Genomic DNA, 57,671 nt, shown 5'->3' with positions numbered 1-57,671 from the left:
AAGTCGAGGTGCAGATCGATGAGCAGCTCGTTGACCGGTTCATCTTCAAAGCGGAACTTCTCGCTCAGGATCAGGATCCCGCCCGGGCGCAGACCATCGTGAATGCGCTGGATCAGGGCAGCACGCTTTTCGGGCTCGACAAATTGCAGGGTGAAGTTGAGCACCACCACGGAGGCGTTCTCGATCTCGATGTCGCAGATATCTGCTTCCACCAGCTCCACCGGCACCTCGGATTTGAAACCGGAGAGGTGGGCGCGGGCGCGCTCAATCATCGGGTGGGAGAGATCCACCGCGGTGATGCGGCAGCCGGACTGGCTGACATGGCGACGCATCGCCTGGGTCGCGGCGCCCAGTGAGCAGCCGAGATCATAGAGTCGGCTCTCGGGTTGGGCGTAGCGGGCGGCCATCATGCCGATGGCAGAGATGATGTTGCTGTAACCCGGCACCGAGCGCTGGATCATATCGGGAAACACGTCGACGACCTGTTCGTCAAAACAGAAGTCACCCAATCGGGCGATCGGGGCGGCAAAAATTTGATCTTTGGTATGCATGCTGGCGCAACCTGACAGTCGGGACATCACCCGGCTGTATTGTTCAATTGAGTCGTTGGGTGACACCCATCAGAGTAGATTTATCACCTGTTTACGAACGGGGTGGCTGGTCGTGAAATCCTTTGGACCTGTCCTGTTCGTACGGGCCATGTTCCGGACCCTTACTTGGGGCGGTAGTGTAGAGGATTGATGGCCGTTTGTCTTGACGCCAGGGCTTGCCACGCCACAAAAAAGCACTTTTTTTGCAGCGAAACGATGGCCGCAGAATGGGTTGGCTAAAAGCGCAGCACTCCCTGCCGTGCGCGATCGTTTTCCCCTGGCCAGGGGGCCATCTCCTGCTCCAGCAAGCGGGTGATCTGGCGGGCCAGCTCAGGTGCCTGGGCGTTGTCGGCAGTATGTATATAGAGGTAGAGATCCTTGCCCTCGGAAAGCCACTGGCGCCAGTGGGGGAGCCAGCTGGGCAGGAAGGGGTGATTGGCCGCCGGATCCGGCAGGCCGATAAAGCGCACCATGGGGGCGTTGGCGGTGGCCAGCAGATGTACCGGCAGGCGTGGCTTCTTGCCCTGGGCATCGACAAGGGCTGGCGTGGTTGCTTGCACCGAGAAGAGTGGCCGGCTGTCGAGCATCACCCGGTTGATGCCTTGTTCCATGAGCAGCCGGTTCAATGCTCGCTCGGCCTCCCCCTTGGCGAAGAAGTCAGGGTGACGCACCTCGAGGGCGTAGCGAAACGCCCGTGGCAGCCGCTCGATAAAGGCCGCCAGTCTGGCCAGCCCCTGTGGCCCGAAACGGGCGGGCAACTGCAGGGTGAGCAGCCCCAGCTTGTCGTGCAGCGGGGCGAGCAGGCGAATAAAGTCGGCGACTTGTTTGTCTGCGCTCACCAGATCGCTCTGGTGGCTGATGGTTTGCGGAAATTTGAAGTTGAAACGAAAATGATCGGGCACCGCATCGGCCCAGCGCTGTACCGTGTCCGGTGTCGGCAGGGCGTAGAAGGTGGTGTTACCCTCCACTGAGTTGAACACGGTGGCGTAGTGGGCGAGGTGTTCGGCAGGCTTGGCGCCAAGGCCCAGTAGCTGGCCGGGCCAGCCGGGGTGGGACCACTGCGGCAGGCCCAAATAGAGGCTCATGATGGCTATTCTCTTCACTCTTGGTGCATTCGTGCCGATTTTTTACCCGCTTTTTGCCATCGAGTGCAAAAAACTGGCGAAAGGAGGCTGCTGGCCATTTTACCCAAAAGGGGGTTTTCCTCTATAATGCCAGCCCTTTTGTTTTTCAATTTCTTGTGACCCATGCCTATCTACGAATATCGTTGCGACGTCTGTGGCCATGAATTGGCAAAACTGCAAAAGCTTTCCGATGCCCCCCTGACCGACTGTCCGGCCTGTAGCAAGCCGAATCTGGTCAAGCTGATATCGGCGGCAGGCTTCCGGCTCAAGGGAACCGGATGGTACGAGACTGATTTCAAACCGGGTAAGAAAAAGAATCTGGCCAGCTGTGAGACAGACGGTGCTTGCCAGTCGTGCCCGGCGGCCCAAGGTTAACCGTCTCTCTACAATTTCGAAGGAAGAAGTCCATGCGCTCTATCTATTGCGGACAGGTCAATGAGGCCCATGCAGGGCAGACCATTACATTGTGCGGTTGGGTTCATCGTCGTCGTGATCTCGGCGGTCTGATCTTTATCGATATGCGCGACCGCGAAGGGATCGTTCAGGTGTTCTTCGATCCGGACAAGCCGGACGCGTTCGCCCTGGCCTCCGAGCTGCGCGGCGAGTTCTGCATCCAGGTGACCGGCGTGGTGCGCACCCGTCCCGAGTCCCAGCGCAACAGCGACATGGCCACTGGCGCCATCGAAGTGTTCGCCCACGAACTCAACATCATCAACCGTGCCGAGCCGCTGCCGCTGGACTTCAATCAGGTCAACAGCGAAGAGATCAGCCTCAAGTATCGTTACCTGGATCTGCGTCGTCCCGAGATGGCCAAGTACCTGAAGACCCGTGCCAAGGCCAGCGCCTTCGTACGCCGCTTCATGGACGAGCACGGCTTCCTCGATATCGAGACCCCGATGCTGACCAAGGCCACCCCGGAAGGTGCCCGTGACTATCTGGTGCCGAGCCGCGTGCACAAGGGCAAGTTCTACGCTCTGCCGCAATCCCCCCAGCTGTTCAAGCAGTTGCTGATGATGTCCGGCTTCGATCGCTACTACCAGATCGTCAAGTGCTTCCGTGACGAAGACCTGCGTGCCGACCGCCAGCCGGAATTCACCCAGATCGACGTGGAGACCTCCTTCATGACCGCGCCGCAGGTGCGTGAAGTGATGGAAGAGATGATCCGTAAACTGTGGCTGCACATCCTGAACGTGGATCTGGGCGACTTCCCGATCATGACCTTTGACGAAGCCATGCGTCGCTACGGCTCCGACAAGCCGGACCTGCGTCTGCCGATGGAGCTGGTCGATGTGGCTGATCTGCTGACTGCTGTCGAGTTCGCCGTGTTCGCGGGCCCCGCCAACGATCCGAAAGGCCGTGTGGCAGCCCTGAAAGTACCGGGTGGTGCCGAGCTCTCTCGCAAGCAGATCGACGAGTACACCAAGTTTGTCGGTATCTACGGTGCCAAGGGCCTGGCCTGGATGAAGGTCAACGAAGCGGCCAATGGTATCGAAGGCGTGCAGTCTCCGGTTGCCAAGTTCCTCTCTGACGCCATCGTGCGCGAGATCCTGACTCGTACCGGCGCTGCCGACGGCGACATCATCTTCTTTGGCGCTGACAGCAAGAAAGTGGTCTGCGATGCCATGGGCGCCCTGCGTCTGAAAGTGGGTCGCGATCTGGGCCTGCTGGAGAACAGCTGGAAACCGCTGTGGGTCATCGACTTCCCGATGTTCGAGGAAGATGGTGAAGGTGGTCTGGCCGCCATGCACCACCCGTTCACCGCGCCGAGCAACATGAGCCCGGCCGAGCTGAAAGCCAACCCTGTGGGTGCTTACGCCAACGCCTACGACATGGTGATCAACGGCTACGAAGTGGGTGGCGGCTCTGTCCGTATCCACAACAGCGAGATGCAATCCACCGTGTTCGATATCCTGGGTATCACCCCGGCCGAGCAGCGTCTGAAGTTTGGCTTCCTGCTGGATGCCCTGAAGTACGGCACCCCGCCGCACGCCGGTCTGGCCTTCGGTCTGGATCGTCTCAGCATGCTGCTGACCGGCACCGAAAACATTCGGGACGTCATCGCCTTCCCGAAAACGACCGCGGCCGCCTGTCTGATGACAGACGCCCCCAGCCTTGCCAATGCCGCCCAACTGGGTGAGCTGGCGATTGCAACCACCGTCAAGGGCGACGAGTAAGCCGATACCGGCACCGGAGGCCGCCGCCGTGCGGCCTCTGTGTTTCCCTTGGGTTAGTCATGATCAGTGTTACTGACATTTAAAAATAACGGAGAGTCTCTATGGCAGGTCACAGTAAATGGGCCAACATCAAACACCGCAAGGCCGCTCAGGACGCCAAGCGTGGCAAGATCTTCACCAAACTGATCCGCGAAATCACTACCTCCGCGCGTCTGGGTGATGCCGATCCGGCCAACAACCCGCGTCTGCGTGCTGCGGTGACTGCCGCCCTGACCAACAACATGACCCGCGACACCATCAACCGCGCCATTCAGCGTGGCGCCGGTGGTGGCGATGGCGAACAGCTCGAGACCATCGTGTACGAAGGTTACGGCCCGGCTGGCTCTGCGGTGATGGTAGAGTGCCTGACCGACAACCGTAACCGTACCGTAGCCGAAGTGCGCCACGCCTTCAGCAAGTGCGGTGGCAACCTGGGCACCGACGGCTCCGTTGCCTATCTGTTCAGCAAGAAAGGTCTGCTGACTTTCGTAGGCGTAGACGAAGATGCCCTGATGGATGCTGCGCTGGAAGCGGGCGCCGATGATGTGGTCACCGAAGAGGATGGCACCATCGAGGTGTATACCACCCCGAACGACTTCGGTACCGTGCTGGATGGTCTGGAAGCTGCCGGCTTCAAGGCCCAGAGCGCCGAAGTGACCATGATCCCCTCCACCGAAGCTGAGCTGGATGCAGAAACTGCACCCAAACTGATGCGCCTCATCGACATGCTGGAAGATCTGGACGACGTGCAAGAGGTTTACCACAACGGCTCCATCTCCGATGAAGTCGCTGCGACCCTCTGATCGCTGAATCGTGCTCTCCCGATGGCAGCCTGATGGCTGCCATTTTTTTATCTTTGCATCGTGGCAACTGTTGATGTGTCGGTTGAGCAATCGGCGCAACAATTCTCTTCACTGACAATCTTTCCCGCTTTCTCTGCGCATTATCATTGCTCTATTCATGCCAGTCGGTTGGCCCTGCACGTACGCCAGTCGGCAGTTCTGCTGCGTTGCGTTAGCGAGGTTCCGCTTATCCTGTTTATCACACCTTTAGCTCTTGAGATGGCGTTGACTGCTCACATCTGCCCGTCAGGGTAATTCGTTGAGGGTAGGGGATAGGAGGTGATGGAGCGTGCTCTTGTTATCACAGGTGCCCATCAATACAGAGTGACAGGTTGGGATGTTGATAGCGGATTGGCTGGGGCGAGTTGGTTGGTTGGTTGGTTGGTTGGTTGGTTGGTTGGTTGGGAAGTTAGGGGCTGCACTACCGCAATCGGCTGGAGAGAGGAGCTCTGTGATAAGTGGCAGATAAAAAAAGCCCGCGCAGTGCGCGGGCTTGTTATCTCAGGACTGGTTATCAGGCCTTGGATTTCTTCTTGCCTTCAACCTTGGCTTCAACCGGGGCAGCAGTTACCGGAGCGGCTTCGGTGAACGGACGACCGTAGTAGGAGTCCAGCAGAACCTGCTTCAGCTCGCTGATCAGCGGGTAGCGCGGGTTGGCGCCGGTGCACTGGTCATCGAAAGCTTCGATAGCCAGCTGGTCAACCTTGGCCAGGAAGTCAGCTTCAGTCACGCCAGCTTCGCGGATAGAGGCCGGGATACCCAGGGTCGCCTTCAGCTCGTCCAGCCAGGTCAGCAGCTTCTCGATCTTGGCTGCGGTGCGGTCACCGGCAGCAGTCAGACCCAGGTGGTCAGCGACTTCGGCGTAACGACGACGAGCCTGCGGACGGTCGTACTGGGAGAACGCAGTCTGCTTGGTCGGGTTGTCGTTCGCGTTGTAGCGGATGACGTTGCTGATCAGCAGGGCGTTAGCCAGACCGTGCGGAATGTGGAACTCGGCACCCAGTTTGTGAGCCATGGAGTGGCACACACCCAGGAAGGCGTTGGCGAACGCGATACCGGCGATGGTGGCAGCATTGTGCACCTTCTCACGAGCGATCGGGTCGTTGGCACCGTTCTGGTAGCTGGACGGCAGGTACTCTTTCAGCATTTTCAGGGCTTGCAGCGCCTGGCCGTCGGAGTACTCGTTAGCCAGTACGGAAACATAGGCTTCCATGGCGTGAGTCACGGCATCGATACCACCGAAGGCACACAGGGACTTCGGCATGCCCATGACCAGGTTGGCATCAACGATGGCCATGTTCGGGGTCAGCTCGTAGTCAGCCAGCGGATACTTCTGACCAGACACTTCATCGGTTACTACCGCAAACGGAGTGACTTCAGAGCCGGTACCGGAAGTGGTGGTGATACAGACCAGTTCGGCCTTCACGCCCATTTTCGGGAACTTGTAGATACGCTTGCGGATATCCATAAAGCGCATGGCCAGATCTTCGAACGCGGTGTTCGGGTGCTCGTACATTACCCACATGATCTTGGCCGCATCCATTGGTGAACCACCGCCCAGCGCCAGGATAACGTCCGGTTTGAAGGAGTTGGCCATCTCGGCACCCTTGCGAACCACAGCCAGGGTCGGGTCAGCTTCTACTTCGTAGAACACTTCCACTTCCATATTCTGTGCTTTCAGCAGGCTGACCAGTTCATCGGCGTAGCCGTTGTTGAACAGGAAGCGGTCGGTCACGACCATGGCACGCTTTTTACCTTCCAGGTCGCTCAGAGCGATCGGCAGGGAACCACGACGGAAGTAGATGGATTTCGGAAGTTTGTGCCACAGCATGTTTTCTGCCCGTTTTGCGACTGTCTTCTTGTTGATCAGGTGCTTCGGACCCACGTTTTCGGAGATGGAGTTACCGCTCCAGGAGCCGCAACCCAGGGTCAGGGACGGAGCCATTGCGAAGTTGTACAGGTCACCGATACCGCCTTGGGTAGACGGAGTGTTGATCAGGATACGCGCGGTCTTCATCTTGTCGCCGAAGTACTTGATGCGGTCAGCGTTGCGGTCCTGGTCGGTGTACAGACCTGAGGTGTGGCCGATACCACCGATGTTGACCATGTCACAGGCCATATCAACGGCGTTTTCGAAGCTGCTTGCACGGAACATACCGAGCAGCGGGGACAATTTCTCGTGAGCAAACTCATCTTCTGCACACAGCTTGACGCCTTCACCGATTAGGATCTTGGTATCAGCCGGTACAGTCACGCCTGCCATCTCGGCAATCTTGGTGGCTGGTTGGCCAACGATGTTGGCGTTCAGGGCACCGTTGATCAGGATGACTTTACGTACCTTGTCAGCATCTTCTTTGGAGAGCACGTGGCCCTTGTGGGATGCAAAGCGCTCTTTAACCTGGTCGTAGATGGCATCAACAACGATGACTGCCTGCTCGGAAGCACAGACCACGCCGTTATCGAAAGTTTTGGACATCAGGATGGAGGCAACGGCACGCTTCACGTCGGCGGTTTCGTCGATAACGATAGGTACGTTACCGGCACCCACACCGATAGCAGGCTTACCGGAGGAGTAGGCTGCTTTGACCATACCCGGGCCACCGGTGGCCAGGATCAGGTTGATGTCTTCGTGCTTCATCAGGGCGTTGGAGAGCTCAACAGACGGTTGGTCGATCCAGCCGATGATGTCTTTCGGTGCACCGGCGGCAACAGCTGCATCCAGTACCAGCTTGGCAGCGGTATTGGTGGAGTTCTTGGCGCGGGGGTGCGGGGAGAAGATGATGGCGTTGCGGGTCTTGAGCGCGATCATGGATTTGAAGATCGCAGTGGAGGTCGGGTTGGTGGTCGGAACGATACCACAGATGATACCTACCGGCTCGGCGATGGTGATGGTACCCATCTGATCGTCTTCGCTCAGAATGCCGCAGGTCTTCTCGTCTTTGTACTTGTTGTAGATGTATTCGGAGGCGAAGTGGTTCTTGATAACCTTGTCTTCGATGATACCCATACCGGACTCTTCCACGGCCATCTGGGCCAGGGGGATACGGGCGTTGTTGGCGGCCAGGGCGGCGGCACGGAAGATCTTGTCTACCTGCTCTTGAGAGAAGCTGGCGAATTCACGCTGGGCTTCCTTAACGCGGGCGACCAGTGCATCCAGTTCAGCCAAATTGGTTACTGCCATGTTTATCTCCTGATTATTTGAAAACTGTTTAGTAAGACGTTGGCAATGCCCGGCAATTATAGTCGCCCTGTCAAGAGGGTATCGTTGCAACAGCTTTTTCACATGCCTTACTAAATCGCTTTCTGAGTCGATTATAGAGCGGGGCTGACTCAGAAAAACTTGATCTGGATCATGTGTAACAAAAGAACAAAAGAAATTTTATTTCACAATCCTTGTTTGACTGATGTTATCGGAATGTGCATCAAAGGGAAAGGCGAGATACTTGTTAACGCAGGGTAATAAACCACATTTATCAAGTGGTTAATTGCACTCAGCCATAGTATTACAGAGCTATTTTGGCGGTATAGGTTAGCAAATATGAGTGAATTGGTTTCAAAATCACCGACAAACGCACTTTATTCCAGCGTTTGTTGCAAAAATGATTGTTGTTTTAATCCATGACTAATCCGCTTTATTCCCCGAGGGCGCTATTTCTGCCCGCTTCGCGATTTTTGCGTTGTGGCTCTCTTGCCGAGTCAATGAAGTGATGTCTGGCCTGAAATAGTGGAAAGGCAAAGCATAGATTCTCTCGAGTCGCTAGGTAATTCGGTCAGCCACCGTCTGACTCTCTGGGCATGATTAAGCAGGCTTGCGCTCACTTTTCTGGCGCGTGTCGGGCGGTAGAAAGGGCTTTTGGCATCGGTTTATGCCAGTTAGCGCGGATGCATTAGATGAACTAACTAAAAAACCCTCAAAATGGTGAGATTATTTGATTGGTGCCCGCTCTGGCTATGATGTAAATTTACGCACGAAATTAATGGACTGGCCCGCTGGGCCCGAAACTCTATTGGAAGGCGCCTATGGCAGCAATTGACGTCTCGTTGTATCTGAAGTTTTTTGTCGGTTTGTTCGCAATTATCAACCCGCTTGGTTTGTTGCCGGTGTTTGTCAGTCTGACCAGCCACCATACCCAGGCCGAGCGGATGAAAACCAATACCACCGCCAATATCGCGGTGATGGTGATCCTGCTGGTCTCCATGTATATGGGGCAGCTGATCCTCGATGGGTTTGGTATCTCGCTGGCGTCGTTCCGGATCGCCGGTGGGTCGCTGATTACCCTGATTGCCTGGTCGATGCTGCAGGGCAAGCTGGGCGAGGTGAAGCACAACAAACAGGAAAAGGGCGAACTGGCTGTGCGCGAGTCTATCGCCGTGGTACCGCTGGCGCTGCCGCTTATGGCGGGCCCCGGTGCCATCTCCTCGGTGATTGTCTATGCCAGCCAGAGCCACTGGCAGCAGCTGCTCGGCATGTCAGTGGTTGTCGTTGTCTTCTCTTTCTGCTCCTGGCTCATCTTCCGCGCCGCGCCGCTGCTGTTCAAGATCATGGGCAACACCGGTATCAACGTGGTGACCCGTATCATGGGTCTTATCATGATGTCGCTGGGTATCGAGATCATGGTGGCCGGCATCAAGGGGGTTTTCCCCAGCCTGATGTGAGCCAGCTCCGCTTTATGAAAGCCGGTCCTCGTGACCGGCTTTTTATTGGTTGCTTTTTGCCCGGTCTTTTCTAGAATCGGGCGTTTGTGTGAAAAATGAGCGTTTTGTCGGTGTTTTAATACTGAAAAAGCGCGTGTCAGCTGATTTTTTAACCAGAAAATGACGGTTACCCTGACAATATCTGTTGCATTATCGGAATTGGCAGGGAATTATGCTGGGAGCGGGTTTTAACCCCGTCACTTTAAAAACGCATGGAATGTTCTTGTTGGAGTAGGGAAATGACTCATAAAAAAACAATGATTAACACATTGCTGATGGCTGCACTGTTTGGTGGCGTCAATGTGGCTCAGGCTGCCGATGTCCCGGCGGGAACCAAGCTGGCTGAAGTCCAGCAACTGGTAAAAGGCAACGGTTCCGAGCCTGCGACCTTGGACCCACAGAAAGTTGAAGGAACGCCTGAGTCTGCAATTTTGCGCGACCTCTTTGAAGGTCTCGTGACATCCGGTTCGAAAGGGGAAGTTGTTCCTGGTGTCGCAGAGTCTTGGGAAACCAAGGATAACAAGCACTACGTCTTCCACCTGCGCAAAGATGCCAAGTGGTCCAACGGTGAACCTGTCACCGCACATGATTTTGTATATGCCTTCCAGCGTGCAGTTGACCCCAAGACAGCCTCTCCTTACTCCTGGTATCTGGAGATGCCAACTATTGCCAATGCTACAGAGATCATTGCTGGCAAGAAGCCGGCTGATACGCTGGGCGTGAAGGCGACCGACGACTACACCTTCGAAGTGCAGCTCGAGAAGGCTATCCCTTATTTCGTAACCATGCTCTCTCACACCACCACCTACCCGGTACCGAAGAAGGTCATCGAGAAGTATGGTGAAAAATGGACCCAGCCGGGCAATATGGTAGGTAATGGTGCCTACGTATTGAAGGAGTGGGTTGTTAATGAGCGAATTGGCTTGGAGCGTAATAAAAACTACTGGAATGATGCGAAAACGGTGATCAACAAGGTTACCTATCTTCCGATCCAGTCCACCAACGCGGAGCTAAATCGCTTCTTGGCTGGTGAAATTGATATGACATGGAACGTGCCTATCGAACGTTTCAAGCAACTCAAGAAAGATTACCCGGCTGATTTGAAGGTTGAAGGTCTGGTTTCTACTTATTACTACCAGTTCAACATCAAGAAAAAGCCGTTTGATGACGTGCGAGTGCGAACTGCTCTTTCTTATGCGGTCAATCGTGACGTGATTGCAGATAAAGTCATGGGGCAAGGGCAAAAACCCGCATATGGGTTGACGCCTGACTATGTCGATGGTTTTAAACCGGTTGCCCCAGAGTGGTCAAAAATGACCCAGGCCGAGCGTGATGCCAAGGCCAAGGCGCTGCTTGAAGAGGCAGGTTTCGATGCCAGCAAGCCGTTGAAGTTCGAGCTGCTCTACAACACCGATGACAACCACAAGAAAGTGGCTGTGGCCGTTGCTTCCATGTGGAAAAAACTGGGTGCAGAGGTCAGTTTAGTGAACCAGGAGTGGAAAACTTACCTGGAAACCAAGAAGCAGGGCCAGTTTGACGTGGGTCGTGCCGGCTGGAGCGCCGACTACAACGAAGCCTCATCCATGCTGGATCTGATGCAGACCACTCACGGCAACAACGATGGCAAGTACTCCAATCCAGCGTTTGACAAGTTGATGACCGACTCTCGTGATCAGGTTGATGCGGACGCTCGCAACAAGCTCTATGTCCAGGCGGAAGAGATCCTGGCCAAGGACATGCCGATCATCCCGATATACCAATATGTTCAACCTCGGATGGTCAAAGCTTATGTTGGGGGTTACCCAAGCAACCCGCTGGATAACCTCTACAGCAAAGATATGTACATCATTGCTCACTGATTTAAAGCAACAAGTCGCATAACAAGCAGGGCCCGCCGGACGGCGGGCCTTTATTACAATCGCGACCCTTTGGAAGCAGTACAGGACAGGAAATGTCTATGTTGAAATTCATTTTTAAACGGCTATTGGAAGCGATCCCGACTCTGTTGGTCTTGATCACTGTCTCTTTCTTCATGATGCGTTTCGCCCCGGGTAACCCCTTTACCAGCGAACGTTCACTTCCCCCTGAAGTGATGGCCAATATCGAGGCCAAATATGGGCTCGACAAACCCATTGGCATGCAATATCTCACCTACCTGGGCAACCTGGTGCAGGGTGATTTGGGTCCCTCTTTCAAATACAAGGATTTCACCGTCAATGATCTGGTGAGCCAGGCGTTGCCTGTATCCGCCAAGATCGGGACCACGGCCTTCTTCTTCGCCGTGTTGCTGGGGGTCACCTTCGGCACCATAGCGGCACTGAAACAGAACACCATCATCGATTATCTGCTGATGTCGTCTGCTATGGCCGGGGTGGTGATCCCGGGCTTTGTGCTGGCGCCCTTGCTGGTGCTGTTTTTCAGTATTCATCTGGGCTGGTTCCCTGCCGGTGGCTGGCAGGGCGGTGGCATCCAGTTTATGGTGCTGCCGGTGTTCGGCATGATGATGTACTACATCTCTGCCATCTCGCGGATCATGCGGGGCAGCATGATCGAGACCATGAACTCCAACTTCATCCGTACCGCCCGTGCCAAGGGCTTGCCGCTGCGCCACATCATCCTGAAACACGCGCTGCGTCCGGCCATGCTGCCGGTGGTCTCCTATCTGGGCCCGGCCTTTGTCGGCATCATCACAGGTTCCGTGGTGATCGAGACCATCTTCGGCCTGCCGGGGATCGGTCAGCTGTTCGTCAACGGTGCCCTTAACCGTGATTACTCCATGGTGCTCGGTCTGACCATTCTGGTCGGCGCCCTCACCATCACCTTTAACGCAGTGGTCGATATTCTCTACGCCTTTATCGATCCCAAGATCCGTTACTAATTCGGGAGTTCATCATGGTTGTTTCAACTGAAAAACGCGATGCCGTCGAGGCGTTCGCGCAAAAAGTGGAAGTGGTGGAGGGGCGCTCCCTGTGGAAGGATGCCCGTCGCCGTTTCCTGCGCAACAAGGCGGCCCTGACCAGCCTGATCATTCTGACCATCATCGGTCTGGCGGTCATCTTTGGCCCCCATTTGTCCCAATACACCTTTGACGATCCGGACTGGGGCGCCATGCAGTCGCCGCCGGATATGGAAGCAGGTCACTACTTCGGAACCGACAGTCTGGGGCGCGATCTGTTCGTGCGCACCCTGCTGGGCGGTCGCATCTCCCTGATGGTCGGCATCATGGGCGCCATGGTGGCGGTCATCATCGGCACCCTGTATGGCGCGGCCTCCGGCTTTATCGGCGGGCGGGTCGACAGCCTGATGATGCGGGTACTGGAGATCCTCAACGCCTTCCCCTTCATGTTCTTTGTCATCATGCTGGTCACCTTCTTTGGCCGCAATCTGGCACTCATCTTTATCGCTATCGGGGCGGTGAGCTGGCTCGACATGGCGCGTATCGTGCGCGGCCAGACTCTCAGCCTCAAGAGCAAGGAGTTTATCGAGGCGGCCCACGTCTGTGGCGTCTCCAAGTGGAAGATCATCACCCGTCACATCGTACCGAACGTACTCGGTATCGTGGCCGTTTACGCCACCTTGCTGGTGCCGGGGATGATCATGTTTGAATCCTTCCTGAGTTTCCTGGGCCTTGGGGTTCAGGAACCGATGACCAGCTGGGGTGCCCTGCTGGATGAAGGCTCCAAGTCGATGGAAGTGGCCATCTGGCAACTGCTGTTCCCCGCCGGTTTTATGGTGGTGACCCTGTTTTGCTTCAACTTCCTCGGGGATGGTCTGCGTGACGCCCTTGATCCGAAAGATCGTTAATCGAGCATCGGGTCGACAGGAAAGCATCACGAAAGATCGATAAGGAGTTTTTATATGAAGTTACTGGATGTGAAAGATCTGCGGGTCGAGTTCAAGACCCCGGATGGCAATGTGGTGGCGGTCAACGACCTCAATTTTTCTCTCTCTGCGGGTGAAACCCTGGGGATCGTCGGCGAGTCCGGCTCCGGTAAATCCCAGACGGCCTTTGCCATCATGGGGCTGCTGGCCAAGAACGGCATTATTACCGGTTCCGCCAAGTTTCAGGGGGAGGAGATCCTCAACCTGCCGGAGTCCAAGCTCAACAAGATCCGCTCCGAGAAGATCGCCATGATCTTCCAGGACCCCATGACCTCGCTCAACCCCTACATGAAGGTGCAGGATCAGCTGATGGAAGTGCTGATGTTGCATAAGGGCGTCAGCAAGGCGGAAGCGTTCGAAGAGTCGGTGCGGATGCTCGATGCGGTGAAAATTCCCGAAGCGCGCAAGCGGATGGGGATGTATCCCCACGAGTTCTCCGGCGGCATGCGTCAGCGGGTGATGATCGCCATGGCACTGCTCTGCCGGCCGCAACTGCTGATCGCCGACGAACCGACTACCGCACTCGACGTGACCGTACAGGCCCAGATCATGACTCTGATGAATGAGCTCAAGCGCGAGTTCAACACCGCCATCATCATGATCACCCATGACCTTGGCGTGGTCGCCGGTATCTGCAACAAGGTGCTGGTGATGTATGCCGGTCGTACCATGGAGTACGGCAAGGTAGACGATATCTTCTATCGCCCGAGCCACCCCTACACCGAAGGCCTGCTGCGCGCCATTCCTCGTCTCGATACCGAAGGGGAAGTGTTGCCCACCATCCCGGGCAATCCGCCCAACCTGCTGCGTCTGCCGACCGGTTGCCCCTTCCAGGAGCGTTGCCACCGTGTGAGCGAGATTTGCGGCCAGCAGTCACCGATCCTGACCCCGTTCAACGACGGTCGGGAGCGTGCTTGCCACTGGGTTTCGGATGCCATGAACAAGGGGGCCAACTAAATGGGTGCCGACAAAAAATTGCTGTTGGAAGTGTCTGACCTCAAGGTCCACTTCAGTATCAAGAGTGGCAAGGCGTGGCCTTGGGCCAAGCCATCCGATTTGAAGGCGGTCGATGGCGTTACCCTGCGCCTCTACGAAGGGGAAACCCTCGGCGTGGTGGGTGAATCCGGCTGCGGCAAATCGACCTTTGCCCGCGCCATCATCGGTCTGGTACCGGCCACCGATGGCAAGGTGGTGTGGCTGGGTGACGATCTCACCAAGCTCGATCAGAATGCCCTGCGCGAGAAGCGCAAAGAGATCCAGATGATCTTCCAGGATCCGCTGGCTTCTCTGAACCCACGCATGACCATCGGCGACATCATCGCCGAGCCGCTCATCACCTTCTATCCCAACCTGCCACGGGAAGAGGTGAAGGAGAAGGTGCGCGCCATGATGAGCAAGGTGGGGTTGTTGCCCAACCTGGTCAACCGCTATCCGCACGAGTTCTCCGGCGGCCAGTGCCAGCGGATCGGGATTGCCCGGGCGCTGATCCTCGAGCCCAAGATGATCATCTGCGATGAGCCGGTGTCAGCGCTTGATGTCTCTATCCAGGCACAGGTGGTCAACCTGCTCAAATCCCTGCAAAAGGAGATGGGGCTGTCGCTCATCTTCATCGCCCACGATCTGTCGGTTGTCAAACATATCTCCGATCGGGTGCTGGTGATGTATCTGGGCAACGCCGTTGAGCTGGGGACTCGCAAGGAGATCTTTGCCAACCCGTTGCATCCCTACACCAAGGCGCTGATGTCCGCGGTGCCAATCCCGGACCCTGAGCTGGAGCGCAACAAGGTGATCCAGATCCTGGAGGGGGACTTGCCCTCACCGATGAACCCGCCGTCCGGTTGCGTGTTCCGCACCCGCTGCCCGGTGGCTGGCCCCGAGTGCGCCAAGACCCGCCCCGTGCTGGAGGGGAACTTCGATCACGCGGTCTCCTGCCTCAAGGTCGACCCGCTCTGATGGGGATGTGTTGAACCTGCTTGCGGGGCTCCTTGATGGGGCCCCGATTTATTTCTGGCGGTAGTGAAGATGCCTCTTGGCGTTATCTTTTACCGCTGCTACTATCCGCGCAACAAGGGGAGTAACTTCTCGCCGGTTTGTCGTCATTACGGTGCACCCATTTCCTGCAGTGCACCCGGCAGCCGGGCAGTCGATGCAAATCAGCTGTAAGTGAGACCTTGCCGAGAGGCAAGGTGTATCTGCTCCAAACGCAAACCCACGCCTCTCGGTCGTGGGTTTTGTCGTTTTTGGGAGAAGTGAACATGGGTGAATGGTGGATGTGGACCGGTTTCTTCAGCATAGTGCTGGTCCTGTTATGGATAGACATACGCTTTGTTGGTGGCGGCAAGTCACACAAGGTGTCCCTCAAAGAGGCGGGCGTCTGGTCCCTCATCTGGATCAGTGTTGCTCTGCTCTTCAACCTGGCCATCTGGTTTTGGCTGGACCACAGCGCTGGCCGTGACATTGCCAACCAGAAGGGATTGGAGTTCCTCACCGGCTACCTCATCGAGAAAGCGCTGGCAGTGGACAACGTATTCGTCTGGCTGATGCTGTTCGGTTACTTTGCCATTCCGGCCGAGCTGCAGCGCCGGGTGCTGCTCTATGGAGTACTGGGTGCCATCGTGATGCGTGCCGGTATGGTGTTCGCGGGTAGCTGGCTCATCGAGCAGTTCCACTGGATCCTCTATCTGTTCGGCGCTTTCCTGCTGCTGACCGGTGCCAAGATGCTGTGGGCGGCCGACAAGGAGCCGGACTTGGCCAACAATCCGCTGCTAGGCTGGATGCGCCGTCGTTTCAAGGTGACCGAGACCCTGGAAGGGGAGAAGTTCTTCGTCTGGCGTGACGGTGTGCGCTATGCCACCCCGCTGCTGCTCATTCTGGTGTTGGTGGAGGTGAGCGATCTCATCTTCGCGGTGGACAGTATCCCGGCCATCTTCGCGGTGACCACGGATCCCTTCATCGTGCTGACCTCCAACATCTTCGCCATCATGGGTCTGCGCGCCATGTACTTCCTACTGGCGGGTGTGGCTGATCGCTTCGCCCTGCTCAAATACGGTCTGGCGCTGATCCTGATGTTTATCGGGGTCAAGATGCTGCTGCTGGATATCTTCAAGATCCCGACCGGCATAGCACTGGGCGTAGTCGCGTTGATCCTGCTGGCATCCATGGGGCTGAGTCTGTTTGTGACCCGTAAAAAGGCCGCTTAAACGCAACATCATTTAATACCAAACAACAAGGGCTCCCGCGGGAGCCCTTTTTCATATCGTGTTATCAGCGTTTGATCTTCTTGGGGTTGGTGTAGCCCCAGATGGTGTACATGTCCGCCAGCAGGGCGCCGTTGTACTCCTCCAGATCCGCCTGTTTCACTTCGGCGTCACCCTGACGGCCAAACAGCACCACCTCGTCGCCGGGTTTCACCCCTTTCAGATCAGTCACATCCACCATGATGGTGTTCATGGAAGTCTTGCCGACCACCGGCACCTTCTGACCCTGGATCAGCACATAGGCTTTGTTGCTGAGGGCACGGCGATAGCCATCGGAGTAGCCCAGCGGCAGGTTGGCGAGCCAGGAGTCACGCTTGAGGGTAAAGGTGCGGTCATAACCGACGGTGTTGCCCGCTGCATAGTGGTTGACAGAAGCGACCTGGGTCTTGAATGCCATCACCCGCTTGTATTCGGTGTGGGAGGGGATGGAGTCTCCGTAGAGCAGGCCGCCCGGGCGCACCATGTCGAAGTAGGCGTCCGGCACGGCCAGAGTGGCGAAGGAGTTGGCGGCGTGGATGGTGATCTTGCTGCGATCCAGTTTGCCCGCTTCCAGCAGCCACTGGGAGTCCAGTTTGAACTGGGCCAGTCCCATCTTGACGTCCTCTTTCTCCTCAACCGGGAAGTGGGTCATGATGCCGACCGGGGTGATCCCCTTGAGCTTGAGCATGGCCAGCGCATCCTGCTTGGCATCGGCCAGACGCAGGTCGATGCCGTTGCGGCTCATGCCAGCGGAGTTGAGCGCAATATGCACCGGAATGGTGGTGTGGTGGCGCTGGGCGATATCGGCGATACCCTGGGCACTCACCAGACTGCCGATCAGCTCCTCCATCTTGTAGGGCAGGGCCTGCTCTACTTCATCCGGGGTGGCAGCACGCACCCGCATCAGACGGCCGGTAAAGCCCTTCTCGCGGGCGACGCGCGCCTCTTCGTTGCTGGCGATACCGATGCAGGGGATATTTGCCTTGACCACGGAGGGGACCAGCAGGTCGATGCCATGACCGTAAGCGTCGGCCTTCATGATGGCGCAGATCTGCGGGCCCTTGTCGCCGAGGCGATCCTTGAGGGTCTGGATATTGTGTTCAAAGGCGCCCAGATCCACTTCCAACCAGGCGTTGCTGGCGGTTTGCTCCTGGCCGCTGCGATGATCCGTCGCAAGGGGCAGATAGGGAGCCGCAACGGCTTGGCCCGCGAGCAGGCCGAAGATCAGGGTAGCCAGCAGAGTTTTCTTGTGCATGGTGATTCCTTTTTGTTGTTCGCGTTGGATAGTTTGGACGGGGTCGGCCACATTGGTGGTGGTTTAACCACAACTTGTTGTTATTATTATGATCTTTGTCACTCTCAACAGGCGCTGACTGGTTGGGAGTCTACCGCAACACGGGTTCGGCCGACACTCGTCAGGGGAATAAAATGGTCAATCTTGAGTTACGTTTGCCACCACCGCTGATCTTCCTGCTCTGTGCCGGGGCCATGTGGTGGCTAAGAGGGGAGAGCCAGCCCGGCATCTGGGCAATGGCGCTGATGGCTGTGCTGGTCGTGGCGGGGGCCATCATGGGCTTTGGGGCCCTGCAACGATTTCGTCACCACCAGACCACGGTCAGCCCCACCAAACCTCAGCACACCAGTCGTCTGGTGACCTGCGGCGTCTATCGTGTCAGTCGCAATCCCATGTATCTGGGTCTGCTCTGCTGGCTGGCCGCCTGGGGCTGTTATCTCGGTGGAAGTTGGGTCTGGGTTGGGCCAATCGTGCTGGTGGCCTGGCTGACCCGCTTTCAGATCATGCCGGAGGAGCGGCTGTTGCATGCCCGTTTCGGCGACGAGTATGTGGCGTATTGCCAGCGCGTTCGCCGTTGGTGCTGACTGGTTGTGATCTGCGTGAGCTGAGGGATAAGTCGGGTCAGCCGTGCTGGATAAAGAGAACCCCGGGCGGGCCCGGGGTTCTCGAGGGGCAGGTTAGAAAAAATCGCCCTTCTCGTCCTTGGTGGGTTCGAGGCTCCAGCCAGTGGCATCGCTGCTGCTGGCAATCTGCCCCTTCTCCTTCCACAACTTGATCTTGAGGCGCAGGTTGTTGGCCGAGTCGGCGTTTTTCACCGCCTCTTCTTCCTCAATTACCCCTTCCACCACCAGATCAAACAGGGCGCTGTCGAAGGTGACCATGCCGAGGGCCTTGGATTTTTCCATCACCTCTTTGAGGCCGCCAAATTCGCCGCGCTTGATCATGTCGCGGATGGTGTGGGTGCCAAGCATGATCTCCACTGCGGCCCGGCGGCCGCCATCGGTGGTTTTCACCAGCCGCTGGGAGACAAAGGCCTTGAGGTTGTTGCCCAGATCGTTGAGCAGCTGGGGGCGGCGCTCCTCGGGGAAGAAGTTGATGATGCGATCCAGCGCCTGGTTGGCGTTGTTGGCGTGCAGGGTGGAGATGGCAAGGTGGCCGGTTTCGGAGAAGGCCAGCGCATGCTCCATGGTCTCGCGATCGCGGATCTCGCCGATAAGAATGACGTCCGGCGCCTGACGCAGGGTGTTTTTCAGGGCGGCGTGGAAGCTGCGGGTATCCACGCCAACCTCCCGCTGGTTGATGATGCTCTTGCGGTGGCGATGAACGAACTCCACCGGATCCTCGATGGTAATGATGTGGCCGCCGCTGTTGCGGTTGCGGTGGTCGATAAGTGCCGCCAGCGAAGTGGATTTACCCGAGCCGGTACCGCCGACAAACAGCACCAGACCGCGTTTCTCCATGATGGTGTCGAGCAACACAGGCGGGAGTTTGAGATCTTCAAAGCGGGGGATGTCGGTCTTGATGTTGCGGGCCACCAGAGAGACTTCGTTGCGCTGCTTGAAGATGTTGACCCGAAAGCGGCCGATCTGGGGCAGGGAGATGGCGAGGTTCATCTCCAGATCCTTCTCGAACTGCTGCTTCTGCTCGCCATCCATGATCTCGGCGGCGATCCGCGCCACTTCACCCGGCTCCAGCGGCGTTTCGTTGAGGGGGCGCAGGCCGCCGTTAAATTTGGCGCAGGGGGGCGCGCCGGTCGACAGATAGAGGTCTGAGCCATCCTGCTTGGCCAGGATCTGTAACATGTCTCGCAATTCCATTTTTTTGCCTCTTCGATCAATGAGATGCCATGAGCGGGATGATATTGAGTGTACAGCCTCAGGCGCCGGTCAGTTTCTCGCGAAAGACAAAAAAGACCGCACCGAGAATGCAGAGCCCTGCCCAGAGATAGTCCCATTTCAGATCTTCCTTGAGATAGAAGATAGAGAAGGGGACGAATACGGTGAGTGTGATCACTTCTTGCAGGATTTTAAGTTGGCCCACGCTCATCACCGTATGGCCGATGCGGTTGGCGGGCACTTGCAGCAGGTATTCGAACAGGGCGATACCCCAGCTCACCAGGGCGGCAATGATCCAGGGTTTGTGGTTCATGCTCTTGAGATGAGCGTACCAGGCGAAGGTCATAAAGACGTTGCTGCAGAGCAGCAGACCGATACTGGCGAAAATCGGGTTCATGGGGTTCTCCTTTAAAATCAGGCGCATTTTATCCCTGAACCACCGGTTTTCATACGTGGTGCGGGAGGGTATTTTTAACCAACAGGATAAGCCGTGCGAGGTATGCGATGGGATGGGCAAGTTATGCGGGATTGTGTTGTTACTGTTATTTGCCATGCCGGTGCGAGCGACCCCGACGCTGACGGTGGCCACTGATCTGTGGCCGCCATTTCGCATCCTGCAAGCGGATGGCCGGTTGCAGGGGCTCGACATGGACATCCTGCGCCGGTTGCAACAGGCGAGCGGCATTGAGTTGCAGGTACGGCGGATGCCGTGGGGCAGGGCGCTCAAGCAGATGCAGACCGGTCAGGTCGATCTGATGATTGGCCTCGCCTATACCGCCGAGCGGGCGCAGTTCATCGACTATCTGCAGCCTGCCTACTACAAGTGCTGGCCCGCGTTTTATGGTCAGCCGATCAATGTGGCCCGGATCCACCAATACCGCGATCTGCAGGGGGTGAAGGTGGGCTATGTGCTCAATTCCGCCTACTTTGAGCCCTTCAACTCTGACAGTCGCCTCGACAAGCACGGAGTACCCACCGAAGATCAGCTGCTGCGCATGGTGCAGCGCGGTCACCTGCCGCTGATGATTGGCACCGACTGTCAGGTGGACTATGCCCCTAAGTCAGGGAAATGCCAGCCGGATAGGCAAGGCGGACTACCGCCCCGCCACGCCGGTGACCCTCTATCTGGGGATGAGCAAGCACTCACCTCATCAGTCGTTGCGCCAGCCCTTGCTGGTAGCGCTGCAAAATCTGGTGGCCAGCGGCGAGATAAGCGTGATGGCAAAGCGTTACCAGCCTTGACCTTGGGTGGCAAGCCACTGTTATCATGCCCTTTTCCTGCTTCCCCCAGGCGCTGCGACAGGGCTGGGGATGTAGCCTTGTTATTGTTGGGGATCATCCTTGTACCTCTCCCTTATCGCCCGCCAGCAGCGCTGGCAGCGGCGCTGGCTCGGTGGCCTGACGCTGCTGACCCTGCTGCTGTTTCTCTTATCCCTCGTCTGGGGCGAGTTTGTGCTGCTGCCCTGGCAGCCCCTTGGCGATCTCGAACAGCGCATCCTGCTGGAGCTGCGTCTGCCGCGCGCCTTGCTGGCCCTCTTGGCTGGTGCAGCGCTTGCCTGTGGCGGTGCCGTGCTGCAGGTGATGCTGCACAACCCGGTGGCGGAGCCCGGGCTGCTTGGTGTCTCAAGCGGGGCAGGACTGGCTGCCATGGTAGCGATGGCGGTAGCCAAATCCCTCGGTGTCTATCTGCCCGGCTGGGGGCTGTCACTGGCGGCCTTCGGTGGCGCCCTGCTGGTGACCATGCTGCTCATTCGGCTGGCTCGCCGGGCGCGTCTCGGCCATGCCCGCTTGCTACTGTTTGGGGTGGCTATCGGTATTCTCACCAATGCCGCCATGACCTGGCTGATGTACTTTGCCGACGACGGCTCCTTGCGTGAATTCATGTTCTGGATGATGGGCAGCCTCTCTTACGGCAGCCAGCAGTTTGCCTGGTGGTGGCTGGTGCTGCCGCTCACCCTGGGCTGGCTCTGCTGGCAGGGCAAGGCGCTGCAACAGTTGCTGCTGGGGGAGACCCAGGCCCGCCTGATGGGGATGGATGTCGACAGGATGCGAGTACGGCTGGTGCTGGCGGTCTGTCTGCTGACCGGGGTGGCGGTATCCCTGTGCGGGGTGATCGGTTTTGTCGGGCTGGTGGTGCCCCATCTGCTGCGGCTCTGTGGCGGTAGCGATCAGCGTTTCCTGCTGCCTGCGTCGGCGCTCGGTGGCGGGGCCCTGCTGCTGGCAGCCGATCTGGTTGCTCGATCCACCCTGAGCGCGGGGGAGTTGCCTATCGGGGTCATCACCGCCTCGGTGGGGGCGCCGCTCTTTATCTATCTGCTATTGAGGCAAACTGCTGATGGTTCTGCATGATTTGGTCGGGGCGCGCATTCAGCTTATTTACCCGTTGTTGAGGCAAGATGCCGATGTCGCCCGCTGATCACATGCCGGTTTCTTCTGGTGCTACTGCGCCGCTGCTGGAGGCGCGCGCACTCGCCATTGCCGGACGGCTCTCTCCCCTGGATATCCGCTGGCATGGCGGCCAGCTGGTGGCGCTGCTTGGCCCCAATGGCAGTGGCAAGTCGACCCTGCTCGGGGCGCTGGCGGGGATTTTACCCGCCGATGGCACAGTGTTGCTGGGGGGGGGAGTGCTTACTGACATGACTTGGCCCGAGCTTGCCAAACGGCGCGCCATGCTGCCCCAGCGTCAGCCCCAGCTGTTTCATATTCCGGTGTTTCAGGTGTTGAGCCTGGGGCTCGATGAGATGGTTGCACCCGCCAGACAGAACGAGGCGATAAATGCATTGTGCGAGGCATTGGAGCTGGAAGCTTTGCTGGCTCGTGACTTCAGCCGGTTGTCGGGGGGCGAGCAGCAGCGGGTGCTGATTGCCCGCACCCTGCTGCAGGTGTGGCCGAGCCTCAATCCGACCGGCAAGGTGCTGCTGCTGGACGAGCCGCTGGCGGGGCTCGACCTGCATCACCAGCTGGCGCTATTGCGGTTGCTGAAAACCCTGGCCGGGCAGGGCTTGCTGGTGGTGCTCGCCATCCACGATATCAATCTGGCCATCGACTGGGCCGACCGCATTCTCTGCCTGCAAGGGGGCGCGGTGGTGCGCGAAGGGGGTGTCGAGCTGGTGGATGAGACGCTGCTGGCGCAGGTATTCCAGATCCGCACCGACCGCATCGAAGCGGCGGGTCGGGTCTGGTTTATGCCCAGTTTGTGAGAAACAAGAAAGGCCCTTGGCGTCAGCCGAGGGCCTTTTTGAAGAATACGACTCGCTCCGTTTCGGCAAAGCCGAGTCGCTGGTGCATCTGCTGCGAGGCAAGATTGTCGATGGCGGCATCGGAGGCCAGTTCCCGGCAACCCAGCTCGCGGCCCCACTGCGCCACCCGAGCGATCAAGGCTTGGGCCACCCCACGCTGGCGCGAGGCCGGTTGCACATAGACCCCTTCCAGATACATCACAGGGCTGCTGTTGCAGCCATTCACGTAATCGTGGCGCAGGGCTGCATCGGCAAAGCCTACCGCCTGACTCTGCTCATCCAGCGCCAGAAAGGCGTTGAGATGTGCATTGGCCAACATCTCAACCCCTTCCTGCAGGTGGGCCGAAAGTGCGTGGTGCGGCCACAGCTGCTGGCGCAGGGTTGCCCACTGCGCCAGCAGCGTCTCGTCGAGGGGGACTATCTGCCAGCCGATATTCGTCATCGGGGCTCAGGCTTGCCGCTTGGCAAGGCGTACCAGTGCTGCCTCTGCCAGCATCGCCAGCAGGGTTTCGGTGTCGCTCCATGACAGGCAGGCATCAGTGATGCTCTGGCCGAAGGTGGCGGCGCAGCCGTTCTCTACATCCTGACGCCCTTCCACCAGGAAACTTTCGGCCATTATGCCGGCGATGCCGGTACGGCCGCGGCGCAGCTGATCGCAGATATCTTGCGCCACAAGCAGCTGACGGCGGTGATCCTTCATGCTGTTGCCGTGGCTGAAATCGACCACCAGACGCTCCGGCAGGCCCACATCGGCCAGCGCTTCACAGGCTTCATCGACACTGGCGGTGTCGTAGTTGGGGCGGTGGCCGCCACGCAGGATCACATGACCAAAGGGGTTACCGGCGGTGCGGTAGATGGTCATCTTGCCGTCTTTGTCCGGCGAATAGAAGATGTGGCTGTGACGGGCGGCGCGCACCGCATCGATGGCGATGCGGGTATTGCCGTCGGTGCCGTTCTTGAAGCCAACCGGGCAGGAGAGAGCCGAAGCCATCTCGCGGTGTACCTGGGATTCGGTGGTACGTGCGCCGATGGCGCCCCAGGTGATGAGGTCGGCAATATACTGGCCGGTCACCATATCGAGGAATTCGGTGGCGGTTGGCATGCCCAGTTCGTTGATATCGACCAGCAGTTTGCGCGCCAGTTTCAGCCCTTCGTTGACATCGAAACTGCCATCGAGGCGCGGGTCATTGATCAGCCCTTTCCAGCCGACGATGGTGCGCGGCTTCTCGAAATAGGTGCGCATCACGATGCAGAGGCTCTCTTTATACTGCTCGCGCAGGGCGTTGAGGCGCTGGGCATACTCGCGAGCAGCAGCGGGATCATGAATAGAGCAGGGGCCGACAATGACCAGCAGGCGCTGATCGTCTCCGGCCAGAATGGCTTCCACTTCGCGACGGGCATCCAGCAGATTCTGGGCAATGGTATCGGTGATCGGAAACGCGTGGGCAAGCTCGCTCGGAGTGATCAGTGACTCCAGGCGACGGGTGCGCAATTCATCTGTGTGAATGGACATACAACTCAAGTCTCGAGTGGGTGGTGTCAGCCGCAAGGGGCGAAAAAGCAAAGAGATAAAATAAAGCAAAAGTCCCCTGATTGAAACCTTGGGGGGCTCTGATAGGATGTGAGGCCAAAATCGATTCCAAATGAGGTAGATAGCGTGGCAAAGCCAGGGGCAACCGGGGTCACCCGCATCATCAACGCAACCGGTTACAGCATGAAGGGGCTCAAGTCAGCCTGGATTAACGAGGCGGCTTTTCGGCAGGAGCTGATGCTGATCCTGTTGCTGATGCCACTTGCCTTCTGGATTGGCGATTCCCTTAACCAGATCCTGCTGCTTATCGTCATCAGCTGGCTGGTGGTGATCGTCGAGATCCTCAACTCCGCCATTGAAGCTGTGGTAGACAGGGTTGGCTCCGAGCATCATGAGCTCTCCGGTCGCGCCAAGGATTTGGGCTCTGCCGCCGTCTTTATCGCGCTGGCCTTGAACGCCCTGGTATGGGGCGCGTTGGTGGGCCGCAATCTGTTGGGGTGGTGGTAAGCCATCACGCTGCTTTGAGGTTCTGCTTCATACAAAAGCCCGTCATCACGACGGGCTTTTTGCTGCGCAGATAAGGGTCTATCAGTGGAGGATGCGGGCACGGATGGTGCCGTTGATCTCCTTGAGCTTGGCGAGCGCCTTCTCGCTGTGCTCGGTCTCCACGTCGATCACCACGTAACCGATATGGCTGCTGGTCTGCAGGTATTGACCGGCGATGTTGATCCCTTCTTCGGCGAAGATCTGGTTGATCTGGTTCATCACGCCCGGCTGGTTGCGGTGAATGTGCAGCAGGCGGCTGGAGCCCTTGTGGCCCGGCAGCGACACTTCCGGGAAGTTGACGGCGGAGAGGGTGGAGCCATTGTCTGAGTATTTGACCAGCTTGTTGGCCACTTCCAGCCCGATGTTCTCCTGCGCTTCATGGGTGGTGCCACCGATGTGCGGGGTCAGAATCACGTTCTCCAGCCCACGCAGCGGGCTTTGGAACTCCTCGTCATTGGACTTGGGCTCGACCGGGAAGACGTCGATGGCTGCGCCGGCAATATGGCCGCTCTTGATGACGTCAGCCAGCGCATCGATATCCACCACAGTACCGCGGGCTGCGTTGATGAAGATGGCGCCCGGTTTCATCATCCGCAGCTGCTCGGCACCGATCATGTTCTTGGTGGAGGCGGTCTCCGGTACGTGCAGGCTGATGACGTCAGACATATTGAGCAGCTCGACCATGCTCGGCACCTGGATGGCGTTGCCCAGCGAGAGCTTGTTCTCGATATCGTAGTAATAAACCTTCATGCCGATGCTTTCGGCGATGATGCCAAGCTGGGTACCGATGTGGCCGTAGCCGATGATGCCGAGCTTCTTGCCGCGGGCTTCCACCGAGCGATTGGCCAGTTTTTCCCACACGCCGCGATGGCACTTGGCGTTCTTCTCGGGGATGCCGCGCAGAAGCAGCAGGATCTCGCCCAGCACCAGTTCGGCGACCGAACGGGTGTTGGAGAAGGGGGCGTTGAAGACCGGAATACCGCGGATCTGGGCCGCTTCCAGCTCGACCTGGTTGGTACCGATGCAGAAGCAGCCGATGGCGACCAGCTTGTTGGCGGCGTCGAGGACTTTCTCGGTGATCTGGGTGCGGGAGCGCAGCCCGATGAAATGGACGTCGCGGATCTGCTCGATCAGCTCCTCTTCGGAGAGCGAGGTCTTGAGATACTCCACACTGGTGTAACCTGCGGCACGAAAGGTCTCTACGGTGTTGGGGTGAACCCCCTCAAGCAGCAGAACCTTGATTTTATCCTTGTCCAACGAAAACTTGGCAGTCATGACGATCCCTCTGTATGTGCAAACGTAAGTGCAGATTTGGTGTGCGAAGAAAACCGTAAAGTAGCAAAAACGTTTGGGAGAGGGAATATTTGTGACGAAAGTCAAATTCTTTGAAGTTATCAACGAATGTTGTAAACATCCGTATGCAACTTGTTGAGGGATAAATAAAAACGGCGCCATCAGGCGCCGTCATTTATTCACAGTGCAATGTTTGGGTTATATCCCATCCCGGGGCTCAATCAACGCCGCTGTTGCGTCAGGGCTGGCAGAGTGGCGCTGGCGGGCGAGGGAGGATGCCGCTGCACTGTGCTACCGGTGTCGGGATTACTGGGTAATCACGCCGTCCGGCGTACCGATCAGGACCACATCGGCGCCGCGGGCGGCGAACAGGCCGTTGGTGACCACACCAACAATGGCGTTCAGTCGTACTTCCAACGCCTTGGCATCGGTAATGGCCATGCCTTTTACATCCAGAATGTGGTTGCCGTTGTCGGTGACCACCCCTTCACGCCACACCGGGTTGCCACCCAGTTTGCGAATTTCGCGGGCCACGTATTCGCGAGCCATCGGGATCACTTCCACCGGCAGCGGGAACTTGCCCAGCACGTCGACGGTCTTGGTGTTGTCGATGATGCAGATGAACTTGTCAGCGACGGCGGCAACGATCTTCTCGCGGGTCAGGGCTGCGCCGCCGCCCTTGATCATGTCGCGGGTTGCGTTGATCTCGTCGGCGCCATCCACGTAGACGGAGAGGGCGTCGATCTCGTTGAGATCATACACGGTGATGCCGAAGCCCTTGAGGCGTTCGGTAGAGGCCACGGAGCTGGATACTGCCCCCTTGATCTCGTCCTTCATGGTCGCCAGCGCGTCGATAAAGTGGTTGACGGTAGAGCCGGTGCCCACCCCGACGATGGTGCCGGGAACCACATACTTGAGCGCAGCCCAACCGGCCGCCTTCTTCATTTCATCTTGAGTCATGATCGTTCCTTAAGAAAAAAGCGGGCGCATTATATCCAACCCGGTACCCCGTCGCGACCTTGTTGCTCACGTTCCGGGGCAAAAAAAGGGACTTTGTAAATCGTTTGCCTGTTTATTCTGCGTTTGCGCGCACAAAGCCGGGGCTGCTGGCCAAAAACAGCTTATTCAAAGCGCCAGCAGTGGCTCGGGGTGATGATCTGGGGCAGCGGCACATCCCACTCCTCTTGCGGGACCGCATCCACCTGCTGGCAGTCGTGGGCAATGCCGAGCGGCTTGGGGCCCAGCTTGTGCTCATGCCAGATGGCGAGAGTGCGATCGTAGTAGCCGCCCCCCATGCCAAGACGATTGCCCTGGGCATCGAAGGCGACCAGCGGGGTGCAGATAAGATCGAGCGTGCTGTGGGGCACCACCTGCAGGATATCCAGCTCCGGCTCTTCGATGCCGTAGCGGTTGCGTACCATGGGGCTGGTGGCGGTATAGCGCAAAAAGAGCAGGTGACCCGGGGTAAAGGGGTGGAGCACCGGCAGGTAGACCTCTTTGTGCTGGGCCCACAGCCAATGGATGGTGGGCAATGGATTGATCTCCCCGTCATTGGCCAGATAGAGGGCAATGCGTTTGGCGGCGAGGATCTCGGGGTGTTGCTTGAACTGGGCCAGCAGCTGTTGGGCCGCCAATTGCTGCTCGGCCGGACTCAGATTTTTGCGGCGTTGACGAACCAGTTGGCGCAGGGATTGACGTTCGGGTTGGGACTCATGCATGGGGAACCTCTGGTATAGCTGCGCATCGATGGCTTGAACGCGCTCTACCTTAGCACATTCACTCTTGACGTTAAGGGGGGCAGGGGAACTCCCGCCTCGGACGGCTGATGCCCGGAACTGTGGGATAAATGCTGGCGGATCCGTTAGTGAGCCAACAAGGGCCAGGATGTGGCCCGTGTTGATGGCATGTCGGCGCGTCAGCCTCTGGTCAGTTACTTCTCAGCCTTGCCGCACATCTGGTGCTTCACAAACACTGCAATGAGTGCCGCTACCGCGAGCGCCATCGGGTAGAAACTCATGCTCACTACCGCCAGCGGTGACAGGGCGAAGATGGAGCCCAGCAGCAGCGCCTGTGCGCCCCAGGGGATCAGACCCTGTACCACGCAGGAGAAAATATCCAGCATGGAGGCGGCTCGGCGCGGGGTGACACCGTGGTGTTCGGCGAGATCCCGAGCTACCTTGCTGGCGACGATAATAGCCACCGTGTTGTTGGCGGTGCACAGGTTGGTGAGGCTCACCACCCCGGCGATGCCGAGCTCGGCGGCTTTCTCGTTCTGTTCACCATTGTGCTCGCGAGTGAAACGGGCAATCAGGGCGCTGATGCGCTCGCTGATCCAGGCCAGTCCACCCTGACGCTCCATCAGGGCGCCGAGGCCGCCGATCAGCATGGAGAGCAGGAAGATCTCCTGCATGCCGGTAAAGCCCTGATAGATATCCTTGCTGAACTGACCGATGGCGTAGCCGTTGATCATGCCCACCGCTCCGGCGGCCAGAATACCGATCCCCAGCACCACAAACACATTCACTCCGGCGAGCGCCAGCCCAAGAATGAGCAGGTAGGGCATCACCTTGAACAGCTCGATGGCACTGCCGTTGGCAGGGGATTCACCCACTGAGCCCAGGGTCAGATAGAGCAGGATCACCGCGATGGCAGCAGGGGCCGCAATCTTGAAGTTCTCGCGGAACTTGTCCTTCATCTCGCACCCCTGACTGCGGGTTGCTGCTATGGTGGTGTCGGAGATGATGGAGAGGTTATCGCCAAACATGGCGCCGGAGAGAATGGTACCTGCCATCAGTACCGGATCGATACCGGCCGCCTGCGCCACGCCCAGCGCGACCGGCGCCACGGCACCTATGGTGCCCATGGAGGTGCCCATAGCGGTAGCAATAAAGGCAGAGATGAGGAACAGCCCGGGCAACAGCGCCCAGCCGGGGATGAGGGAGAGACCCAGCGCCACGGTGGCATCAACGCCGCCGGTGGCCTTGGCCACGCTGGCAAAGGCGCCCGCCAGCAGATAGATAAGGCACATCGCCATGATATTGCTGTGGCCAACCCCCTTGAAGAAGGTCTCCAGATTGCTGTTGAAGCTCTCTTTGCCAAGCAGCAGGGCGAGCATCACCGCAGGCAAGGCTGCAACCGGAGCGGGCAGTTGATAGAAGGCGAACTCGACCCCCTGCAGGGTCAGCCAGGTACCGGTACCGATAAAGAGTGCGAGAAAAACCAGAAGTGGCAGCAAGGCCCTGGCACTGGGTTGAGTCTGGATCATGTGTTCCTCTGAAATTGAACAATGACCTCCTGTCATAAACTGCTTTGTACCTGTATCGGATAGGGATAGGGGGAAAACAGGGCGGGCATCCTGCCGCATTGGGGTGCCCACAGTAGTGAGTCAACCTCGCTTGGTCAAGATAGACGTCCAGATGGATAGGTGTTTTTGTTTGATGATTCTGGTGTTGTTGAGATATCCAAAGAATATTCGGAAAAAGAAGTTAGTGTTGATTATTGTTCATTGCTGTTCTGACGCAGTCCGCGGGTATCTGGGGGTATCGCGTGCCTTTAATAAGGAAAGAGGTAAACGATAAGATCTCTGCATGCCATCTTGGGGATTTCTCCCGAAGCCAAACGTCAGCCGCACCTCTCTCTATCTCTACGTGAGCATGGTACGGATATTTCCAGAACGCGTGGACACAAGACCTGGGCTGTGTGGTTACTGTGCCAGTGTCTCCACCGCCTGAACGGCTGTCGCGAGAGCATCCTGTTCCAGCGTCAGCGGAATGTGGCCAATTCCGAGCAGCAGGGTGACAGGCCAGGAGATGCCGAGACGTCTTAACTCAGGTTCAAGTTGATCTGTTTGAAAGGCTTCGTCATTTGCACCCGCGATCACGGCGCAGGGGCGTTGCACATTGCGCAAATTCTGCTGATAGTCGCGCTCTGGCTGAAAGTTAGAGGCAAGGTTGAAGGAGTAGGAGGGGGTCAGCAGGGATTTCGCCTCATCATTAAGGGCAAAGTTCAGCACTGTCAGATGGTTGAGTGCGGAAATATGGAAACCGTTGAGGATGCTCAGGGCGATGATGCGAGGCAAGCCGACACGCACCCAGACACCGCTGTTGGGCCGGTAGTTGGCGGCTGTGGGGCCGAGATAGGGGGAGAGCAGCAGATAGCTCTCGAACAGGGTTTGTCGCGCACTGCCAGCAACACGCAGGACAAAGCCACCCCCTGACGAGAAGCCGACGAGTGTTGCAGGCTTGCCGGGGGCCACCGACTTGATGAAATCTTCCAGATCGTCTTCAAGCTGACCGATGTAGGCAATGGTGCCTTTGTCGCCCGATGCGCCATGGCCGCGAATATCGAGGGCGTAGGCGTCGTATACCGCTTGCGAAAAGGCGCTCGCCATCTTGTGCATGCTCTGACTGCTGGCAGAAGAGCCGTGAACCAGTACCACGCTGCCCTTGACCTTGTTGTTCTTCGTATTGCCCTCTGCGCCATAGTGCCGATAGGCCAGCTGCGTGCCGTCACGCGCCGGTTATCTTGAGAGAGGTGGCATGTTGCTCCAGCCACTCCCCTTGAAAGGGTCGTTGATGCTGGCCATCGCCGGTGCCGGACTCGGCCCGCCAAACAGCAGAGCCGCGGCCAGCATGACCAGGGTCAGTGATATCAACCCCACAGCAAACAGCAATCCTGCGCTCATCTTTGCACCTCATTTGATATCGACACGGGCGTTGCCCTGATTTTGCTTATGCTGGCATTTCACTCGTTCGAACCTATCAGATGGCACCCGGTCTGCCAAATGATGGAGTGAGACGATGAAAAGCGGCCTGTGACCAAAAGGAAGTTCTTGGCCAGCCAGTGGGCGCTGCCGTTGGCGAGTGCAGCAAGGAGTGGTGGCATCATGGCTTTTCAAACCCGGCGCGGGCTGGTAAAACGGTCTCTTTCCATAATTAAAAGAGATGAGAGGGTGGAGATGGACAATCCGATCCGTGTGGCCGTGATGGGCTGTAATGGTCGTATGGGCAAGGTGCTGCTGGAGGCCATCACCAACACCGATGGCGTAGTGGTCGGTGCCGCGCTGGAGCGGCCGGGTTCGGCGGTGATCGGCCTTGATGCCGGTGAGCTCAATGGGCTGGGCCATCTGGGTGTGGCCATCAGCGATAGTCTGGACAAGGTGCGCGATGAGTTTGATCTTATCATCGACTTCACCCGCCCCGAGGTGACCCTGGCCAATCTGGCTTTTGCGCTGGCCCACCACAAGCAGATGGTGATCGGCACCACCGGTTTTGACGATGCAGGCAAGGCTGCTCTGAAAGAGGCTGGCAAGCAGATTGGTATCGTGTTCGCCTCCAACTACTCGGTCGGGGTCAACCTGGTGTTCAAACTGCTGGAGCAGGCCGCCAAGGTGATGGGGGATTACACCGACATCGAGATCATCGAAGGCCACCATCGCCACAAGGTGGATGCGCCATCCGGTACTGCGCTCTCCATGGGGGAAGTGGTCGCCAAAACGCTGGGCCGGGATCTGAAAGAGTGCGCCGTCTATGGCCGCGAGGGGATCACTGGCGAGCGGGATCGCAACACTATCGGCTTTGCCACCATTCGTGCCGGCGATCTGGTGGGGGAGCATACCGTCATGTTTGCCGATATCGGCGAGCGGGTGGAGATCAGCCACAAGGCCTCCAGCCGCCTGACCTTCGCCAACGGTGCTGTGCGGGCGGGCAAGTGGCTTGGTCAGCAGGGGGCCGGTCTTTATGACATGCAGGATGTGCTCAATCTCAAGTGATGCCTCTGAGCGGCACTTTCGTACTACTGCTACCCCAGTGAAAAACCCCGGCTTGCCGGGGTTTTTGCTGTCAGTCAGCCAGAGTTTGTGTAAAAAGACGCGCTATCGGCAATTTTTTATCTGAATGCCTTATAAATCACACTATTGCGTTATCCACCAGATTTTCCCTTCCTGAATGTCATCACCAGGTAACAGATTTGAGCATCTTTATGGCTGATTAAGCCATTTTTTTACACCAACAAGAAAAGACTAAAAATTCAAACGAAGAAAAACGTTTTCCATTTTTCATGTTCACTCTTGTCATCATAAAAGCGTTAAATTTGTGATTAATGTTTTTCGTGTAAAAATAAATGCCATTGTTTTAATTAGTTTTTTTGTTTGTTTTTGTCGCTATTGCTGGCTTGGTGGCATCTTTTGGTGGTGGTTTTTCATTTTCTTTCGTGGGAGGGGGTTGCAAAGCGGTTGAGTGCATAGATAATGGGTAATGTTGCTTTTTTATTGAATTTAGATGCATTTCATCTGAGAAAAGACGTTGAAATGCCACTTTTTTTAAGTAGAATGCGCCCAATTTGCCAGAAATCTGCCGGGTTCGAGTCCTGTCCAAGACCGGAACCGAGCCCGCAACACCCAGGTAAATTGCTGAATTTAAAGCTAAATAACTGGAGGTTGTCTTGAATCACACTGCATTGCTAGTGCTGGAAGATGGAACTGTATTCAAAGGCGTGTCGATAGGCGCCGAGGGATGTTCCGTTGGTGAAGTGGTTTTCAATACGTCGATGACGGGCTATCAGGAAATCCTCACCGATCCCTCTTATTCCCGTCAGATAGTCACCCTCACTTACCCCCATATAGGCAACACCGGCACCAACAGCGAAGATGAAGAGTCCAGTCAGATCCATGCTCAGGGATTGATCATCCGGGACCTTCCGATACTTGCCTCCAATTTCCGCAATCAGCAATCCCTCTCCGAATACCTTAAGTCTCACAACATCGTTGGCATCGCCGACATCGACACCCGTAAACTGACCCGCATCCTGCGCGAGAAAGGCGCTCAGGCTGGCTGCATTCTGGCCGGGAAACAGGTCGATGAAGCCTATGCTCTCGAACAGGCCCGCGCCTTCCCCGGTCTGAAGGGAATGGACTTGGCCAAAGAGGTGACGGTTGGTGAGGCGTACAACTGGACGACCGGGAGCTGGCAGCTTGGCAAGGGGCACGTCACCCCGGATTCCGACCAGCTGAAATATCACGTAGTGGCCTATGACTTTGGCGTCAAGCGCAACATCCTGCGGATGCTGGTTGACCGCGGCTGCCGCCTGACTGTTGTACCGGCCAAGACCCCGGCCGCCGAGGTACTGGCGATGAACCCGGATGGCATCTTCCTCTCCAACGGCCCCGGCGACCCCGAGCCGTGCGACTACGCCATCGAGGCCATCAAGGCTTTCCTCAATACCAACACGCCGGTGTTCGGCATCTGTCTGGGCCACCAGCTGCTGGGTCTGGCCTCCGGTGCCAAGACCGTCAAGATGAAGTTTGGCCACCACGGCGCCAACCATCCGGTGAAGAGCCTCGATGACAACACCGTCATGATCACCGCTCAGAACCACGGCTTTGCGGTAGACGAGAACAGCCTGCCGGATTGCCTGCGCGCCACCCACGTCTCCCTGTTCGATGGTTCCCTGCAAGGTATCCATCGCACCGACCGTCCGGCCTTCAGCTTCCAGGGACACCCCGAAGCGAGCCCGGGCCCGCACGATTGTGCCGGTCTTTTTGACCACTTTATTGAATTGATTAAGCAGTATCGCGCCTAAGAAATAGAGGAAAGAGTTTCATGCCAAAACGTAATGACCTTCAGAGCATCCTGATCCTCGGCGCCGGCCCCATCGTCATCGGCCAAGCCTGCGAATTTGACTACTCCGGCGCCCAGGCGTGCAAAGCCCTGCGCGAGGAGGGCTACCGCGTCATTCTGGTCAACTCCAACCCGGCCACCATCATGACCGACCCGGAGATGGCAGACGCCACCTACATCGAGCCCATCACCTGGGAAGTAGTGCGCGAAATCATCAAGAAAGAGCGCCCGGACGCCATCCTGCCCACCATGGGCGGCCAGACTGCGCTTAACTGCGCACTGGCGCTGGAGAAGCATGGCGTGCTGGCCGAGTTCGGTGTCGAGATGATCGGTGCCACCGCCGACGCCATCGACAAGGCCGAAGACCGCTCCCGTTTTGACAAGGCGATGCGCAGCATTGGCCTCGAGTGCCCGCGTGCCGGCATCGCCCACAACATGGAAGAGGCGTGGGGCGTGCAGCAGATGGTCGGCTTCCCCTGCATCATCCGTCCCTCCTTTACCATGGGCGGCTCGGGTGGCGGCATCGCCTACAACACCGAAGAGTTCGTCGAGATCTGCGAGCGCGGTCTGGATCTCTCACCGACCAAAGAGCTGCTCATCGACGAGTCGCTGATCGGCTGGAAAGAGTACGAGATGGAGGTGGTGCGGGATCGCAACGACAACTGCATCATCGTCTGCGCTATCGAAAACTTCGACCCCATGGGTATCCACACCGGTGACTCCATCACGGTCGCGCCAGCCCAGACGCTGACCGACAAGGAGTACCAGCTGATGCGCAACGCCTCCATGGCGGTACTGCGCGAGATCGGTGTCGAGACCGGCGGCTCCAACGTCCAGTTCGGTATCAACCCGAAAGATGGCCGCATGGTCATCATCGAGATGAACCCGCGGGTGTCGCGCTCCTCCGCGCTGGCCTCCAAGGCGACCGGTTTCCCCATTGCCAAGATCGCTGCCAAGCTCGCCATCGGTTACACCCTCGACGAGCTGATGAACGACATCACCGGCGGTCGCACTCCGGCCTCCTTCGAGCCGGCCATCGACTACGTGGTCACCAAGGTGCCGCGCTTCAACTTCGAAAAATTCGCCGGTGCCAACGACCGTCTGACGACCCAGATGAAGTCGGTCGGTGAAGTGATGGCCATCGGCCGCAACTTCCAGGAGTCTCTGCACAAGGCGCTGCGCAGCCTCGAAACCGGCAAAACCGGCTTCGACCCCATGGTTGACCTCAATGCCCCGGACTCCCTGACCCGCATCCGTCACGAGCTTCAGGATGCAGGTAGCGACCGTATCTTCTATATCGCCGATGCATTCCGCGCCGGTCTCTCCATGGATGGCATCTTCAAGCTGACCAAGATTGACCCCTGGTTCCTGGTACAGATTGAAGATCTGGTGAAGCTGGAAGAAGAGGTGAAAGAGCGCGGCATGGCCGGTCTGGATGCCGACTTCCTGCGCGCCCTCAAGCGCAAAGGCTTTGCCGATGCCCGTCTGGCCAAGATCCTCGGTGTGGCCGAAGGGGAAGTGCGCAAACTGCGCGCCCGCCACAACATCTTCCCGGTCTACAAGCGGGTAGATACCTGCGCCGCCGAGTTCGCCACCAACACCGCTTACATGTACTCCAGCTATGACGAGGAGTGCGAAGCGGCTCCGAGCAACCGCGACAAGATCATGATCATCGGCGGCGGCCCGAACCGTATCGGTCAGGGTATCGAGTTCGACTACTGCTGCGTGCACGCGGCGCTGGCCCTGCGCGAAGATGGTTACGAGACCATCATGGTCAACTGTAACCCGGAGACCGTCTCCACCGATTACGACACCTCGGATCGCCTCTACTTCGAGCCGGTCACACTGGAAGATGTGCTGGAAATCGTACGCATCGAAAAACCCAAGGGCGTCATCGTCCAGTACGGTGGTCAGACGCCGCTGAAACTGGCCCGAGCACTGGAAGCCAACGGCGTGCCGATTATCGGTACCAGCCCGGATGCCATCGACCGCGCCGAAGACCGCGAGCGCTTCCAGTCTGCCGTCGAGCGCCTCGGTCTCAAGCAGCCGGAAAACGGCACCGTCACCGCGCTGGAGCAGGCGGTTGTGGTGGCCGAGCGCATCACCTACCCGCTGGTGGTTCGCCCCTCCTACGTGCTGGGTGGCCGCGCCATGGAGATCGTCTACGACGAGACCGACCTGCGTCGCTACTTCGCCGAGGCGGTGAGCGTCTCCAACGAATCGCCGGTACTGCTGGACCGCTTCCTGGACGATGCCACCGAGCTGGACGTGGATGCCATTTGCGACGGTACCGATGTGGTTATCGGCGGCATCATGGAGCACATCGAGCAGGCCGGTATCCACTCCGGTGACTCCGGTTGCTCCCTGCCGCCCTACACCCTGTCCAAGAAGATTCAGGACGAGATCCGCGAGCAGGTGCGCAAGCTGGCGCTGGAGCTCGGTGTTATCGGCCTGATGAACGTGCAGTTCGCGGTCAAGGGCAATGACATCTACCTCATCGAGGTGAACCCGCGTGCCGCCCGTACCGTGCCGTTCGTCTCCAAGGCGACCGGTGCGCCGCTGGCCAAGATTGCCGCCCGCGTGATGGCCGGTCAGAGCCTGAAAGAGCAGGGCTTTACCAAAGAGATCATCCCGCCCTACTACTCGGTGAAAGAGGTGGTACTGCCGTTCGCCAAGTTCCCGGGGGTTGACCCGCTGCTGGGGCCGGAGATGCGCTCCACCGGTGAGGTGATGGGGGTGGGCAGCAGCTTTGCCGAGGCTTATGCCAAGGCGCAGCTGGGTGCCAACCACGCCGTACCGAAAGAGGGCCGTGCTCTCTTGTCAGTGCGTCACAGCGACAAGGCACAGGTGGTCGATTTGGCCGCCAAGCTGCTGGAGCTGGGTTACGAGCTCGACGCCACCCACGGCACCGCTGTCGCGCTGGGCGAGGCGAGCATCAACCCGCGTCTGGTCAACAAGGTGCACGAAGGTCGCCCGCACATTCTCGACCGCATCAAGAATGGCGAGTACACCTACATCGTCAACACCGCCGAAGGGCGGGTGGCCATCGAGGACTCCAAGCAGCTGCGCCGCGCGGCCCTGCAGAACAAGGTGGCGTATACCACCACCATGAACGAGGCATTCGCGACCTGCATGGCCATCAGTGTGGATGCCACTGCCAGCGTCAACTCGGTGCAGGAGTTGCACGAGCGGGTGAACAACCGCTAACGCTCTGCGCGCGAGCCATGCTCGCTCCGCATAGATGACAAGCCCCCGCCAGTAATGGCGGGGGCTTTTTTATGACGACGGGGTGGGTGCTGCGAGGACTGGACTTATGGGGCGAAGAGCGTAACTACCGTAAATCAGGCTGCGGCTTGCGACTGCGTGGACGGGGCAGGGCATGCCACAGCTTGCGGGCCGTGACCAGAAAGGGGCGCAGGATCAGCGCGCTCAGGCGGCTGTAGCGCACATTGTCTTTCGGGCCGACCCCGAAGGTGAGGGGCTCTGGCTGGTGGTTGGTGACGTAAAGAGTGCCGAACCACCAATCCCACAGCGACAGGTTGATCCCGAAGTTGTGGTTGAAGTGGCGGGGATCCCGGCTGTGGTGGATCTGATGCTGGGCCGGGCTGTTGAAGATATGCTCCAGCCGCGGGCCAAACGACAGCCAGATATGGCTATGGCGCAAATTGGCGGCCAGCGAGTTGAAGATCAGCACCAGATAGCCCACCCCAAACAGTGTGTAGGGGCGCACGGTTCCTCCGCACAGCCAGTAGAAGGCACCGGAGTAGAGGGAGAGAGCGCTCCCCTTGAGCAGGATTTCAGCGAGCTTCTCCACCAGATGAATGCGGCTGGCGGTCGGCGGTACCAGCACGGTGGCGCTGTGGTGCACCTTGTGAAACTCCCACAGCCAGCGGCTGTGAAAGAGACGGTGCAGCCAGTAGTGGACGAAATCGCTGACCAGAAATACCCCGAGACCGTAAAGCATCATCAGCCAGCTAGCCTCGGCCAGACGGGGACGCTCCCCCCACAGACGGGTGAGCGCGGAGGTAATATCCGTTGCCTGCAAAAGCCAGGGGTTGAGCAGGGTCAGGAGCGGCACGATCAGGGCCACATGGAGCAGGGCACGCACCAGATAATACTGATAATCGAGCAGGGCGGAGGGATGCAGCCAGATGGCACGGCCGCCGAGAAAACCGGCGAAACTGCCCGCTGCGGGGCCTTGCTGGTGCCGGCGCACACGGTAGAGGAGGTAGGCAATGAGGCCGGATATCAGCAGAAAGGGGAGGCCCAGCCGCCCGTTGAAGTCAAACAGTCCGGTCAGGCAGTGCCAGATCGGAGTGAGCAGCCACTGCTGCACGTAAGCAAAGAGATGGGCGAGCGTATCCATAGGGTCCATACCGTGAGCATCCTGGCGGCGGCATTCTAAATGTAAACAACTCTCGATAAAAGCCCATGTCTGTTGTCGGGTCATACCTGTTATCTGGTCATATCTGGGGGCGCTCCTGTTGCGGCAACCCCTGTCTGGTCAGGAAGAGGGGCGAGGTGATGGGACTTTAGCCTTGTGGATCAATTCTCTACAATGAGCCATCATGTGTGCGCCCGCCGCCTGGCGGGTTTGCCTCCAGCCTCAGTACCGGATATCCGATGACGCTCTCTCTCTTTTCTGTTTCCCCCGCCATGCGCACGCTGGCGCTGCTGATCCCCTTGCTGCTGGCCGGCTGTGCCAGCGATCCCGCTTCTGCCCCGGCGCCTGGCGACACAACGGGCGCAACTACGCCCGCCAAAAAGGCGACCCCGCCAGCCATGCAGCCGCGCAAGCCGGCGGATATGAAGAGCCGCATCGTGAGGTTTCTGCCCCGCCATGTGGTCGACAAGCAGGGGTGGGCCAACGATGTGGTGACGGCGCTCACTACCCAGGGGGTGACAGTCAATGACCACAACGTCTGTACCGTGCTGGCGGTAGCGGAGCAGGAGGCGACCTATCAGGCCGATCCCGTGGTGCCGGGCCTTGGCAAGATCGCCTGGAAGGAGATCAACTCGCGGGCGGCCAAGCTGCTGATCCCCGAGTTTATGGTGCGGGCCGCGCTCTCCATCAACTCGCCGACAGGCAAGAGCTATGCCGAGCGCATCGATGCGCTTCGCACCGAGCGGGAGATGAGCGAAATTTTCGAAGACATGATCAGCATGCTGCCGATGGGCAAGACCCTGTTTGGCAACATGAACCCGGTGCACACCGGCGGCCCGATGCAGGTGAGCATCGCCTTTGCCGAGGCCAATACCCGTGGTTACCCCTATCCGGTCAAGGAGTCCATCCGCCACGAAGTCTTTACCCGTCGCGGCGGTATCTGGTTTGGCACCAAACATATCTTCGGTTATGAGGCGGAGTACCCCGATACCCTCTACCGTTTCGCTGACTTCAACGCCGGCTGGTATGCCAGTCGCAACGCCGCCTTTCAGGCCGCCGTCAGCCGTTTGAGCGGTACCACGCTGGCTCTGGATGGCGATCTGATCCGCTATGACTCCGACCTGCCGGGCAAGACGGAACTCGCGGTCTATACCATTGCCAGCCGGATCAACATGAGTCAGCAGGCGATCCATCAGAGCCTGAAACTCGGCGATACCGCCGAATTTGGCCAGAGCGACCTCTATCATCGCGTGTTCACGCTGGCAGACCAGAAAGCGGGCAAGCGGTTGCCCCGCGCCATCCTGCCGGGCATTCAGCTGAAAAGCCCCAAGATCACCCGCAACCTCACCACCGCCTGGTTTGCCAAGCGGGTGGATGACAGGGAGCAGCGCTGCGTGCGGCAGATGGCGACCATTCGCTAAGAAACACAACAAGGGCGGCCAATTGGCCGCCCTTGTTGTTTCCGATGTTTACCGCTCTTCAGCTTGCCGCGTGATTATCTGCCGGCATTTCGGGTAAGCGCTGCATCCCCAGAACTGTTCCCCCTTGTTGCTGCCACGACGTGCGGTGCGAAGCACCATGGCGTTGCCGCATTTCGGGCAACGCTGCTGGGCGTGACTCGTGTCATGAAGGATGGGGAGCTCCTCTTTTACCATGCTGACGTTATTGCTTGGGGAAGAGGGAATGGCAGGTTGGTTGTGGCGCGCCTTTAGCTGCGCCACATGCTGTTTATGGGTCTGCCAATTGGCGGCCAGTCGTCCCCGCTGGATGGTGTCGATCACTCTGGTGACTTCGGCAGAGGTCAACACCTGCGTGGTTTTACTCTTGATATAGCGAATAAGCCCGCGGTTCATCACGTTATCCGGCATGGGGGTTTTAAAGGTGCAGTCGCCAGTAAAGTAGATAATCGAATGGAGCTGATGATCAGCAAGACCCAGCAAGGATTTGAGCGTCATCAGGTGCAGATAGTTTTGGCGCAGGGGATTTTGAAAGGTATGTCTGCGGCGATAGAGCTGCTGGGTCCAGCTCTTGTGGGCTGGATTGCCAAATATCCACCCCTTGATGTTCTTGGTTTCGATCACAAATAGCCCGAAGCGCGAGATGATCACATGGTCGATCTGGGTAGTGCCCTGCGGGGTTGGCAGCGTCACATCCTTGAGCAGGTGGTACTCCCGCTGGTCGAGAAAAAGCCGGATGCCCAAGTTGATAAATGCCTCCCCAACCATCCCCTTGAACCTGGGCGTTTTGATCAGGGTGGCAATCAACAACAGGGGCAGCAGATACCAGAACTGGCCCAGTAGAATCGCAATAACGGGTGTGAAGTCCATTTCAACGCTGTCGTCTGATGTGCAATGGCAACATGTTAACAGTGGGTTCAACAAGCGTGTGTGATCTATGCCACTACTACTCTGCCAGCGCCTGCATTGTTCTGTTTGTTACCCGGTGACGAGATAGTTCAATCGCAAAACCAGATTGAATTGAACTTTTTTATTCGGTTTTTTAAGTGACTGGTGGGGGGTAGGCTAGTCTCTACTGCGAAGCGAAGGGTTTCGCCGTCATTATGACCACAATGAGGATCTGATAGATGGACAAACACGCTAGCGGGGCCGGTCAGTGCCCCTTTGCCCACGGTGCCAATACCTCTGCCAGCCAGGAGCATCAAGTCTGGTGGCCCAATGCCCTCAACCTCGACATCCTGCATCAGCATGACCGCAAGACCAATCCGATGGATGAGGCTTTCGATTATGCCGACGCCTTCAACAGCCTCGATTACGATGCCCTCAAGGCCGATCTCCATGCCCTGATGACCGACAGCCAGCCCTGGTGGCCGGCCGACTGGGGCCACTACGGCGGCCTGATGATCCGCATGGCCTGGCACTCCGCCGGCAGCTATCGCGCTACCGACGGCCGTGGCGGTGCTAACACCGGCAACCAGCGCTTCGCTCCTCTCAACAGCTGGCCAGACAACGGCAACCTCGACAAGGCGCGTCGTCTGCTGTGGCCGATCAAACAGAAGTACGGCAACAAGATCTCCTGGGCTGACCTGATGATCCTGGCGGGCAATGTCGCCTATGAATCCATGGGGCTCAAGACCTTCGGCTTTGCCGGTGGCCGCGAGGATATCTGGCATCCGGAAAAAGATGTCTATTGGGGCTCCGAGAAGGAGTGGCTGGCGCCGAGCGGCAGCGAAGGGAGCCGTTACAGCGGCGAACGGGATCTGGAGAACCCGCTGGCGGCGGTGATGATGGGGCTGATTTACGTCAACCCGGAAGGGGTGGATGGCAACCCGGATCCCCTGAAAACCGCCCACGACATGCGCGTTACCTTTGCCCGCATGGGGATGAATGACGAAGAGACCGTCGCCCTCACCGCCGGTGGCCACACCGTCGGCAAGGCCCACGGCAACGGCAGCGCTGCCAAACTGGGGCCCGCTCCCGAAGGGGCCGATGTGCACGAGCAGGGGCTGGGCTGGATCAACCACGAGAGCCGCGGCATCGGTCGTGATACGGTGACCAGCGGCCTTGAAGGGGCCTGGACCAGCAACCCGACCCGCTGGGACAACGGCTACTTCAAGATGCTGCTGGGCCACGACTGGTGGATCAAGAAGAGCCCGGCCGGTGCCTGGCAGTGGGAGCCCGTCGCCATCAAGGAGGAAGATCGTCCGGTGGACGTGGAAGACCCCTCCATCCGCTGCAACCCCATCATGACCGATGCGGACATGGCGCTGCGCTTTGACCCCGTATACCGGGAGATCTCCGAGCGCTTTGCCGCGGATCAGGCGCTCTTCTCCGACGCCTTTGCCCGCGCCTGGTTCAAGCTGACTCACCGCGACATGGGGCCGCGCAGCCGCTATCTGGGGCCGGAAGTGCCGAGCGAAGTCATGGTGTGGCAGGATCCGGTTCCGGCGGTGGATTACCAGCTCTCTGACAAAGAGGTGAGTGAGATCAAGGCCAAACTGCTGGCCTGCGGCGTGGCGCCAGCCGATTTGATCGCCACCGCATGGGACAGTGCCCGCACCTTCCGCGGCTCCGATTATCGCGGCGGAGCCAACGGTGCTCGCATCCGCCTCGCGCCGATGAAAGAGTGGGAAGGCAACGAGCCCGCTCGCCTCGGGAAGGTGCTCAACGCCCTGATCGCCCTGCAGGCCACCCTGAGCAAGCCGGTCAGCATCGCCGACCTGATTGTGCTGGGGGGCAGCGCCGCGGTGGAGCAGGCGGCCAGACTTGCCGGCGTCGATATCGTCGTCCCTTTTGCGCCTGGCAGGGGCGATGCCAGCGCCGAACAGACCGATGCCGAGTCGTTCGCCTTCCTCGAGCCGGTGCACGACGGTTTCCGCAACTGGCAGAAGGGGCACTACAAGGTGCAGCCGGAGGAGATGCTGCTCGACCGTGCCCAGTTGCTGGGGCTTACCGCCCGCGAGATGACTGTGCTGGTCGGCGGTATGCGGGTGCTTGGCACCAACCATGGCGGGTCGGCCCACGGCGTCTTTACCGACCGGGTCGGGGTGCTTAGCAACGACTTCTTCGTCAACCTGACCGACATGGCCTATAGCTGGCAGCCGACTGGCCGCAACAGTTACCAGATCGTGGATCGCCAGAGCGGTGCGGTGAAGTGGACTGCTACCCGGGTTGATCTGGTGTTTGGCTCCAACTCGGTGCTGCGTGCCTACGCCGAGGTCTATGCCCAGCAAGATGGCAAGGAGAAGTTCGTCCGAGACTTCGTCAAGGCCTGGGTCAAGGTGATGAACAATGACCGTTTCGATCTGAAATAAGTCACTTCAACCTGAATGAGAACGCCAGCCGCAAGGCTGGCGTTTTTTATGGTGGCGGTGATAGCTGCATGATGCGACTCGGAGGGTGGCCCTCTGGCAGCCCGGGTTAGAAGCTCATGGCCAGCCCGATGGAATAACCGCTGGTGTTGTGGCTGAACATGTAGCGGGCAACCAGCCGGGTACGGGTGACAATGATGTCGTACTTGCTGCTGTCCAGCTCCAGACCGGCGCCGATGGAGTTGAGGGAGTCAAAGCCAAGCAACCCCCGTTGCTCCCCCAGATATGCGGTATGAGCCCCCTCCAGTACATAGCGCACCGGTCTGTCGAGCAGGGTCCAGTGGAACAGCGGGGCGCGGCGGCGCAGATAGAGGCCGAGGTTCTCCGCCTCGGCGTGACCACGGACGCTGGTCGAGGTGCCGCCAAAGCTCTGCAGGTGCTGATAGGAGTAGCGCAGTTCGGCATCTATGTCCTGGGCCGGTGAAAAGAGTTCGTAATCGAGCATCAGCGAGCCACCCAGCCCGTACATATTGAGCTGACCCCCATCGAGAAAGTCCAGCGAGTAGCCCTTGGTACGATCCAGCAGCCAGTTGCCGATCCGCAGGTCACTGGCCATGGTACCGAGCGAGACGTTGGCTATGGGGCGCAGCACCCAGTGGCCGCCACGCGGATCTTTGTGAAGGGTGACATCCCAGCCGATCCCGCCCGAGGCGGTCAGGCTATTCCACTTGGTCGGTATGGTGCGACTTTCGGTACCATTGCTTATCACAAACTGGGGGTCGTAGCGGCTGTAGCCCAGCGCCCCCTCCAGATAGATGGGCACGGCTTCGCTCAGGGTTGCGCCGCCTCCCAGTTGCCCCATGTTGAGCGCAGAAGATTGGCCAGTGCTGCTACCGATGTCCAGGTTGCTGGCGGTGATGTCCGGCACCACGCTGAAAGTCATCAGCGAGATCACCGCATTGGCCCGTTTTTGCGCCCAGTCCTCCTCCTGATCGTCAAGGTTGTTACTGGCCGCGAGTGACGCCATGGGCAGGGTCGCCGCGAAGAGGGCGCAACCCAGACGGTAAAGCGGGCAGAGCGGGTGTTTCATGGCTGGATTCCCCAAAAAAGCGACCTCCTGTCGCCCTGATCTACTGTAGCGAGTTTCTTTCTGGCTGTCTCGACCTGACCATTGGGCTGGGCTATGGGGGGGGCTGCGTGGCCATCTACAGAAAATGGTTGATGCAGCTCATGGTTCTGGCCAATGGCAGATGTCGTCAGCGGCATAAGCGAGCAGGCCGGATATAATCAACGCGTTGATAAAAATGACAGGAGTGCGGGATGAACAGACTCGGATTGGCCGGCAAGATGTTGCTGGCAATTTGCCTGCCGTTATTGGCGCTGCTGTTTTTCGCCAGCCACTACGCATACGACAGATATCGGGTGACCCATGAGATGACGCAAGCCCTGCAGCAGCTGACTGTGGTCGAACGCAGCGCCCAGTTGGTGCACGAGCTGCAAAAGGAGCGTGGCATGTCGGCGGGGTTTATCGGCTCTGAAGGGCGCAAATTTGCAGATGCCCTGCCACGTCAGCGGCAACAGGTTGATGAAGCCATTCATCGCTTTCAGGGGTTGGAGAGGGAGGTTGCCCACGAGCAGGTGGATCTGGCTTTGCGCGAGTTGATGGGGATCCGCGATCAGGTGGACAAACTGGCCATAGAGGCCCCCCGTCAGGTCGCCTTTTATAGCCAGTTGATTGCTTCTCTGCTCAAGGTCGTGGATGAGATTAGTCTGCGTAGCCAGGATGCCGCTATTGCCTTGCAGACCAATGCCTACGCCGCATTTTTGCAAAACAAGGAGCGTATGGGGATGGAGCGGGCGACACTCAGCAATGTCTTTGCCAAAGGGAGTTTCACCCCGGCTACCTTGCAGCAATTTATGTCCCTGCTCGCTGCCCAGCAGAGCTATCTGGAGCGTTTTCGCGCCGTGGCAAGCGAGCCGCAGCGACGCCTGCTTGAGCAAATTGAGAAGAGTCCGGTGATGGCAGAGGTCGCGAAATATGAGCAGCTCGCCCTCGGCAAGATGACCGAGGGGAGCTTTGGCGTCGATCCGGAGCGCTGGTTTGCCGTGAGCACCGAGAAGATCGACCAGCTCAAACAGGGCGAAGATCAGCTCTTCCAGCAGTTGTTCGAACGGGTTGAGCAGATGCAGGGAGAGAGTCAGCGCAACTTCTGGTGGGGGGCTATGGCGGTTCTGTGCTGCCTGCTGTTGACTACCCTCATCAGTTGGAAGGTGCTGCGGGATGTGCATCTGGGCTTCGTCGCTCTGCATCGCACCTTTTCACGGCTCGTCAATGACAATGATCTGACGGTGAGGGTCAACTGGCAATCGGGTGACGAGCTTGGGGCATTGGCGCGGGATCTCAACCACTTTCTGCAGCATCTGGAAGGCTTATTGCTGGAGGTGCGCCGCTCCTGTGAGATATTGACCCGTAGTGCCAGCAACTCCAGCGAGGTGATTGCCGAAGTGAATGAAGGTGTGGTGCGTGGCGTCGGTCAGGTTGAACTGGTTGCCACCGCCGCAACGGAAATGGCTTCGACGGTGGCCGAAATTGCTCGCAATGCGACCCAGACCTCACTGGCGACCCAGCAGGCCATTGGCCGTGCCCGGCAGGGGGACAAGGAGGTGGATCAGACTATCGCCGCCATCGAGCAGGTGGCTGGCACCCTCGACGAGACCCGGCTGTTGGTCAACAACCTGCATCAGGATACCGAGTCCGCCGTCGAGGCACTCAACCTCATCAAGCAGATCTCCGATCGCACCAATCTGTTGGCCCTCAATGCCGCCATTGAGGCAGCCCGTGCCGGTGAATCGGGGCGCGGCTTTGCCGTGGTCGCCGATGAGGTTCGTTCACTGGCTGCCCGTACCCAGCAGGCGGCAGATGATATCGAACAGATGCTCTCCCGTTTGCGGGCTGGAGCCCTTCAGGCGGTGGTGGCCATGCAGTCGGGCAGCGAGCAGGCGGGCCTCAGTGTCAGTGAAGCGCAGCGGGCGGGTCACGAGCTGACCGACATCGTCAATGAGGTGCGCAAGGTGAGTGACATGACGGCACAGGTGGCTACCGCAACCGAGCAGCAGCGCTACGTAACGGACGATATCCAGCACAACGTAATGACCATCCGCGAAGTGTACGAGGCCCATCGCCAGCACTCGGTCACCCTGCAGCAGAATAGTGTCGAACTGGATCAGTTGGCTCGGGAGCTGGCTGGACGAATTGCCAGCTTCAAGTTGATAGAGAGAGCCTCTCCCCACTGATCCATTTGCGCTAAAGCTTGTCCCTCCCTGGCCGATACCCCTTGTGAGATCGTGTGGAGGGCAAGCAATTGAACGCTTGGGTGTTGGGGTTGGTCAGCATATCCGTGAGTATGCAGTTACAGGCTGGGGTCACCGAATTTGGTGCCGGTCTGGATCAATCCGTCTGGCGTTTGACCTCCGATACCCAGATTGAGTGTCGCCTCGAGCACCCTATTCCCAACTGGGGAACGGGGGCCTTTGTCAGCCGCGCCGGGCGCAAGATAAACCTCGACTTCGAGCTCAAGGGCAAGCGGCCGCAGGCCCAGACCCAGACGGTGAGCCTTGGCATCATGCCACCGGTATGGCGCCCGGGAATAGCCGGGCGAGAAGTGAGTCAACTGCGCTTCTATCAGCAGTTTGATGGACTGGTGGAGGGGCAGACTGCCTGGACCATGCTCGACGAGCTGGAGGGGGGGCGGATGCCGACCTTCCAGTATCGGGACTGGTATCGCCAGAACCGCGCGGTGCGAGTGTCCCTCTCGTCAGTCAACTTTCGGGTGAAATATCAGGCTTTTATCGACTGTCTGAGCGGGCTGTTGCCCTACAGCTTCAACGATATCGCCTTTAGCGTGCTTACCTACGACAAGAACAGCGATCAGCTCTCCATCCCCTCCAAGCGGCGGCTGGCGATGATCAGCGAGTTTATCAAGGCGGACAAGAGCATCGACGTGGTGGTGATCGATGCCTACAGCGACAGCTATGGCGGCCGCTGGCCGAACCTGAAACTCTCCGAGAAGCGGGCCGATGCCATCAAGAAGGTGTTTGTCGATCTGGGGATTGATCCCGGCAAGATCTCGGTGGAGGGGCATGGCGAGAAGCAGCACGTTGCCTCCAACGAAACCGAACAGGGTCGTGCCAAGAACCGGCGGGTGGTGATCAGCATGGGGCGAAATGGCGAGATCTAGCTTTGCGGCCCGGTCAGAGAAGCATAAAAAAGAGCGCATCTGCGCTCTTTTTTGATCCTGCCATTAGGCCGTGAGATTAGGGCAGCTTAGAAGCTGTCACCCAGCCCGGTACCGGCATCTTTCTTGGCAATCAGTTCAATCTTGTAACCGTCCGGATCTTCGACGAAGGCGATGACGGTGGTGCCGCCCTTGACCGGGCCCGGTTCGCGGGTGATCTTGGCACCGGCGGCGCGCAAGGCGTCGCAGGTGGCATAGATGTCGTCCGCTTCCAGCGCGATATGGCCGTAGGCGGAGCCCAGTTCGTACTCGCTCACCCCCCAGTTGTAGGTCAGCTCGATCACCGCTTCATCCTTCTCGTCACCGTAGCCGACGAAGGCCAGGGTGTACTTGTACTCGCTGTTCTCGCTCTTGCGCAGCAGCTTCATGCCAAGGACGCGGGTGTAGAAGTCGATGGAGCGTTGCAGATCGCCGACACGCAGCATGGTATGCAGAATTCTCATTGCTCAGTTCTCCGGGTTGGTGATGTGTACTGCTTTCAATCTCGGTTGCGAGGCTATCAGCTTTCTGGATAGACCTTCTCTTTGTACTCGCACAAGTCCTCAATGATACAGGAACCACAACGGGGCTTGCGAGCCAGACAGGTGTAACGCCCGTGCAGGATGAGCCAGTGGTGGACATCCAGCTTGAACTCGGCGGGCACCACTTTGAGCAGCTTCTCCTCCACCTGATCCACGTTCTTGCCTACCGCAAAGCCGGTGCGGTTCGAGACCCGGAAGATATGGGTATCGACGGCGATGGTGGGCCAGCCAAAGGCGGTATTGAGGACCACGTTGGCGGTCTTGCGGCCGACGCCCGGCAGGGCTTCCAGCGCTTCGCGGTTCTCCGGCACCTCGCCACCGTGGCGCTCCAGCAAGATGGCGCAGGTCTTGATGACGTTCTCGGCCTTGGTGTTGAACAGGCCAATGGTCTTGATGTACTCCTTGAGCCCGTCCACCCCGAGATCCAGCATTGCCTGCGGGGTGTTGGCCACCGGATAGAGCTTGTCGGTTGCCTTGTTGACGCTGACATCGGTCGCCTGCGCCGAGAGCAGCACGGCGATCAGTAGCTCGAACGGCGAGTTGAAGTTGAGCTCTGTGGTGGGGTGGGGGTTGTTTTCCCGCAGTCGCTCGAGGATTTCTCTGCGTTTCTGGTTGTTCATGCCTTGCGTCCGATCATAGTTCGGTCGCCCGGACGCGAGCCGGGGCAACGTTGCAGTGGGCCACAGTGGTTGCCTGTTTGCGGTCCCGCCAGTCGTTGATGGCGTTCTTGGCGGCGATCAGCAGCCCCAGCCCGATAAAGCCGCCCGGCGGCAAAATCGCCAGCAGCAGGCTGGCATCGGCGTGGAACAGCTCGACGCGCAGGGACTTGGCCCACTCGCCCAGCAGCAGCTCGGCGCCATCAAACAGGGTGCCCATGCCGATGATCTCGCGCATGCCGCCCAGTACCAGCAGCACCAGGGTAAAGCCAAGGCCCATCATCAGGCCGTCGAGGGCCGCCAGCAGCGGCGGGTTTTTGGAGGCATAGGCCTCGGCGCGGCCGATGATGACGCAGTTGGTGACGATGAGGGCGATAAAGATGCCGAGCGCCTGATAGAGGCCATAGGTGTAGGCGTTCATCAGCAGCTGTACGCTGGTCACAAGCGAGGCGATGATCATCACATAGACCGGGATGCGAATATCCTTCGGCACCCACTTGCGCACCAGCGAGACGGCGAGGTTGGAGCAGACCAGCACTGCCATGGTGGCAAGGCCGAGCCCCAGCGCATTGGTAAAGGTGGAGGAGACGGCAAGGGTCGGGCAGAGCCCCAGCACCTGCACCAGCGAGGGGTTGTTCTTCCACAGCCCCTGACTCATCAGCTCCTTGAGCTCGCCCTTGCGGCTTTCCAGCTCGGCAATCGGGGCTGCGCCCGTTTCAATCTGTTCCATCTGGTTCATGACGGCTCGACTCCGTTAGTTCGCCGCCGGGCAAGCCGGGGCGTTGCTGAGCAGTTCGGGTTGCTCCTGCTGCAGTTTAAGCAGGTTCTTCACCGCCTTGACCACGGCTCGCGGGGTGATGGTGGCGCCGGTAAAGGCATCGAACTCGCCACCATCCTTCTTCACCGCCCACTGGGGCTCGTTGTCATGGGTCAGGAATTTTCCGGCAAAGCTGTTGATCCAGTCCGATTTCTTCAGCTCGATCTTGTCACCCAGGCCCGGGGTCTCGTTGTGAGCGAGCACGCGCACGGCTGTGATGGTGCCCTTGGCATCAAAGCCCGCCACGATGCGGATCGCCCCGCTGTAGCCATCCGGCGCGATCGCCTCCAGCGCATAGCCGGTCACCACGCCATTTTTGCTGGCGGTATAGAGGGCTTGCGGCTGATCGCTGCCGAGATACTTCCTGCTGGTCACCTGCTTGCAGCTGGCCACCAAATCGTTGTCATAGCTCCCCTCCGGCAGCAATACCGAGAGGGTCTGCTGCTTCTCCAGCTGTTGCTGGTGGGCGATTTTATCCTTGGTCAGCTCGTTGGTCAGTACCACCAGCGCGGTACAGCCGAGTGCGAACATCGCCAGAATAAGGCCGTTCTTGCGCATGCTCTTTAACATGTCCGGGCTCCGTCAGCTGTGATGGGGGAAAAGGGCAGAAACATCATTGGCGACGGGCTCCATACACTTTCGGGCGAGTCAGGCTATCAATAAACGGCACACAAAGGTTGGCTAGCAGCACGGCAAAGGCGAAGGCATCCGGATAGCCGCCAAAGCGGCGGATGATGTAGACCAGCCCCCCAATCAGCACGCCATAGACCAGTCGGCCGCGCGGCGTGGTGCAGGCGCTGACCGGATCGGTGGCGATAAAGAAGGCTCCCAGCATAGTCGCGCCGCTGAATAGATGGAACATGGGCGTGGCGGTCGCATCCGGGCTTACCAGATAGCCGATGGTGGAGGCCGCCAGCAGGGCTCCCAGAATGGCGGTCGGAATGCGCCAGTTGATCACCTTCTGTTGCAGCAGGAAGAGGCCGCCCAGCAGATAGCCGAGGTTGACCCAGCTCCAGCCGATGCCGCCCCAACCCTCAAACAGCGGGCCGCTCAGGATCTCGCCGGTGGTGAGCCCCTGAGTCAGGCCGGTTTTCAGGGTATCGAGGGGAGTTGCCATGGTGAGACCATCCACCCCCTGCTTGAGCTGGGCCATGCTGTAGCCGTCGAGGCTAAAGCCGGTGAAGATGACCGACGCCGCATCACCAAAGCCGAGGCTGTAGGCGCGCACGCTCTCCGGCGGCAGCCAGCTGGTCATCTGCACCGGGAAGGAGACCAGCAGCAGCACATAGGCGACCATGGCCGGGTTGAACAGGTTCTGGCCCAGTCCGCCGTAAAGGTGTTTGGCGACAATGATGGCAAAGGCCGTGCCCACCACCAGCATCCACCACGGCAGCAGCGGCGGCAGGGAGAGACCGATCAGCACGGCGGTGAGCGCCGCACTGCCATCCATCAGGGCAGGCTTGATGGCGCGGCCACGGAGCTTGAGCACAAGTGCCTCGCACAGCAGGGCGGTCACCAACGCCAGCAGGATCTGGATAAAGGAGCCCCAGCCGAAGAACCAGGTCTGAGCCAGCAAGCCCGGCACGCAGGCCAGGATCACCAGCAGCATCAGGGTTCGGGTCTGTTTGCGGTTATGGGCAAACGGCGCAGTCGCAATATTGAACATGAGTCTGTCGATTACCTTGTGGTTGTTCGGTCGGCTGACGGGACATCTTCAGCAGCACTCTCTGCGGCTCTGGCTGCCTCGGCCGCCAGCTTCTTCGCCTTGGCGCGGGCCACCGCGGCAGCAATGGCCGCTTTTTTCGGATCAACCGGGGCATCAGCCGCAGGTGCGCTCGCTTCAGGCGCGGCAGTGACGGCAAGTGGTTGCTCACTGCTGGCTGCATCGGTTTGCATCGGCTCGGCCGGTGCGCGCTCACCCTCAGTTCCGGCACTCTCTACCTGAGTACCAGCGCTTTCTACCTCAGCACTGGTACTTGCGCTCTGCTGGGCCAGCTTTTTGGCCTTGGCACGGGCGATGGCAGCAGCGATAGCGGCCTTCTTGGGATCGATCGCTTCGCTTGCAGCAGTATCGCTTTGGCTGGTGGTTACTTCGCTCTTGGCTACTGTATCGTCGCGGGTCTGTGCGCTGGCAGTTGGCTCACTCAGCGCACCTTCAGCACTGGCACTTTCGCCCTGCTGGGCCAGCTTTTTGGCCTTGGCGCGGGCAATAGCAGCGGCGATAGCAGCTTTCTTGGGATCAACCGCTTCGCTGGCCGCAGATGGCGCATCACTTTGGGTTGCAGCGGATTCGCTGGCGCCAGCATTTGCAGTCAGATCGCCCTCAGCGCTGTCACCCTGCTGGGCGGCCTTCTTGGCCTTGGCCCGGGCAATGGCGGCAGCGATAGCCGCTTTTTTGGGATCGACAGCTTCGCTGACAGCAGATGGCGCATCGCTTTGGGTTGCTGCCGTTTCGCTGGTGCCAGTATTTGCACTCAGATCGTCCTCAGCGCTGTTACCCTGCTGGGCCGCCTTTTTGGCCTTGGCACGAGCGATGGCGGCAGCAATTGCCGCTTTTTTGGGATCAACAGGTGCATCGCCTTGCGAGCCTGCGTCGGCTACCGCGCTGTTATCTGCGCTTACCGGTTCACCATTCGCCTCGGCCTTTTTGGCTTTGGCACGGGCAGTGGCGGCGGCAATTGCTGCCTTTTTCGGATCAACTTCTGCCTTTTGCTGATCAGCATCTACCGCAGGCGCAGCAACGGCTTCGGCAGCCACAGGCTCGGCGCTATCGCCAGCCTGAGCGGCTTTCTTGGCCTTGGCGCGGGCCAGTGCGGCAGCGATGGCTGCTTTCTTGGGATCGCTGGCGGGGTCAACCGCCTCGGTGGATTGCAGCGCAGCGGCTGTTTCGCTGTTTGTGCTTTCCGCCAGTTTGGCGGCGCGGCGCGCCTCCGCTTCCCGTTTGCGGGCTTCGCGGGCGGCAATCACCGCGCTGTTGTCAGGCAAGCCCTCGGCGGTGGCGGCAATGGCTGTGATGGGGGCATCCTGCTTGGCCTTGATGCGGGCGAGGGCGGCTGCCACCGGATCTTCGCCGCCTGCGGCCGTCATGGTCTGACGGCGCTGGGCGGCGGCTTCGGCATGGCGCGCTTCGCGGGCCGCTTTCTCCCGCTCGAAACGGGCCTGCTTGGCCTCGAAACGCTGCTTGGCTCGTTCGGCTTTTTCGGCCTCGGCACGGGCTTCGCGAATGTCGTCTTTGGCGATCTTGTAGTACTGCACCAGCGGGATCTCGCTCGGGCAGACCCAGGCGCAGGCGCCGCACTCGATGCAGTCCATCAGGTTGAGCTTCTCGGCCTTGTCATACTCCTTGGCCCGACTGTACCAGTAGAGCTCTTGCGGCAGCAGAGTGGCCGGGCAGGCATCGGCGCAGGCGCTGCAACGGATGCAAGGCTGCTCCGGGCCGGGGGCGGGCAGTTCGGCCTGCGTCGGCGCCAGCAGGCAGTTGGTGGCCTTGACCACAGGCACCATGGCGTGGGGCAGGGTAAAGCCCATCATGGGGCCACCCATGATCACCCGCTGCTCCGCTTCCGGTTGCAGCTCGAAACGCTGCAACAGCCAGCGCACCGGCGTACCCAGGCGCACCCAGGCGTTGCCGGGCTTCTTGAAGCTGTCCCCGGTGAGGGTGACGATCCGCTCGATCAGCGGTTCGCCGTCGATGATGGCGCGCTTGATGGCAAACACGGTGGCGACGTTGAGCACCATGATGCCGATATCGACCGCGCGGCCCCCCTTGGGCACCTGACGGCCGGTCAGCAGCTCGATGGTCTGCTTGGCACCGCCCGAGGGGTACTTGGTCGGCACCGTCTTGACCAGCACATCTTCATCGGTGGCGTGGCGGGTCAGCTGCTCGATCGCCTCGGGCTTGTTGTCTTCCACCCCGATCAGGGTGAGTTTCGGTTTGAGCAGGTGCTTGAGCACCCGGATGCCATCCATGATCTCGTCGGAGTACTGCTGCATCAACCGATCGTCGGTGGTGATATAGGGTTCGCACTCCAGCCCGTTGACGATCAGGATCTCGGTGAGCTGGCCGCGGCCATCGAGCTTGCTGTGGGTCGGGAACACGGCGCCGCCAAGGCCCGCTACTCCCGCCTGCTGGATGCGTTCGAGCAGCTCGCCCCGCTCCAGATTCCAGTAATCGGGTTTGCCATTGCGCTCGCCCCACTCATCTTCCCCATCCGGGGTGAGAATGACGCAGAGATCGCCGAGCCCGGAGGGGTGGGCAACCGTGTGGTTGCCAATCTCGGTGATGGTGCCGGAGGTGGAGGCATGGACAGGGACGACCCGCCCCTTGGCATAACGGGTCAGCGGCTGCCCTTTTTTGACCTTGTCGCCCACCTGCACCAGCAGATCGCCGGCGGGGCCTGCGTGCTGGCGCAGCGGAATGATGAGACGTGGCGGCAGACCGGCGTCTACCAACGGGCTCTGGCTTGATTGCAGCTTGTTGTCGGCGGGGTGAATGCCACCGTGAAAGTCCCAGAGCGTGCCGGCTTTGATACGTTCGAGTAAGGAATGCATGGTTGCTCCGCTGTTTATTCCACTATCTTGACCGGAATCTTGCCCGGAACATGCACGTTATTGAGATCCCACTTCCAGTTATCGACCGTGGTGGGCACCGGGATCATCTCGATGCAGTCGGTCGGGCAGGGATCGACACAGAGATCGCAACCGGTGCACTCGTTGGCAATCACGGTATGCATCGCCTTGGTGGCGCCGACAATGGCATCCACCGGGCAGGCCTGAATGCACTTGGTGCAGCCGATGCACTGATCTTCGTGGATAAAGGCGACCTTCTTGACCGGCACTGCGGCCTCGTCACTGCCCCCCAGCGGCTGGGGCTCGACCCCCATCAGATCGGCAATCTTGCGCATGGTGGCCTCGCCACCGGGCACGCACTTGTTGATCTGATCACCGTTGGCGAGCGCCTCGGCGTAGGGTTTGCAGCCGGGATAGCCGCACTGGCCACACTGGGTCTGGGGCAGCAGGGCATCGAGCTGATCGACGATGGGGTCTGCTTCCACATGAAACTTGACGGCGGCAAAGCCCAGGATAATCCCGAACGCCAGCGCCAGCAGGGTGAGCACCAGAATGGCAAATAGAATATGGATCATGGTTATATCTTGATAAGGCCGGTAAAGCCCATAAAGGCCAGCGACATCAGACCGGCGGTGATCATGGCAATCGACACCCCGCGAAACGGGGCGGGCACATCGGCGGCGACCAGACGCTCGCGCATGGCGGCAAACAGGATCAACACCAGCGAGAAGCCGGTGGCGGCGCCAAAGCCGTAGATCACGCTCTGGATAAAGTCGTGTCGCTCATTGATGCTGAGCAGCGCCACCCCGAGCACCGCGCAGTTGGTGGTGATGAGGGGCAGGAAGATCCCAAGCAGGCGATAGAGGGTCGGGCTGCTCTTGCGCACCACCATCTCGGTAAACTGCACCACCACGGCGATCACCAGAATAAAGGCAAGGGTGCGCAGATAGGCGATATCCAGCGGCAGCAGGATATAGTGCTCCACCAGATAGGAGCTGGCACTGGCGAGGGTCATCACGAAGGTGGTCGCCAGCCCCATGCCGATGGCGGTTTCCAGCTTGCCGGAGACCCCCATAAAGGGGCAGAGGCCGAGGAATTTCACCAGCACGAAGTTGTTAACCAGCACGGTGCCGATCAATAAAAGCAGGTACTCAGTCATCAATTACCGTCACTGAAAGTCGGGTTATCGGGGTTTGAAGGCGGGCGGTATTATCTGACGTTAGGGCCAGTTAAACAACCGCAAGGCCGCATGGTTATTATGCAACTGGATAATTTAGCCGGGGTTTTGGGCAAGAATCCGGTGGGTTTTGCGCCATATCCCCACCGGGTGAGAAGCCTTACTAACCAACAGCCAGTTTGGCGGCTTCTTTCCACATAAATGGCGGCATCGGAGTAGTGAGATGCCATTTTATGTTCATCGGTTGGCTGCCAGTGTGGGATACGTACTCCACCTCACCAAAGTTCACAAAGCCAAGGGTACGGCCAAATTCATCTTTGCTCTGCTCGCGGACGAACAGAAACAAGCGCTTACCTTCTGCTCTGTGGTTTATGTAACTCAGCCCCTTACCCCGTTCTGGGCGAGCGCTGTTTTGGCTCTGCCAATGAAACAGCGACTCGTTGATGGCGTAGTCGTGATAACGGGTAGTGGGGGAGAAGTGCTGTTCCGTTTTGTTCAAGGTCACGAACAGCAACTCGATATTTTGCTCTGCGATGACATAGACTCCTTCGCGAGCCGTGGGTTGCTGCGCGAAGGTGGTCGCGCCAAAGCCAACCAGCACCTGCTCTCTGGCATAGCGAGCATGCAGTTGCAGCGGATTACCTGGAAGGTTTGGCATGGTGCTTTGTTCGTGCTGCACCCGGTTGATCAGCATGGGTAACAGATTTGCCAGCTCGGCCCTTAACTCTGGTTGATTGAGCTGTTTCAGGCTGTGCGCCAAGGAGCTAAAGCCTGCGTTGGGGCCGCTCTGTTGCCAGAAGTCGTAGTGGCACATCAAGGCCATCCGTGCATCGTGTTCGGCCGTTAAGGTAAAGGCGTCTGCCACCAAGGTTTGTAAGAATTTCAAGTAATGGAGCGCATCGCAGCCCAATAGCCGGGTTTTGATGGCCCGGGTGTAGAGAGTCGACAACTTCTCATCGCTCATTTCAGAAATGGTATGGTTGCGGGCCTGTTTGACCAAGGTGCTCCAATTGCCGCGCTTGTAGATCTCCTCAAGGCTGATGTGAGGGTAGAACTTCAAAAAGTTTGCCAGCGTCAGTGGTAAATCACAGTCCTGTGAGAAACGGCGGATCAGGCCCATGAGGCGTGAGGTATTGAGGGTCGCCTTTTTGATATTGCTCAGAATTAACTCTTGGGTTTGTTTTGAGAGTTCGATGCGGCAGCCCAAGGGGGCGTGAGGAAAGCCTTGTTTGATTTCGTGGCTGATCGCCTTATTAGTTTTACCCACCAGTGCGCGGAATTTTTGGGCAAAGTCATACTCCGCATGGGCATTGCCAACAAAGTCCAATACGGTGCAGCACTCTTTATCGCTCGCCAGCCGCAGGCCGCGCCCTAATTGCTGCAAAAAGATGGTGAGGCTTTCCGTTGGTCGTAAAAACAGCAAGGTATCGACTTCCGGGATATCGACCCCTTCGTTAAAGATATCCACCACGCAAAGAATGTTGATCACGCCGGTACGTAAATCTTGTTGTTTACTATGCCGCTCGTCTCGGTTATCGCTGGTGAGAATGTCAGCCTTGATGCCCTTCAATAAAAATGCTTTGCGCATAAAATCGGCATGTTCACGGCTCACACAAAATGCCAGCGCTTTGATCTTGGTAATATCGGTGACGATCTCAGCGAGACTCTGGACGATTTTCTGAACCCGGCTGTTATTTTTAGTGTAAATATTGGTCAGTGCAGTAATGTCATAACGGCCATTTTTCCAAGCCACTTGGCGCAAGTCTGTATCATCATCGATACCAAAATATTGGAATGGACAGAGATGGCGACGATTGATGGCCTCGGGCAAGCGGATTTCAGCGGCGATCACACCACAAAAATCAGCAAGAATATCACCGCCATCATGGCGCTCTGGGGTTGCGGTCAATCCCAGCAGAATCTGAGGTTCAAAGGCGGCGAGCAGACCGCGATAACTGGCCGCCGCAATATGGTGAACTTCATCAATGACGATGTAATCGAAATAGTCTGGGCTAAGACGTAAATTAGCCAGCTGGTTATTCAAGGATTGCACCGAGGCAAATAGTTGACGGTAGTGGGTTGGCACGGCGCCGCCGACCAAGAGCTCGCCAAAATTGGATTGCTTGAGCACTCCGCGGTACGAGGCTAATGCTTGGCGCAAGATCTCCTCTTTGTGGGCGACAAACAGAAACTTGGCATCGGGTTTGGTTTTCAAAAAACGCGCAAAATCAAAGGCGGAGATCAAGGTTTTCCCTGTACCGGTAGCCGCTACCACCAAGTTACGAAAGCGCTGGTGTAAAGCGCGCTCCATCGCCAATTGTTCAAGGATCTCCAGTTGATGCGGAAACGGCGTGATATCAAAGAAATAGGCAGGGCTATTTTTGTCACTATCGCCACGGGCCTCTTGCAGCGCATGCTGCAATTTTGTACGGCTTTCCAGCTTGCCATCAAACAGCTCAAAATCATCGGATTCCCAATAGGTTTCAAAGGTACTCAGGGATTTCTCGATAATATGAGGGATTTCTTGCGAGGTGATTTTTAGGTTCCA

Annotated in this window: 47 protein-coding genes and 1 pseudogene (2 of these 48 cut by a window edge); 22 read left to right on the top strand and 26 right to left on the bottom strand. The window is 58.5% G+C overall.

All coding sequences use genetic code 11. From position 1 onward, the window contains the following. Together cmoA and G5137_RS03280 are read right to left on the bottom strand one after the other, a co-directional pair. Positions 1–551, bottom strand: the 5' portion of a protein-coding gene (gene cmoA / locus G5137_RS03285) for a carboxy-S-adenosyl-L-methionine synthase CmoA (protein WP_069529805.1). The gene continues 196 nt to the left of window position 1, outside the view; the window shows 551 of its 747 coding nt (coding positions 1–551); the start codon lies at positions 549–551; its stop codon lies off the left edge, out of view. Between the two features lie 275 nt (positions 552–826). Continuing rightward, on the bottom strand, positions 827–1,675 hold the full coding sequence (locus G5137_RS03280) for a DUF72 domain-containing protein (protein WP_227342372.1): 849 nt from the start codon (positions 1,673–1,675) through the stop codon (positions 827–829). Between the two features lie 162 nt (positions 1,676–1,837). Between G5137_RS03280 and G5137_RS03275 the strand changes: the two genes are divergently transcribed. The 3 genes from G5137_RS03275 (at position 1,838) to G5137_RS03265 (ending at position 4,730) form a co-directional block, all read left to right on the top strand. Beyond that, the gene (locus G5137_RS03275; RefSeq protein ID WP_005337686.1) at positions 1,838–2,089 is read left to right on the top strand and encodes an FmdB family zinc ribbon protein; all 252 of its coding nucleotides are present in this window, start codon (positions 1,838–1,840) and stop codon (positions 2,087–2,089) included. Positions 2,090–2,121: 32 nt separating this feature from the next. Beyond that, entirely contained in the window at positions 2,122–3,888 is a 1,767-nt protein-coding gene (gene aspS, locus G5137_RS03270) for an aspartate--tRNA ligase (RefSeq protein WP_108613395.1), read from the top strand. A gap of 101 nt (positions 3,889–3,989) precedes the next feature. After that, a complete protein-coding gene (locus G5137_RS03265) occupies positions 3,990–4,730 on the top strand; it encodes a YebC/PmpR family DNA-binding transcriptional regulator (protein WP_005337681.1) in 741 nt (246 codons plus the stop codon). Between the two features lie 553 nt (positions 4,731–5,283). On the opposite strand, the gene adhE is transcribed toward G5137_RS03265, so the two are convergent. Continuing rightward, the gene (adhE, locus tag G5137_RS03260; RefSeq protein ID WP_019446648.1) at positions 5,284–7,950 is read right to left on the bottom strand and encodes a bifunctional acetaldehyde-CoA/alcohol dehydrogenase; all 2,667 of its coding nucleotides are present in this window, start codon (positions 7,948–7,950) and stop codon (positions 5,284–5,286) included. A gap of 839 nt (positions 7,951–8,789) precedes the next feature. On the opposite strand from adhE, the gene G5137_RS03255 reads away from it, so the two are divergent. From G5137_RS03255 to G5137_RS03225, 7 genes are all read left to right on the top strand, one after another. Continuing rightward, positions 8,790–9,425, top strand: coding sequence for a YchE family NAAT transporter (locus G5137_RS03255; protein ID WP_005337678.1), 636 nt, complete (start codon positions 8,790–8,792; stop codon positions 9,423–9,425). A gap of 278 nt (positions 9,426–9,703) precedes the next feature. After that, on the top strand, positions 9,704–11,323 hold the full coding sequence (locus G5137_RS03250) for an ABC transporter substrate-binding protein (RefSeq protein ID WP_266135098.1): 1,620 nt from the start codon (positions 9,704–9,706) through the stop codon (positions 11,321–11,323). Positions 11,324–11,421: 98 nt separating this feature from the next. Further along, the gene (gene oppB, locus G5137_RS03245) at positions 11,422–12,342 is read left to right on the top strand and encodes an oligopeptide ABC transporter permease OppB (RefSeq protein ID WP_069555437.1); all 921 of its coding nucleotides are present in this window, start codon (positions 11,422–11,424) and stop codon (positions 12,340–12,342) included. A 14-nt stretch (positions 12,343–12,356) separates the two neighbouring features. Further along, positions 12,357–13,268, top strand: coding sequence for an oligopeptide ABC transporter permease OppC (gene oppC / locus G5137_RS03240; RefSeq protein ID WP_139407229.1), 912 nt, complete (start codon positions 12,357–12,359; stop codon positions 13,266–13,268). A 54-nt stretch (positions 13,269–13,322) separates the two neighbouring features. Next, positions 13,323–14,303, top strand: a complete 981-nt coding sequence (locus G5137_RS03235) for an ABC transporter ATP-binding protein (RefSeq protein WP_005337668.1) — start codon at positions 13,323–13,325, stop codon at positions 14,301–14,303. Continuing rightward, on the top strand, positions 14,304–15,299 hold the full coding sequence (gene oppF / locus G5137_RS03230; RefSeq protein ID WP_005337666.1) for a murein tripeptide/oligopeptide ABC transporter ATP binding protein OppF: 996 nt from the start codon (positions 14,304–14,306) through the stop codon (positions 15,297–15,299). Between the two features lie 302 nt (positions 15,300–15,601). Then, positions 15,602–16,546 carry a TerC family protein gene (locus tag G5137_RS03225; protein WP_227342375.1) on the top strand — a complete coding sequence of 315 codons (945 nt, stop codon included), beginning with the start codon at positions 15,602–15,604 and terminating at the stop codon, positions 16,544–16,546. Between the two features lie 64 nt (positions 16,547–16,610). Here G5137_RS03225 and alr read toward each other — a convergent pair whose 3' ends face one another. Beyond that, positions 16,611–17,837: an alanine racemase gene (alr, locus tag G5137_RS03220; RefSeq protein ID WP_040067860.1), complete on the bottom strand. Its 1,227-nt coding sequence runs from the start codon at positions 17,835–17,837 to the stop codon at positions 16,611–16,613. A gap of 173 nt (positions 17,838–18,010) precedes the next feature. Between alr and G5137_RS03215 the strand changes: the two genes are divergently transcribed. Then, the gene (locus G5137_RS03215) at positions 18,011–18,460 is read left to right on the top strand and encodes a methyltransferase family protein (protein WP_019446653.1); all 450 of its coding nucleotides are present in this window, start codon (positions 18,011–18,013) and stop codon (positions 18,458–18,460) included. A 93-nt stretch (positions 18,461–18,553) separates the two neighbouring features. Here the strand turns inward: G5137_RS03215 and tapW are convergent, their stop codons facing one another. Together tapW and G5137_RS03205 are read right to left on the bottom strand one after the other, a co-directional pair. Next, positions 18,554–19,693, bottom strand: a complete 1,140-nt coding sequence (gene tapW, locus G5137_RS03210; protein ID WP_005361600.1) for a type IVa pilus ATPase TapW — start codon at positions 19,691–19,693, stop codon at positions 18,554–18,556. Positions 19,694–19,751: 58 nt separating this feature from the next. Further along, positions 19,752–20,108 carry a DMT family protein gene (locus tag G5137_RS03205; RefSeq protein ID WP_005353120.1) on the bottom strand — a complete coding sequence of 119 codons (357 nt, stop codon included), beginning with the start codon at positions 20,106–20,108 and terminating at the stop codon, positions 19,752–19,754. Positions 20,109–20,220: 112 nt separating this feature from the next. Between G5137_RS03205 and G5137_RS03200 the strand changes: the two are divergent. The 3 genes and pseudogenes from G5137_RS03200 to G5137_RS03190 all read left to right on the top strand — a co-directional run bounded on the left by G5137_RS03200 (position 20,221) and on the right by G5137_RS03190 (position 22,911). Further along, positions 20,221–20,953: pseudogene (locus G5137_RS03200) on the top strand (substrate-binding periplasmic protein). A gap of 99 nt (positions 20,954–21,052) precedes the next feature. After that, positions 21,053–22,060, top strand: a complete 1,008-nt coding sequence (btuC, locus tag G5137_RS03195; protein WP_227342376.1) for a vitamin B12 ABC transporter permease BtuC — start codon at positions 21,053–21,055, stop codon at positions 22,058–22,060. A gap of 53 nt (positions 22,061–22,113) precedes the next feature. Then, entirely contained in the window at positions 22,114–22,911 is a 798-nt protein-coding gene (locus G5137_RS03190; protein ID WP_227342378.1) for an ATP-binding cassette domain-containing protein, read from the top strand. Positions 22,912–22,933: 22 nt separating this feature from the next. On the opposite strand, the gene aac(6') is transcribed toward G5137_RS03190, so the two are convergent. Both aac(6') and G5137_RS03180 read right to left on the bottom strand, forming a co-directional pair. Then, positions 22,934–23,392, bottom strand: a complete 459-nt coding sequence (gene aac(6') / locus G5137_RS03185) for an aminoglycoside 6'-N-acetyltransferase (protein WP_421254908.1) — start codon at positions 23,390–23,392, stop codon at positions 22,934–22,936. Between the two features lie 6 nt (positions 23,393–23,398). Then, positions 23,399–24,463, bottom strand: a complete 1,065-nt coding sequence (locus G5137_RS03180; RefSeq protein ID WP_213386391.1) for a 3-deoxy-7-phosphoheptulonate synthase — start codon at positions 24,461–24,463, stop codon at positions 23,399–23,401. A 144-nt stretch (positions 24,464–24,607) separates the two neighbouring features. Between G5137_RS03180 and G5137_RS03175 the strand changes: the two genes are divergently transcribed. After that, the gene (locus tag G5137_RS03175; protein WP_111899524.1) at positions 24,608–24,988 is read left to right on the top strand and encodes a diacylglycerol kinase; all 381 of its coding nucleotides are present in this window, start codon (positions 24,608–24,610) and stop codon (positions 24,986–24,988) included. An 81-nt stretch (positions 24,989–25,069) separates the two neighbouring features. Here G5137_RS03175 and serA read toward each other — a convergent pair whose 3' ends face one another. The 6 genes from serA to G5137_RS03145 form a co-directional block, all read right to left on the bottom strand. Then, on the bottom strand, positions 25,070–26,302 hold the full coding sequence (serA, locus tag G5137_RS03170) for a phosphoglycerate dehydrogenase (protein WP_005337639.1): 1,233 nt from the start codon (positions 26,300–26,302) through the stop codon (positions 25,070–25,072). A gap of 324 nt (positions 26,303–26,626) precedes the next feature. Then, a complete protein-coding gene (gene rpiA / locus G5137_RS03165) occupies positions 26,627–27,280 on the bottom strand; it encodes a ribose-5-phosphate isomerase RpiA (RefSeq protein WP_042083875.1) in 654 nt (217 codons plus the stop codon). A gap of 161 nt (positions 27,281–27,441) precedes the next feature. Next, entirely contained in the window at positions 27,442–28,038 is a 597-nt protein-coding gene (locus G5137_RS03160; RefSeq protein WP_058059524.1) for a 5-formyltetrahydrofolate cyclo-ligase, read from the bottom strand. Positions 28,039–28,250: 212 nt separating this feature from the next. Further along, complete coding sequence (locus tag G5137_RS03155) at positions 28,251–29,585, bottom strand: Na+/H+ antiporter NhaC family protein (RefSeq protein ID WP_421254907.1); 1,335 nt, start codon at positions 29,583–29,585, stop codon at positions 28,251–28,253. A 438-nt stretch (positions 29,586–30,023) separates the two neighbouring features. Beyond that, positions 30,024–30,818, bottom strand: coding sequence for an alpha/beta hydrolase (locus tag G5137_RS03150; protein WP_421254995.1), 795 nt, complete (start codon positions 30,816–30,818; stop codon positions 30,024–30,026). A gap of 21 nt (positions 30,819–30,839) precedes the next feature. After that, the gene (locus G5137_RS03145) at positions 30,840–31,004 is read right to left on the bottom strand and encodes a hypothetical protein (RefSeq protein ID WP_421254906.1); all 165 of its coding nucleotides are present in this window, start codon (positions 31,002–31,004) and stop codon (positions 30,840–30,842) included. A gap of 273 nt (positions 31,005–31,277) precedes the next feature. On the opposite strand from G5137_RS03145, the gene dapB reads away from it, so the two are divergent. The 3 genes from dapB to carB all read left to right on the top strand — a co-directional run bounded on the left by dapB (position 31,278) and on the right by carB (position 37,143). After that, positions 31,278–32,090 (top strand): 4-hydroxy-tetrahydrodipicolinate reductase, encoded by an 813-nt coding sequence (gene dapB / locus G5137_RS03140; RefSeq protein ID WP_005347132.1) that lies wholly within the window; start codon positions 31,278–31,280, stop codon positions 32,088–32,090. 671 nt (positions 32,091–32,761) lie between these two features. Beyond that, the gene (gene carA / locus G5137_RS03135; RefSeq protein ID WP_368157317.1) at positions 32,762–33,898 is read left to right on the top strand and encodes a glutamine-hydrolyzing carbamoyl-phosphate synthase small subunit; all 1,137 of its coding nucleotides are present in this window, start codon (positions 32,762–32,764) and stop codon (positions 33,896–33,898) included. A gap of 20 nt (positions 33,899–33,918) precedes the next feature. Continuing rightward, positions 33,919–37,143, top strand: a complete 3,225-nt coding sequence (gene carB / locus G5137_RS03130) for a carbamoyl-phosphate synthase large subunit (protein WP_421254905.1) — start codon at positions 33,919–33,921, stop codon at positions 37,141–37,143. 124 nt (positions 37,144–37,267) lie between these two features. On the opposite strand, the gene G5137_RS03125 is transcribed toward carB, so the two are convergent. After that, positions 37,268–38,302, bottom strand: a complete 1,035-nt coding sequence (locus G5137_RS03125; protein ID WP_421206506.1) for a sterol desaturase family protein — start codon at positions 38,300–38,302, stop codon at positions 37,268–37,270. Positions 38,303–38,559: 257 nt separating this feature from the next. On the opposite strand from G5137_RS03125, the gene G5137_RS03120 reads away from it, so the two are divergent. Further along, positions 38,560–39,741, top strand: a complete 1,182-nt coding sequence (locus tag G5137_RS03120) for a DUF1615 domain-containing protein (RefSeq protein WP_421254904.1) — start codon at positions 38,560–38,562, stop codon at positions 39,739–39,741. 48 nt (positions 39,742–39,789) lie between these two features. On the opposite strand, the gene G5137_RS03115 is transcribed toward G5137_RS03120, so the two are convergent. After that, positions 39,790–40,647, bottom strand: a complete 858-nt coding sequence (locus G5137_RS03115) for an NERD domain-containing protein (RefSeq protein ID WP_421206484.1) — start codon at positions 40,645–40,647, stop codon at positions 39,790–39,792. Positions 40,648–40,904: 257 nt separating this feature from the next. Here G5137_RS03115 and katG point away from each other — a divergent pair, with 257 nt between their 5' ends. Further along, on the top strand, positions 40,905–43,091 hold the full coding sequence (gene katG, locus G5137_RS03110) for a catalase/peroxidase HPI (RefSeq protein ID WP_421254903.1): 2,187 nt from the start codon (positions 40,905–40,907) through the stop codon (positions 43,089–43,091). A 106-nt stretch (positions 43,092–43,197) separates the two neighbouring features. On the opposite strand, the gene G5137_RS03105 is transcribed toward katG, so the two are convergent. Further along, positions 43,198–44,115 (bottom strand): autotransporter domain-containing protein, encoded by a 918-nt coding sequence (locus tag G5137_RS03105; RefSeq protein WP_227343024.1) that lies wholly within the window; start codon positions 44,113–44,115, stop codon positions 43,198–43,200. Positions 44,116–44,408: 293 nt separating this feature from the next. Between G5137_RS03105 and G5137_RS03100 the strand changes: the two genes are divergently transcribed. Together G5137_RS03100 and G5137_RS03095 are read left to right on the top strand one after the other, a co-directional pair. Further along, positions 44,409–46,382: a methyl-accepting chemotaxis protein gene (locus G5137_RS03100; RefSeq protein ID WP_421254902.1), complete on the top strand. Its 1,974-nt coding sequence runs from the start codon at positions 44,409–44,411 to the stop codon at positions 46,380–46,382. Positions 46,383–46,450: 68 nt separating this feature from the next. Beyond that, entirely contained in the window at positions 46,451–47,326 is an 876-nt protein-coding gene (locus G5137_RS03095; protein WP_005337611.1) for a flagellar protein MotY, read from the top strand. A gap of 86 nt (positions 47,327–47,412) precedes the next feature. Here the strand turns inward: G5137_RS03095 and gloA are convergent, their stop codons facing one another. The 9 genes from gloA to G5137_RS03050 all read right to left on the bottom strand — a co-directional run. Beyond that, the gene (gloA, locus tag G5137_RS03090; RefSeq protein ID WP_005347113.1) at positions 47,413–47,826 is read right to left on the bottom strand and encodes a lactoylglutathione lyase; all 414 of its coding nucleotides are present in this window, start codon (positions 47,824–47,826) and stop codon (positions 47,413–47,415) included. A 56-nt stretch (positions 47,827–47,882) separates the two neighbouring features. Beyond that, positions 47,883–48,524 carry an endonuclease III gene (gene nth, locus G5137_RS03085; protein ID WP_005337609.1) on the bottom strand — a complete coding sequence of 214 codons (642 nt, stop codon included), beginning with the start codon at positions 48,522–48,524 and terminating at the stop codon, positions 47,883–47,885. A gap of 13 nt (positions 48,525–48,537) precedes the next feature. Further along, positions 48,538–49,299: an electron transport complex subunit E gene (locus tag G5137_RS03080; protein ID WP_421254901.1), complete on the bottom strand. Its 762-nt coding sequence runs from the start codon at positions 49,297–49,299 to the stop codon at positions 48,538–48,540. 15 nt (positions 49,300–49,314) lie between these two features. Further along, entirely contained in the window at positions 49,315–49,947 is a 633-nt protein-coding gene (rsxG, locus tag G5137_RS03075; protein WP_005359614.1) for an electron transport complex subunit RsxG, read from the bottom strand. A 43-nt stretch (positions 49,948–49,990) separates the two neighbouring features. Continuing rightward, the gene (rsxD, locus tag G5137_RS03070) at positions 49,991–51,043 is read right to left on the bottom strand and encodes an electron transport complex subunit RsxD (protein ID WP_040067829.1); all 1,053 of its coding nucleotides are present in this window, start codon (positions 51,041–51,043) and stop codon (positions 49,991–49,993) included. Between the two features lie 11 nt (positions 51,044–51,054). Further along, positions 51,055–53,928, bottom strand: coding sequence for an electron transport complex subunit RsxC (gene rsxC, locus G5137_RS03065; protein ID WP_421254900.1), 2,874 nt, complete (start codon positions 53,926–53,928; stop codon positions 51,055–51,057). A 14-nt stretch (positions 53,929–53,942) separates the two neighbouring features. Next, positions 53,943–54,521, bottom strand: coding sequence for an electron transport complex subunit RsxB (rsxB, locus tag G5137_RS03060; RefSeq protein WP_005350799.1), 579 nt, complete (start codon positions 54,519–54,521; stop codon positions 53,943–53,945). A 2-nt stretch (positions 54,522–54,523) separates the two neighbouring features. Continuing rightward, positions 54,524–55,105 (bottom strand): electron transport complex subunit RsxA, encoded by a 582-nt coding sequence (rsxA, locus tag G5137_RS03055; protein ID WP_005337600.1) that lies wholly within the window; start codon positions 55,103–55,105, stop codon positions 54,524–54,526. Between the two features lie 181 nt (positions 55,106–55,286). Beyond that, on the bottom strand, positions 55,287–57,671 hold the 3' portion of the coding sequence (locus G5137_RS03050) for a DUF3427 domain-containing protein (RefSeq protein WP_421254899.1). 759 nt of this gene lie beyond the right edge of the window; the window shows 2,385 of its 3,144 coding nt (coding positions 760–3,144); the start codon falls outside the window, past its right edge; its stop codon occupies positions 55,287–55,289.

Origin of the sequence: Aeromonas sp. 600282, from assembly GCF_049175755.1 — a bacterium.
In the GTDB taxonomy this organism is placed as follows: domain Bacteria; phylum Pseudomonadota; class Gammaproteobacteria; order Enterobacterales; family Aeromonadaceae; genus Aeromonas; species Aeromonas veronii_A.
The sequence above is the reverse complement of the archived record's forward strand: the minus strand, read 5'-3'. Positions and strand labels throughout refer to the sequence as shown.

Coding starts and splice junctions, on each gene's coding strand:
- G5137_RS03205 (WP_005353120.1), bottom strand. CDS start 20,108: ATGAACCCGATTTTCGCCAGTATCGGTCTGCTGCTCTGCAGCAACGTC.
- G5137_RS03190 (WP_227342378.1), top strand. CDS start 22,114: ATGTCGCCCGCTGATCACATGCCGGTTTCTTCTGGTGCTACTGCGCCG.
- katG (WP_421254903.1), top strand. CDS start 40,905: ATGGACAAACACGCTAGCGGGGCCGGTCAGTGCCCCTTTGCCCACGGT.
- G5137_RS03155 (WP_421254907.1), bottom strand. CDS start 29,585: ATGATCCAGACTCAACCCAGTGCCAGGGCCTTGCTGCCACTTCTGGTT.
- G5137_RS03120 (WP_421254904.1), top strand. CDS start 38,560: ATGACGCTCTCTCTCTTTTCTGTTTCCCCCGCCATGCGCACGCTGGCG.
- tapW (WP_005361600.1), bottom strand. CDS start 19,693: ATGGAATTGCGAGACATGTTACAGATCCTGGCCAAGCAGGATGGCTCA.
- G5137_RS03275 (WP_005337686.1), top strand. CDS start 1,838: ATGCCTATCTACGAATATCGTTGCGACGTCTGTGGCCATGAATTGGCA.
- G5137_RS03100 (WP_421254902.1), top strand. CDS start 44,409: ATGAACAGACTCGGATTGGCCGGCAAGATGTTGCTGGCAATTTGCCTG.
- gloA (WP_005347113.1), bottom strand. CDS start 47,826: ATGAGAATTCTGCATACCATGCTGCGTGTCGGCGATCTGCAACGCTCC.
- rpiA (WP_042083875.1), bottom strand. CDS start 27,280: ATGACTCAAGATGAAATGAAGAAGGCGGCCGGTTGGGCTGCGCTCAAG.
- nth (WP_005337609.1), bottom strand. CDS start 48,524: ATGAACAACCAGAAACGCAGAGAAATCCTCGAGCGACTGCGGGAAAAC.
- oppF (WP_005337666.1), top strand. CDS start 14,304: ATGGGTGCCGACAAAAAATTGCTGTTGGAAGTGTCTGACCTCAAGGTC.
- oppC (WP_139407229.1), top strand. CDS start 12,357: ATGGTTGTTTCAACTGAAAAACGCGATGCCGTCGAGGCGTTCGCGCAA.
- oppB (WP_069555437.1), top strand. CDS start 11,422: ATGTTGAAATTCATTTTTAAACGGCTATTGGAAGCGATCCCGACTCTG.
- G5137_RS03125 (WP_421206506.1), bottom strand. CDS start 38,302: ATGGATACGCTCGCCCATCTCTTTGCTTACGTGCAGCAGTGGCTGCTC.
- rsxD (WP_040067829.1), bottom strand. CDS start 51,043: ATGTTCAATATTGCGACTGCGCCGTTTGCCCATAACCGCAAACAGACC.
- G5137_RS03115 (WP_421206484.1), bottom strand. CDS start 40,647: ATGGACTTCACACCCGTTATTGCGATTCTACTGGGCCAGTTCTGGTAT.
- G5137_RS03180 (WP_213386391.1), bottom strand. CDS start 24,463: ATGTCCATTCACACAGATGAATTGCGCACCCGTCGCCTGGAGTCACTG.
- G5137_RS03250 (WP_266135098.1), top strand. CDS start 9,704: ATGACTCATAAAAAAACAATGATTAACACATTGCTGATGGCTGCACTG.
- carB (WP_421254905.1), top strand. CDS start 33,919: ATGCCAAAACGTAATGACCTTCAGAGCATCCTGATCCTCGGCGCCGGC.
- dapB (WP_005347132.1), top strand. CDS start 31,278: ATGGACAATCCGATCCGTGTGGCCGTGATGGGCTGTAATGGTCGTATG.
- G5137_RS03265 (WP_005337681.1), top strand. CDS start 3,990: ATGGCAGGTCACAGTAAATGGGCCAACATCAAACACCGCAAGGCCGCT.
- rsxG (WP_005359614.1), bottom strand. CDS start 49,947: ATGTTAAAGAGCATGCGCAAGAACGGCCTTATTCTGGCGATGTTCGCA.
- G5137_RS03225 (WP_227342375.1), top strand. CDS start 15,602: ATGGGTGAATGGTGGATGTGGACCGGTTTCTTCAGCATAGTGCTGGTC.
- adhE (WP_019446648.1), bottom strand. CDS start 7,950: ATGGCAGTAACCAATTTGGCTGAACTGGATGCACTGGTCGCCCGCGTT.
- G5137_RS03280 (WP_227342372.1), bottom strand. CDS start 1,675: ATGAGCCTCTATTTGGGCCTGCCGCAGTGGTCCCACCCCGGCTGGCCC.
- G5137_RS03235 (WP_005337668.1), top strand. CDS start 13,323: ATGAAGTTACTGGATGTGAAAGATCTGCGGGTCGAGTTCAAGACCCCG.
- serA (WP_005337639.1), bottom strand. CDS start 26,302: ATGACTGCCAAGTTTTCGTTGGACAAGGATAAAATCAAGGTTCTGCTG.
- G5137_RS03255 (WP_005337678.1), top strand. CDS start 8,790: ATGGCAGCAATTGACGTCTCGTTGTATCTGAAGTTTTTTGTCGGTTTG.
- aspS (WP_108613395.1), top strand. CDS start 2,122: ATGCGCTCTATCTATTGCGGACAGGTCAATGAGGCCCATGCAGGGCAG.
- G5137_RS03160 (WP_058059524.1), bottom strand. CDS start 28,038: ATGCATGAGTCCCAACCCGAACGTCAATCCCTGCGCCAACTGGTTCGT.
- G5137_RS03080 (WP_421254901.1), bottom strand. CDS start 49,299: ATGAACCAGATGGAACAGATTGAAACGGGCGCAGCCCCGATTGCCGAG.
- alr (WP_040067860.1), bottom strand. CDS start 17,837: ATGCACAAGAAAACTCTGCTGGCTACCCTGATCTTCGGCCTGCTCGCG.
- rsxB (WP_005350799.1), bottom strand. CDS start 54,521: ATGATCCATATTCTATTTGCCATTCTGGTGCTCACCCTGCTGGCGCTG.
- G5137_RS03145 (WP_421254906.1), bottom strand. CDS start 31,004: ATGAGCGCAGGATTGCTGTTTGCTGTGGGGTTGATATCACTGACCCTG.
- rsxA (WP_005337600.1), bottom strand. CDS start 55,105: ATGACTGAGTACCTGCTTTTATTGATCGGCACCGTGCTGGTTAACAAC.
- G5137_RS03105 (WP_227343024.1), bottom strand. CDS start 44,115: ATGGCGTCACTCGCGGCCAGTAACAACCTTGACGATCAGGAGGAGGAC.
- G5137_RS03215 (WP_019446653.1), top strand. CDS start 18,011: ATGGTCAATCTTGAGTTACGTTTGCCACCACCGCTGATCTTCCTGCTC.
- rsxC (WP_421254900.1), bottom strand. CDS start 53,928: ATGCATTCCTTACTCGAACGTATCAAAGCCGGCACGCTCTGGGACTTT.